This window comes from Pseudomonas botevensis (assembly GCF_019145475.1).
GTDB classification, from domain to species: domain Bacteria; phylum Pseudomonadota; class Gammaproteobacteria; order Pseudomonadales; family Pseudomonadaceae; genus Aquipseudomonas; species Aquipseudomonas botevensis.
The window spans coordinates 1-57,269 of record NZ_JAHTKI010000015.1; the positions used below are offsets into that span (position 1 = coordinate 1).

General features: G+C 63.3%; 49 protein-coding genes and 1 pseudogene (1 of these 50 running past the window's edge). 33 read left to right on the forward strand and 17 right to left on the reverse strand.

The window, feature by feature from the left end:
* The 5 genes and pseudogenes from KVQ74_RS18750 to KVQ74_RS18770 form a co-directional block, all read right to left on the reverse strand.
* A pseudogene (locus KVQ74_RS18750) lies at window positions 1–319 on the reverse strand (precorrin-3B C(17)-methyltransferase); the annotation flags it as partial.
* Complete coding sequence (locus KVQ74_RS18755) at window positions 319–1,050, reverse strand: precorrin-2 C(20)-methyltransferase (RefSeq protein WP_217832759.1); 732 nt, start codon at window positions 1,048–1,050, stop codon at window positions 319–321. The pseudogene KVQ74_RS18750 and the gene KVQ74_RS18755, both read right to left, overlap by 1 nt.
* Window positions 1,050–1,676, reverse strand: a complete 627-nt coding sequence (locus KVQ74_RS18760; protein WP_217832659.1) for a precorrin-8X methylmutase — start codon at window positions 1,674–1,676, stop codon at window positions 1,050–1,052. Before KVQ74_RS18760 ends, KVQ74_RS18755 begins: the two co-directional genes overlap by 1 nt.
* Entirely contained in the window at window positions 1,669–2,967 is a 1,299-nt protein-coding gene (cobG, locus tag KVQ74_RS18765; RefSeq protein WP_225930089.1) for a precorrin-3B synthase, read from the reverse strand. The genes KVQ74_RS18760 and cobG overlap by 8 nt, the downstream gene beginning before the upstream one ends.
* 146 nt (window positions 2,968–3,113) lie before the next feature.
* Window positions 3,114–3,764 carry a hypothetical protein gene (locus KVQ74_RS18770; protein ID WP_225930090.1) on the reverse strand — a complete coding sequence of 217 codons (651 nt, stop codon included), beginning with the start codon at window positions 3,762–3,764 and terminating at the stop codon, window positions 3,114–3,116.
* A gap of 186 nt (window positions 3,765–3,950) precedes the next feature.
* Between KVQ74_RS18770 and cbiE the strand changes: the two genes are divergently transcribed.
* The 14 genes from cbiE to KVQ74_RS18840 all read left to right on the forward strand — a co-directional run bounded on the left by cbiE (window position 3,951) and on the right by KVQ74_RS18840 (window position 18,074).
* A complete protein-coding gene (cbiE, locus tag KVQ74_RS18775) occupies window positions 3,951–5,162 on the forward strand; it encodes a precorrin-6y C5,15-methyltransferase (decarboxylating) subunit CbiE (protein ID WP_217832662.1) in 1,212 nt (403 codons plus the stop codon).
* Window positions 5,155–6,252 (forward strand): cobalt-precorrin-5B (C(1))-methyltransferase, encoded by a 1,098-nt coding sequence (locus tag KVQ74_RS18780; RefSeq protein WP_217832663.1) that lies wholly within the window; start codon window positions 5,155–5,157, stop codon window positions 6,250–6,252. The genes cbiE and KVQ74_RS18780 overlap by 8 nt, the downstream gene beginning before the upstream one ends.
* On the forward strand, window positions 6,249–6,977 hold the full coding sequence (locus tag KVQ74_RS18785) for a cobalt-precorrin-6A reductase (RefSeq protein WP_217832664.1): 729 nt from the start codon (window positions 6,249–6,251) through the stop codon (window positions 6,975–6,977). Before KVQ74_RS18780 ends, KVQ74_RS18785 begins: the two co-directional genes overlap by 4 nt.
* A gap of 191 nt (window positions 6,978–7,168) precedes the next feature.
* On the forward strand, window positions 7,169–7,471 hold the full coding sequence (locus tag KVQ74_RS18790; protein WP_102620223.1) for a type II toxin-antitoxin system RelE/ParE family toxin: 303 nt from the start codon (window positions 7,169–7,171) through the stop codon (window positions 7,469–7,471).
* A 3-nt stretch (window positions 7,472–7,474) separates the two neighbouring features.
* Window positions 7,475–7,765 carry an addiction module antidote protein gene (locus tag KVQ74_RS18795; RefSeq protein ID WP_085609233.1) on the forward strand — a complete coding sequence of 97 codons (291 nt, stop codon included), beginning with the start codon at window positions 7,475–7,477 and terminating at the stop codon, window positions 7,763–7,765.
* 97 nt (window positions 7,766–7,862) lie between these two features.
* Complete coding sequence (locus tag KVQ74_RS18800; RefSeq protein WP_217832665.1) at window positions 7,863–8,264, forward strand: DUF2946 domain-containing protein; 402 nt, start codon at window positions 7,863–7,865, stop codon at window positions 8,262–8,264.
* 48 nt (window positions 8,265–8,312) lie between these two features.
* A complete protein-coding gene (locus KVQ74_RS18805; protein WP_217832666.1) occupies window positions 8,313–8,792 on the forward strand; it encodes a copper chaperone PCu(A)C in 480 nt (159 codons plus the stop codon).
* Between the two features lie 21 nt (window positions 8,793–8,813).
* Window positions 8,814–9,260, forward strand: a complete 447-nt coding sequence (locus KVQ74_RS18810; RefSeq protein WP_217832667.1) for a DUF2946 domain-containing protein — start codon at window positions 8,814–8,816, stop codon at window positions 9,258–9,260.
* An 84-nt stretch (window positions 9,261–9,344) separates the two neighbouring features.
* Complete coding sequence (locus KVQ74_RS18815; RefSeq protein ID WP_217832668.1) at window positions 9,345–11,462, forward strand: TonB-dependent copper receptor; 2,118 nt, start codon at window positions 9,345–9,347, stop codon at window positions 11,460–11,462.
* 86 nt (window positions 11,463–11,548) lie between these two features.
* Window positions 11,549–12,928 (forward strand): PepSY-associated TM helix domain-containing protein, encoded by a 1,380-nt coding sequence (locus tag KVQ74_RS18820; protein WP_217832669.1) that lies wholly within the window; start codon window positions 11,549–11,551, stop codon window positions 12,926–12,928.
* A gap of 151 nt (window positions 12,929–13,079) precedes the next feature.
* Window positions 13,080–15,206 (forward strand): TonB-dependent receptor, encoded by a 2,127-nt coding sequence (locus KVQ74_RS18825; protein WP_217832670.1) that lies wholly within the window; start codon window positions 13,080–13,082, stop codon window positions 15,204–15,206.
* A gap of 122 nt (window positions 15,207–15,328) precedes the next feature.
* On the forward strand, window positions 15,329–16,123 hold the full coding sequence (locus tag KVQ74_RS18830) for an ABC transporter ATP-binding protein (RefSeq protein ID WP_217832671.1): 795 nt from the start codon (window positions 15,329–15,331) through the stop codon (window positions 16,121–16,123).
* The gene (locus KVQ74_RS18835; RefSeq protein ID WP_217832672.1) at window positions 16,120–17,067 is read left to right on the forward strand and encodes an ABC transporter substrate-binding protein; all 948 of its coding nucleotides are present in this window, start codon (window positions 16,120–16,122) and stop codon (window positions 17,065–17,067) included. Before KVQ74_RS18830 ends, KVQ74_RS18835 begins: the two co-directional genes overlap by 4 nt.
* The gene (locus KVQ74_RS18840) at window positions 17,064–18,074 is read left to right on the forward strand and encodes a FecCD family ABC transporter permease (protein ID WP_217832673.1); all 1,011 of its coding nucleotides are present in this window, start codon (window positions 17,064–17,066) and stop codon (window positions 18,072–18,074) included. Before KVQ74_RS18835 ends, KVQ74_RS18840 begins: the two co-directional genes overlap by 4 nt.
* 18 nt (window positions 18,075–18,092) lie before the next feature.
* Here the strand turns inward: KVQ74_RS18840 and KVQ74_RS18845 are convergent, their stop codons facing one another.
* Window positions 18,093–24,074, reverse strand: a complete 5,982-nt coding sequence (locus KVQ74_RS18845; RefSeq protein ID WP_217832674.1) for a DUF4329 domain-containing protein — start codon at window positions 24,072–24,074, stop codon at window positions 18,093–18,095.
* Between the two features lie 321 nt (window positions 24,075–24,395).
* On the opposite strand from KVQ74_RS18845, the gene urtA reads away from it, so the two are divergent.
* From urtA to ureC, 11 genes are all read left to right on the forward strand, one after another.
* Window positions 24,396–25,661, forward strand: coding sequence for an urea ABC transporter substrate-binding protein (gene urtA / locus KVQ74_RS18850; protein ID WP_217832675.1), 1,266 nt, complete (start codon window positions 24,396–24,398; stop codon window positions 25,659–25,661).
* A 199-nt stretch (window positions 25,662–25,860) separates the two neighbouring features.
* Window positions 25,861–27,363, forward strand: a complete 1,503-nt coding sequence (gene urtB, locus KVQ74_RS18855) for an urea ABC transporter permease subunit UrtB (RefSeq protein WP_217832676.1) — start codon at window positions 25,861–25,863, stop codon at window positions 27,361–27,363.
* The gene (urtC, locus tag KVQ74_RS18860; protein ID WP_217832677.1) at window positions 27,363–28,442 is read left to right on the forward strand and encodes an urea ABC transporter permease subunit UrtC; all 1,080 of its coding nucleotides are present in this window, start codon (window positions 27,363–27,365) and stop codon (window positions 28,440–28,442) included. The genes urtB and urtC overlap by 1 nt, the downstream gene beginning before the upstream one ends.
* A complete protein-coding gene (urtD, locus tag KVQ74_RS18865) occupies window positions 28,439–29,311 on the forward strand; it encodes an urea ABC transporter ATP-binding protein UrtD (RefSeq protein WP_217832678.1) in 873 nt (290 codons plus the stop codon). Before urtC ends, urtD begins: the two co-directional genes overlap by 4 nt.
* Window positions 29,312–29,350: 39 nt before the next feature.
* Window positions 29,351–30,049, forward strand: coding sequence for an urea ABC transporter ATP-binding subunit UrtE (urtE, locus tag KVQ74_RS18870; RefSeq protein ID WP_217832679.1), 699 nt, complete (start codon window positions 29,351–29,353; stop codon window positions 30,047–30,049).
* Window positions 30,050–30,092: 43 nt separating this feature from the next.
* A complete protein-coding gene (locus KVQ74_RS18875; RefSeq protein ID WP_217832680.1) occupies window positions 30,093–30,932 on the forward strand; it encodes an urease accessory protein UreD in 840 nt (279 codons plus the stop codon).
* A gap of 32 nt (window positions 30,933–30,964) precedes the next feature.
* Window positions 30,965–31,267, forward strand: coding sequence for an urease subunit gamma (gene ureA / locus KVQ74_RS18880; protein WP_217832681.1), 303 nt, complete (start codon window positions 30,965–30,967; stop codon window positions 31,265–31,267).
* An 8-nt stretch (window positions 31,268–31,275) separates the two neighbouring features.
* Entirely contained in the window at window positions 31,276–31,809 is a 534-nt protein-coding gene (locus tag KVQ74_RS18885) for a GNAT family N-acetyltransferase (protein WP_217832682.1), read from the forward strand.
* Between the two features lie 6 nt (window positions 31,810–31,815).
* A complete protein-coding gene (locus tag KVQ74_RS18890; RefSeq protein ID WP_217832683.1) occupies window positions 31,816–32,349 on the forward strand; it encodes a GNAT family N-acetyltransferase in 534 nt (177 codons plus the stop codon).
* Window positions 32,349–32,654 (forward strand): urease subunit beta, encoded by a 306-nt coding sequence (locus KVQ74_RS18895; RefSeq protein WP_217832684.1) that lies wholly within the window; start codon window positions 32,349–32,351, stop codon window positions 32,652–32,654. The genes KVQ74_RS18890 and KVQ74_RS18895 overlap by 1 nt, the downstream gene beginning before the upstream one ends.
* 201 nt (window positions 32,655–32,855) lie before the next feature.
* Window positions 32,856–34,556, forward strand: a complete 1,701-nt coding sequence (gene ureC / locus KVQ74_RS18900; RefSeq protein ID WP_217832685.1) for an urease subunit alpha — start codon at window positions 32,856–32,858, stop codon at window positions 34,554–34,556.
* Window positions 34,557–34,622: 66 nt separating this feature from the next.
* Here the strand turns inward: ureC and KVQ74_RS18905 are convergent, their stop codons facing one another.
* A complete protein-coding gene (locus KVQ74_RS18905; RefSeq protein ID WP_217832686.1) occupies window positions 34,623–40,583 on the reverse strand; it encodes an NEL-type E3 ubiquitin ligase domain-containing protein in 5,961 nt (1,986 codons plus the stop codon).
* A gap of 141 nt (window positions 40,584–40,724) precedes the next feature.
* A complete protein-coding gene (locus tag KVQ74_RS29610; RefSeq protein WP_217832687.1) occupies window positions 40,725–41,633 on the reverse strand; it encodes a dermonecrotic toxin domain-containing protein in 909 nt (302 codons plus the stop codon).
* 127 nt (window positions 41,634–41,760) lie between these two features.
* Here KVQ74_RS29610 and KVQ74_RS18915 point away from each other — a divergent pair, with 127 nt between their 5' ends.
* Window positions 41,761–42,888, forward strand: a complete 1,128-nt coding sequence (locus KVQ74_RS18915; RefSeq protein ID WP_217832688.1) for a sensor histidine kinase — start codon at window positions 41,761–41,763, stop codon at window positions 42,886–42,888.
* 55 nt (window positions 42,889–42,943) lie between these two features.
* Here the strand turns inward: KVQ74_RS18915 and KVQ74_RS18920 are convergent, their stop codons facing one another.
* Together KVQ74_RS18920 and KVQ74_RS18925 are read right to left on the reverse strand one after the other, a co-directional pair.
* Window positions 42,944–43,249: a chaperone modulator CbpM gene (locus KVQ74_RS18920; protein ID WP_119429418.1), complete on the reverse strand. Its 306-nt coding sequence runs from the start codon at window positions 43,247–43,249 to the stop codon at window positions 42,944–42,946.
* Between the two features lie 24 nt (window positions 43,250–43,273).
* Window positions 43,274–44,221, reverse strand: coding sequence for a DnaJ C-terminal domain-containing protein (locus tag KVQ74_RS18925; protein ID WP_217832689.1), 948 nt, complete (start codon window positions 44,219–44,221; stop codon window positions 43,274–43,276).
* A 293-nt stretch (window positions 44,222–44,514) separates the two neighbouring features.
* On the opposite strand from KVQ74_RS18925, the gene KVQ74_RS18930 reads away from it, so the two are divergent.
* Window positions 44,515–45,789, forward strand: a complete 1,275-nt coding sequence (locus KVQ74_RS18930) for an Hsp70 family protein (RefSeq protein ID WP_217832690.1) — start codon at window positions 44,515–44,517, stop codon at window positions 45,787–45,789.
* Between the two features lie 117 nt (window positions 45,790–45,906).
* Here the strand turns inward: KVQ74_RS18930 and KVQ74_RS18935 are convergent, their stop codons facing one another.
* From KVQ74_RS18935 to KVQ74_RS18945, 3 genes are all read right to left on the reverse strand, one after another.
* Complete coding sequence (locus KVQ74_RS18935; protein WP_217832691.1) at window positions 45,907–46,920, reverse strand: AI-2E family transporter; 1,014 nt, start codon at window positions 46,918–46,920, stop codon at window positions 45,907–45,909.
* Window positions 46,921–47,089: 169 nt separating this feature from the next.
* Complete coding sequence (locus KVQ74_RS18940) at window positions 47,090–47,392, reverse strand: PsiF family protein (RefSeq protein WP_217832692.1); 303 nt, start codon at window positions 47,390–47,392, stop codon at window positions 47,090–47,092.
* A 63-nt stretch (window positions 47,393–47,455) separates the two neighbouring features.
* Window positions 47,456–48,250 (reverse strand): AraC family transcriptional regulator, encoded by a 795-nt coding sequence (locus KVQ74_RS18945; RefSeq protein WP_217832693.1) that lies wholly within the window; start codon window positions 48,248–48,250, stop codon window positions 47,456–47,458.
* 97 nt (window positions 48,251–48,347) lie between these two features.
* On the opposite strand from KVQ74_RS18945, the gene KVQ74_RS18950 reads away from it, so the two are divergent.
* Window positions 48,348–49,235 carry a DMT family transporter gene (locus tag KVQ74_RS18950; protein ID WP_217832694.1) on the forward strand — a complete coding sequence of 296 codons (888 nt, stop codon included), beginning with the start codon at window positions 48,348–48,350 and terminating at the stop codon, window positions 49,233–49,235.
* A gap of 96 nt (window positions 49,236–49,331) precedes the next feature.
* Here the strand turns inward: KVQ74_RS18950 and KVQ74_RS18955 are convergent, their stop codons facing one another.
* From KVQ74_RS18955 to KVQ74_RS18965, 3 genes are all read right to left on the reverse strand, one after another.
* Complete coding sequence (locus tag KVQ74_RS18955; protein ID WP_217832695.1) at window positions 49,332–50,222, reverse strand: esterase/lipase family protein; 891 nt, start codon at window positions 50,220–50,222, stop codon at window positions 49,332–49,334.
* Window positions 50,223–50,313: 91 nt separating this feature from the next.
* Window positions 50,314–50,619, reverse strand: a complete 306-nt coding sequence (locus KVQ74_RS18960; protein ID WP_217832696.1) for a DMT family transporter — start codon at window positions 50,617–50,619, stop codon at window positions 50,314–50,316.
* The gene (locus KVQ74_RS18965; RefSeq protein ID WP_217832697.1) at window positions 50,620–51,258 is read right to left on the reverse strand and encodes an FMN-dependent NADH-azoreductase; all 639 of its coding nucleotides are present in this window, start codon (window positions 51,256–51,258) and stop codon (window positions 50,620–50,622) included. It abuts the gene before it with no gap.
* A gap of 120 nt (window positions 51,259–51,378) precedes the next feature.
* Between KVQ74_RS18965 and KVQ74_RS18970 the strand changes: the two genes are divergently transcribed.
* Together KVQ74_RS18970 and KVQ74_RS18975 are read left to right on the forward strand one after the other, a co-directional pair.
* Window positions 51,379–52,296, forward strand: coding sequence for a LysR substrate-binding domain-containing protein (locus KVQ74_RS18970; RefSeq protein ID WP_217832698.1), 918 nt, complete (start codon window positions 51,379–51,381; stop codon window positions 52,294–52,296).
* A 90-nt stretch (window positions 52,297–52,386) separates the two neighbouring features.
* Window positions 52,387–52,917 (forward strand): ferritin-like domain-containing protein, encoded by a 531-nt coding sequence (locus tag KVQ74_RS18975; RefSeq protein ID WP_217832699.1) that lies wholly within the window; start codon window positions 52,387–52,389, stop codon window positions 52,915–52,917.
* Window positions 52,918–53,016: 99 nt separating this feature from the next.
* Here the strand turns inward: KVQ74_RS18975 and KVQ74_RS18980 are convergent, their stop codons facing one another.
* Window positions 53,017–55,092: an AsmA family protein gene (locus KVQ74_RS18980; RefSeq protein WP_217832700.1), complete on the reverse strand. Its 2,076-nt coding sequence runs from the start codon at window positions 55,090–55,092 to the stop codon at window positions 53,017–53,019.
* Window positions 55,093–55,477: 385 nt separating this feature from the next.
* On the opposite strand from KVQ74_RS18980, the gene KVQ74_RS18985 reads away from it, so the two are divergent.
* The 3 genes from KVQ74_RS18985 to ureE all read left to right on the forward strand — a co-directional run.
* Entirely contained in the window at window positions 55,478–56,026 is a 549-nt protein-coding gene (locus tag KVQ74_RS18985) for a hypothetical protein (RefSeq protein WP_217832701.1), read from the forward strand.
* Between the two features lie 171 nt (window positions 56,027–56,197).
* Window positions 56,198–56,830 (forward strand): TetR family transcriptional regulator, encoded by a 633-nt coding sequence (locus KVQ74_RS18990; RefSeq protein ID WP_217832760.1) that lies wholly within the window; start codon window positions 56,198–56,200, stop codon window positions 56,828–56,830.
* Window positions 56,831–57,022: 192 nt separating this feature from the next.
* Window positions 57,023–57,269, forward strand: the start of a protein-coding gene (ureE, locus tag KVQ74_RS18995; protein ID WP_217832702.1) for an urease accessory protein UreE. The gene runs 254 nt beyond the window's last position; only the first 247 of its 501 coding nucleotides appear in the window; the start codon lies at window positions 57,023–57,025; its stop codon lies off the right edge, out of view.

Below are 57,269 nucleotides of genomic sequence, written 5' to 3' on the forward strand. Positions count from 1 at the left end.
CGCCCAACCCGCCCAGCAGCGGCACCACCGCGCTGCCGTCTTCGGCGACGGCCAGCACCGGCGGCTCGGCGCCCTTCTCCAGCAACAGCGGCGCCAGAGTGCGAATGACGATACCGGCCGCGCACAGGGCAATGATCGGTGTGTCCTGCTGATACAACTCACGCAGGGTCGTGCCGAATTCCTGGTAGATGCGGTCGGCGCCCTCGACCCGTCCGGCGAGGCCGTGGATCTGCGCGGCCGGATACACCTGCTGAATGCGCCGGGCAGTATTCAGGCTGCCCTGACCGAGGATGACGACGGCGGGAGTGGAATGGGTCATCAGCCTTGCCACCGTTCGCCGGGCACGATAATCAGCGAGAAGTACGGCGACGACATCGGCTCGACCTGATCCAGCGGCACGATCTTCTGGTTGGCCATGGTCGCGCGCTCGACATACAGCGCGCGCTCGGCCAGTCCCAGCTCTTCGAGCACCGCGCGGACTTTGGGGAAGTTGCGCCCCAGTTTCATGATCACCGCCGCGTCGGCATCCGCCAGGCGCCGCTTCAATTCTTCGTGAGGCAACACGCCGGACAGCACCGACAGGCTCTGATTGCGGTACACCAGCGGCGCTCCCAGCACCGAGGCGCCGCCCAGCATCGAGCACACCCCTGGCACCACTTCGGCTTCATAACGCGAGGCGAGGCGATCGTGCAGGTACATGTAGGAGCCGTAGAAGAACGGATCGCCTTCGCAGATCACCGCGACATCGCGCCCGGCATCCAGATGCACCGCCAACGCTTCAGCGGCCTCGTCGTAGAAGTCGCTGATCACTTGCTCATAGGACAGCGGGGCCGGCAGCGCTTCGGTGGTCACCGGGTATACCAGCGGCAACAGATTCTGGGCGTCCTGCAGATGCGCTTCGATGATGCCGAAGGCATTGCCCTTCTTGCCCTTGGCGACGAAGTACGCCACTACCGGCGATTCGCGCAACAGGCGCAGGGCCTTGACGGTAATCAGTTCCGGATCACCGGGGCCGACGCCCAGGCCAATCAAACGTCCTGGTTGCTGCATCATTCGATCTCCGTGGCGAGGGCATTGACGGCGGCGGCGGCCATGGCGCTGCCGCCGAGCCGGCCTTGCATGATCACAAACGGTACGCCGCGACTGTCCGCCGCCAGCGCGGCTTTCGATTCGGCCGCGCCGACGAAGCCTACCGGGAAGCCGAGAATCAGCGCCGGTTTCGGCGCGCCGGCGTCGAGCATTTCCAGCAGGTAGAACAACGCCGTCGGCGCGTTGCCGATCACCACCACGCTGCCTTCCAGGTGCGGTCGCCACAGCTCCAGGGCCACCGCCGAGCGGGTGTTGCCCAGCTCACGGGCCAGTTCCGGGACGCTGTCGTCACGCAGGGTACAGATCACCTGATTGTTCGCCGGCAGGCGCGCACGGGTGACGCCTTCGGAGACCATGCGCGCATCGCACAGGATCGGCGCACCAGCGGCCAGCGCATCGCGCCCGGCCTTGCCGGCCCCCTCGGAAAATTGCAGACCGTCGACAGACTCGACCATGCCGCAGGCGTGGATCACCCGCACCGCGAGTTTTTCCAGGTCGGCCGGGATGCGCGCCAGGTTGGCCTCGCTGCGAATGATCGCGAAGGAGTTGCGATAGATCTCCTGACCGTCGCGGATGTAATCAAGCATCAAGGGGGCTCCGTGAGCGGGCGACGAGCAAGGTCGCGGCCGCTTCGATAGTAAGGTTATGAGCGTGCAGCGCGCCGAAACCCGGCTGCGCGGCATCGCGAAAATAGACGTCGTAATGACCGGGGCTGACTGCCAGCAACGTCACCGGGGCACGGTGCGCGGCGGCGCAGGAACGCGGGCAGCCGGACAGATGCACATCGATGGCCTGCGGCAGCAGCGTCGCCAGAAGCCGCGCATCGCCCTTGGTGTCGGCCAGGCCTTTGCCGCAACCCACGGCGCCGGTGCAGGCGATCAGACGCGACAGCGGTTGGTCGGGGTCGCTCAGCAGGTTCAGTCGGGCGAGGCCGTGGAGGGCTTCGGCGGCATCGGCCGATTGCACGTTCGGCAGCAACAGGCTTTGCCAGGGGGTGAGACGCAGGCTGCCGTCGCCGAACTCACGGGCCAGTCGGGCCGCACCGCGCAGCATGTCCGGGTCGAGCCGCCCGAGCGGTGGCGCGGCGCCGACATAATTCGAACCGTGGATGTTTTGCGGGTGAATGCCGAGGTGCAAGGCGCTCACCATCGGCAGCCGTTGCCAGGCACCGACAGCGCGCACCGGCAGCCGCGCCCTGAGCAGATCGACAAACGCCGGCGTCGGTAACTCGTCGAGCAAATGGCGCATCCGCGTCTGCTCGGGGCGCGCCCGTTCGAGAAACACTTCCAGCACCGCAACCACCAGGGCGAGGCCGTTTTCCAGGGTCACGGCGCCCACCGGCCGATCCGTCGGGCATCCGGCCAACCCGAATGCCAGCAGGCTTTCGCCGTCGCACTCGAAGGCCGACAGCCACAGGTCGTGATGATGTTCGAGCATCGCCAGCGCTTCGCCGCCGTCCAGTTGCACGGCGAACTTGGCGCTCAACTCATGGAAGCGCGGATGGGTTTGCAGGGTGTCGAGGATGCGGGCGGCCAGCGGACGGGTGTCGAAACGCATCTGCCGGTCGATCCCGGCAGCGGGACTGAGCATCAGATTGCGCACGTCATCACCGGCGGCGGTGCGCGGGCCGAGACCGGCGGCGAGCAGGCTGTCGATCAGCGCCGCCGATTGCTCGCCGATCCCGCGAATCTGCAGGTTGGCTCGGTTGGTCGCCTCGATCGCGCCACCGGCAAAACGCTCGGCGGCCTCGGCCACCGCATCGGCCTGATCGGCGCTGATCGAACCGCCATCGAGCTTGATCCGGCAGATCCCGCCGTCCAGCGCCTGGACGATACGCAGCAACCCCGGACAGGCCGAGGGACGTAATGCGGTGGACATCGGGCGTTCGTTCAAGGGATGACCGGCTGACAGGCAGCGCCAGGGTAGGCGAAAGGTCGCCATTATGCCTGCTTTGCCCGAGTGCATGAAAACGCCTGTCGGTCGGATCGTGGCCCGGTCTGCCGGAATCCGTGCGGCGGACTGCTCTACAACTCGTAATCCGCGAAATTGAACGACAGGTTTTGCAGCGCTTTTTCCACGCCGGCCCGGCGCGCCTCCAGGACCCGGCGGCTGATCAGCACCCGCCGCGCGCGGATATCGAGCTGGTTCATCGCTTGCGAAACGTCCCAGAACAAGTAGCGGGTATTCAAACTCGACTTGATGAACCGCACATGGGTCACCACCAGTTCCATATCCCCGGCGGCGTTGTAGCTGACCGGCACAATCTTCAGGTCGAACGCCTTGCCGCTGATGCCCTTGGTCTTCTCCAGCAACTCGACCCGTTGCTCGAGGGTCGCCAGTCCCGATTCCACCCCCGCCACTTGCTCAGGTGCGAGCAGGTGCGTCGCCACCCTCATCCACGCCTGTTTCACGCTTCCCGAAAACTGCGGCTGGACGTACTCGACCGGCGGCTGGTCGCGGTTCCAGCCGTGGGACCAGAGGACGTCGGCGTAGTAATCGATCCAGCGCCCTGGCTGGGTTTCGCTGTTGTAGGTGCTGTCCGCCTGCTGCTTCGCCAGATAGGTGCAGTTCAGCGCGAAGCGGTAATCGTCCCTCGGCTGCCCTTGCAGGCCGGTGAGCAAAATATCGCCCACCAGGGTCGCCCGATGGCTGAGCACGGCTGTTCTTGCATTCATATCCATATGTCTTCCTGCCAATCCTGGCACTGGTTCAAGTTCATCCGCACCCTAGCAAAAACCTCGAACCCGACAACCGGCTTTCAACCACAGGAAGTTTCCCCGACCGACAACCGAGCAGCGCGGCGCAGCAGTCGGCGCGCTATCATGCCGCCTTTGCCCGCTAACAGATGATTGAGGAACAGCATGACGCCCTGGCTGACGGTGGTGGGAATCGGTGAAGACGGCTTCAAGGGCCTGGGCAAGCACGCCCGGCGTGCCCTGATGGGCGCGTCGCGGATCATCGGTGGTCAGCGTCAACTGGAGCTGCTGCCGGTGTGCATCCGAGGTGAGCGCCAGTTGTGGCCGAGTCCGTTTTCCCTGGCGCCGGTGCTGGAGCGGCGCGGCGAAGCGGTGTGCGTGCTGGCCAGCGGCGATCCGATGTTCTACGGCGTCGGCGCCAGCCTTGCGCGCCAGGTGCCAACTGCCGAGATGCTGATCCTGCCCGCGCCGTCGTCCTGTTCCCTGGCCGCCGCCCGCCTCGGCTGGCCGTTGCAGGATGTGGTGACGGTGTCGCTGGTCGCCCGCCCGTTGGCCGCCCTCAATGCCCAGTTGTTCAGCGGCGTCCGGCTGTTGTTGCTGAGCAACGATGGCGAGAGTCCGGCGGCGGTCGCCGGGTTGTTGCGCGAGCGCGGCTTCGGTGCGAGCCGGATCAGCGTGCTGGAACACCTGGGTGGCAGCGCCGAGCGCCGCATCGACGGCACCGCCGACGACTGGCGCGACGCGCCTTGCGCGGATCTCAACGTGATCGCCATCGAGTGCCTGGCCGACAGCAACACGCCGCGCCTGTCACGCCTCGCCGGCCTGCCGGACTCGGCGTTCCGCCACGACGGCCAACTGACCAAACGCGACGTGCGCGCAATCACCCTCGCCCGCCTCGCCCCGACACCCGGCGAACTGCTGTGGGACGTCGGCGCCGGCAGCGGTTCGATCGGCATCGAATGGATGCGCGCGCACCCGAGTTGCCGCGCCTTGGCCATCGAGGCCGATGACGGCCGCCAGCAACTGATCGAACACAACCGCGATGCGCTGGGCGTACCGGGCCTGCAACTGATTCGCGGCAGCGCACCGCAGGCGCTGGCCGGACTGGAGCGTCCGGACGCGATTTTCATTGGCGGCGGCGTGACCCGCGAAGGTGTACTCGACACCTGCTGGGCGCAGCTCAAGCCCGGTGGCCGACTGGTCGCCAACGCGGTGACCCTGCAAAGCGAAACCACCCTGATGCACTTTCGCGAACGCCACGGCGGCGAACTGACCCGCATCCATGTCGCTCAGGCCCAACCGCTGGGCGAGTTCGACACCTGGCGCCAGGCGCTGCCGATCACCCTGCTGGATCTGGTCAAACCCCGCGATGCGTGACGAAACCGCCGAACAACCCGCTCCCCTGCGCAGCGGCCTGACCACCGGCAGTTGCGCCACCGCCACCAGCCTCGCCGCCGCGCGCCTGCTGCTCGGCGGCGTCTCGGCCGACGCGGTGCAGATCACACTGCCAAAAGGCAAGCAGGTGCAGATGCGCCTGGAGTTCTGCCGGCTGAGCGACGATGGTGCCGAAGCCGGGACAATCAAGGATGCCGGCGACGACCCGGACGTGACCCACGGCGCCCTGTTGTTTTCGCGAGTGCGCTTGCAGGCCGAGCCGGGCATTCGCTTTTACGCCGGCCGGGGCGTGGGCACGGTGACCCGACCGGGCCTGGTGCTGAGCGTGGGCGAGCCGGCGATCAACCCGGTACCGCGCAAAATGATCAGCGATCACCTGAGCCTGCTCGCCGAAGAAACCGGTTATCGCGGCGGCTTCGAGGTCACGGTGAACGTCGAGGGCGGCGAAGCCTTGGCGCTAAAAACCATGAACCCGCGCCTGGGGATTCTCGGCGGCTTGTCGATCCTCGGCACCAGCGGCATCGTCCGGCCGTTTTCCTGCGCGGCGTACATCGCCTCGATCCATCAGGGCATCGACGTGGCGAAGACCAACGGCTACCTGCACATCGCCGCCTGCACCGGCAACGCCAGCGAAGACACCATGCGCCGGGTCTACGACCTGCCGGAAATCGCCCTGATCGAAATGGGCGACTTCGTCGGCGCGGTGCTCAAGCATCTGCGCAAAGTGCCTGTGGATAAACTCAGCCTGTGCGGCGGTTTCGGCAAGATCAGCAAACTGGCGGCCGGGCACATGGACCTGCACTCGCGGCATTCGAGCATCGACCTGCCGCAACTGGCCGAATGGGCCGCTGCGATCGGCGCCGACGAGGTGTTGCAGCAGGCCATTCGCGAGGCCAACACCAGTCAGCAGGCGTTGGCGATGGCCAGCGCGGCAGGGATTGCCCTGGGCGATGAGGTTTGCCGCCATGCACTGGAATTCGCCCGCAGCGTGGTGCCTGCGCAAGTGCAGGTCGAAGTGTTTGCGATTGATCGTCAGGGCGCCATCGTCGGCCATGCGGGAGCTTTTGCATGAAGCGAATTCTGCTGCTGGGCGGTGTGACTGAAGCACTGGCCATCGCGCGCACTTTGGGGCCGGAACACATTTACAGCCTGGCCGGGGTGGGACGGGTGCCGACCGATCTGACGTGCCAGGTGCGCGTCGGCGGCTACGGTGGTGCGGAAGGTCTGGCGCAGTTCATTCGCGACGAAGGCATCACACTTTTGCTCGACGCGACTCACCCCTACGCCGCACAGATCAGCCACAACGCCGCCACCGCCGCGCAACTCACCGGCATCCCCTGCTGGGCCCTGCGCCGCCCCGCGTGGCAACCGCAGCCGGGCGATGACTGGCGCGAAGTCGCCGATTGGGCCGAACTGATCACCGCCCTGGAACCCTTCCGCCGCCCCCTGTTCACCCTTGGCCGCGAACCGCTGCAACACCTGCACGAAATCCCTGCGCACCAGTTCTGGACCCTGCGCGCCCTCGACGTCTCCCCCGGCAACGAACGCTGCGAAGTCATCGGCGCCCGTGGACCTTTTCTGCTGAAGGATGAACGGGCGCTGTTCGAACGACGGCAGATCGACGTTCTGATCAGCAAGAACAGCGGCAGCACCGCGACCGAGCCGAAGCTGGAAGTGGCACGGGAGCTTGGGGTGCCGGTGATGGTGTTGAAGCGACCGGTGTTGGCGGGGGTTGATCGGGAGTTCATGAGTACGTCTGAAATCCTGGAAGCCCTCTCTACGTCAGATAATTCCTGATTTCTAGATAATCCTTGATTTGACCGGCAGACTTTCAGGAAGCAGCTGACTGTTCGCCCCTGCCACCTCACGCCAAGATTTCGGTTCCTTTAATCCACACAGATTTGCAGCGAGCAAATTCTTGAAGCGCACTGCTGCCCTCAAGAAAAATGCGGCTTGTCAGTCTGTATCCCAAGGAATACGATTTCGACATGATCGAATTTGAACGATCCCCTGCATTTGCCGATTGGCTCGACTCGATGAAAGACACCAATGGCAAAGCTCGCATCATCGCCAGAATTCGAGGTGCAGAGCATGGAAACATGGGTGATTGCGAATTCGTTGGCAGTGCCGTTTATGAAATGCGTGTTCACTACGGTCCCGGCTACAGGATGTACTTCACACGTAAAGGTGACGTGATTTATCTGCTACTGCTGGGGGGCGACAAGTCGACACAAAAACGAGATATCAAACGCGCCATCCGGATGGCGCAAAGCATCGGTAATGAGGAGTAAGTCATGACCGAAAAATTCACCCGCTTCGACGCTGCAGAGTTTCTTAAAACGCCGGAGGAAATGGCGGCTTACCTGGACGCCTGTTTTGACGAAGATGCTGGCGATGGCGTTCTCATCCGTGCAGCGCTTAATGACATTGCCCGCGCCCAAGGCATGACCCAGGTTGCACGAGATGCAGGTCTGGGCCGCGAAAGCCTTTATAAAGCGCTGAGCAGCACTGGCAATCCGGAATTCGCGACTATCATGAAAGTCATGAAGGCGCTGGGTTTGCGGTTGCATGCCGTAGCAGGCTGAATCCTCTGCGACACCAAACCGCACGACGCTTTTTTACTTATCGGCCCTGATCAGGCTAAATAGCCGCGCCTGATCGCCCACCCGACGGATCTGTCCCATGAACCGACACCGGCTTGCCATTGCCTGGATCGCCTGCTTTGCAGTGCTGTTCAACATGCTCGCCATGCCGTTGACGGGCGCGATGGCGCAAGCGGCGCAGTCGCCGACAGAGCAGTTGCTGTGGAGCAGTTTCTGCACCGGCAGCGGGACGAAGATGGTGGCGATCGACATCGGCAGCCTCGATCAGAAAGCCCCGCAAGGCGGTGACAATCATTCGACCATGCAGCATTGCTGGTGCTGTTCCGGGTCGGCGCCGGTGGTGGCATTGCCGGGGCATGCGCCGCAGCTGTATTTCGCCCAATACGAAAGCAATCGCAGCGTGGCGCCCGCCTTGCTGCAAACCCCGACCCCGCGCCAGCAATGGCCGAGCCTCAATCCCCGCGCTTCCCCTCTGGTTTGATTTGTTCCCGCATTTGACCTGCGTTTCAAATCGTTCTGGAGAACTGCCATGTTGAACAAACTCATCGTCCTGGCCGCGTTGCTGTTGCCTGCGTGCTTCGCCCATGCCCACGAATACAAGGCCGGCGAGCTGGAAATCGCCCACCCGTGGTCCCAGGAGCTGCCGCCCAACGCCCCGACTGTCGCGGCGTATTTCGTGATTCACAATGCCGGCAAGACCGCCGACCGTCTGCTCAGCGTCGATTCCCCCATCGCCCCCAAGGCTGAATTGCATGAGCATGTGATGCAGGGCGACCTGATGAAAATGCAGCAGGTGCCGAGCGTGGCGATCCCGGCGGGCGAGAACGTGACCTTCGCGCCGATGGCCTATCACGTGATGCTGCTCAACCCGACCGATCGCAGCCTGCTCAGCGACGGCAAGCGCTTCCCGCTGACGATGCACTTCGAGAAGGCCGGTGACGTGACTGTCGAAGTCGCCGTGCAGAAGAAGCCGCCAGAAGCCACGCAGGCCCACGCACACGCCCAGTAATCGCTGCGGCAGCCTGCGGCCATGCGCCCGCTCAGCGCCAGGACTTCCAGACAGCGTCGTCAGACTGAACACCTGACTCGCGGCAGCTGGATCGCCCTGTTCGCCATGTTGATGATCTTCATCGGCCCACTGATTTCTCAGTCGATGCCGATGGATCAACACGCCTCGATGTCCATGCCGATGAGCATGGAGATGTCGATGGACATGCCGGGCATGGACCACGGCGAGCACGCCGCACAACCGAGCGCCGAACACTGTCCGCCGACGTCCTCGCATCACGCGATGTGGGAAAAATGCGGTTATTGCAGCCTGCTGTTCAACTGCCCGGCACTGACCGGTGGTGGCACTTTCGCCGCGTTCAGTATCCCGCCGGTCAACACCTTCACCACTCCGTCCCCGCGCCTGGGCCATGCCCGGCAAACTTTCTTCCCCGGCGCCCGCACCCGCGCGCCCCCCGTCAACGCGTAACGACCAACACTTGATGGCACACGGTTGAGAAGACAGCTTCAGGCTGCCGGCCGTGTGGTTTACGACCGTTTGATGGAAATTGTCATGTCCAGGTTTACCGCTGTCCCACGCTTGAGCCCTGCCCAGGCGCCCTTTGCCCTGAACGAAACCCGCGTTCGTTGCAAGCACGCTACCGCCGTCCTTTGCGGCGTACTGCTGTCGCCACTGGTCCACGCCGACGATCACGCCGGCCACGCCGAAGAGCTGAGCCCGACGGTGATCACCGCCATCGCCCCGAGCTCGCCGCTGACCGTCGTCACCAATCCCAAGGAACCGCGCCAACCGGTGCCGGCCAGCGATGGCGGCGATTATCTGAAGACCATTCCCGGCTTCGCCCTGGTGCGCAACGGCGGCACCAACGGCGATCCGGTGCTGCGCGGCATGTTCGGTTCACGGCTGAACATCCTCACCAACGGCAGCATGATGCTCGGTGCCTGCCCCGGCCGGATGGACGCGCCGACCTCCTACATCTCGCCGGAAACCTACGACCAACTGACGGTGATCAAAGGTCCGCAAACCGTGCTCTACGGACCAGGCGCATCGGCAGGCACCATCCTGTTCGACCGCGAGCCGGAAAACTTCGGCGAACTCGGTACACGGGTGAACGCCAGCGTGCTGGCCGGCTCCCACGGGCGCTTCGACAAAGTGGTCGATGCCGCTGCCGGCGGCTCGCTGGGCTACGTGCGGGTGATCGGCAACACCGCGCATTCCGACGACTACCGCGACGGCAACAACGACATCGTTGCCTCGCGCTACGACAAGTGGAACGGCGATATCGCGGTCGGCTGGACACCGGATGCCGACACCCTGATCGAGTTGACCGCCGGCAAGGGCGACGGCGAAGCCCGCTACGCCGGACGCGGCATGGACGGTTCGCAGTTCCTGCGCGAAAGCCTCGGCCTGCGCTTCGAAAAATCCAACCTCAGCGATGTGCTGGAGAAGCTCGAAGCGCAGGTCTACTACAACTACGCCGACCATGTGATGGACAACTACACCCTGCGCACGCCGTCCGGCACCGGGATGATGGCCGGCCCCATGGCGTCCAACGTCGACCGCCGCACCCTCGGCGCGCGAGTCAAAGCCACCTGGCGCTGGGCCGATATCCAGTTGATCACCGGCCTCGACGCGCAGACCAACGAGCACCGTCAGCGCAGCGCCATGGGCATCGATACCTACAAGGATCTGCCCTACACCAAGGACGCGGACTTCCATAACTACGGGGTGTTCAGCGAACTGACCTGGTACGCCGCCGACCGCGACCGCTTGATCACCGGCGCCCGGGTCGACCGCGCTTCGGCCAGGGATTACCGCCAGCGCATCGGCTCGGGAATGATGTCGCGGCCCAATCCGACCGTCGACGACACCCGCGCCGATACCCTGCCCAGCGGCTTCGTGCGTTACGAGCATGACCTGGCCGACAGCCCGACCACCCTCTATGCCGGCCTCGGCCACGCGCAGCGCTTCCCGGACTACTGGGAACTGTTTTCCGCCAACAGCGGCCCGGTCGGTTCGGTCAATGCGTTCGACTCGATCAAGCCGGAAAAAACCACTCAGCTCGACTTCGGCGTGAACTACAAGAGCGCCGCTCTCGAAGCCTGGGCCTCGGGCTACATCGGCCAGGTACGTGACTACATCCTGTTCGACTACACCCCGGGAATGATGGGCACCACTTCTCGCGCCGAGAACATCGACGCGCGGATCATGGGCGGTGAACTCGGTGCCGCCTACAGACTCACCGACCACTGGAAAGCCGATGCGACCCTGGCCTACGCCTGGGGCAAGAACAGCAGCGACGGCAAGGCTCTGCCGCAGATGCCGCCGCTGGACGCACGTTTCGGCCTGACCTACAGCGAAGACAACTGGAGCGCCGGCGCCCTGTGGAGGGTGGTTGCCGCGCAAAACCGTATCGACCAGAACAAAGGCAACGTGGTCGGCAAGGACTACGACAAGAGTTCGGGCTTCGGCGTGTTCTCACTCAACGGTGCCTACCGGATCAACCAGCACTGGAAGGTCAGTACCGGCGTCGACAACCTGTTCGGCAAGGCTTATGCCGAACACCTGAACCTGGCGGGCAACGCCGGATTCGGCTACCCGGCCAACGACCCGCAAGCCATCAATGAGCCAGGGCGCACGCTCTGGACAAAAGTGGATATGAGCTTCTAGGGACAGTAAGGGCACCACCCCTCCCCAGTGGGAGGGGCGGTGTTCGACAAACAACTAAAAGATCCAAGCCAAGCGGAGCACACGTGATGAAACAGCCCAAACCGAATTTCTACAACCTGGCCTGGCGTTGGCATTTTTATGCCGGATTATTCGTCGCGCCGTTCATGGTGATGCTGGCCCTGACCGGCATCATTTATCTGTTCAAGCCGCAGCTCGATTCGCTGATGTACAGCAGCCTGCTCAACGTCCCCGCCGGGCATCACACGGTGCCGGCCGACGACCTCCTGCAGCGGGTGAAAAGCGCTTATCCACAGGGTCAGGTCAGCCAGTACCTGCCGCCGGTGAACGCCGAACGCAGCGCGCAATTCGTGGTGAAGAATGCCGGCCACGAACTGAACGTGTTCGTCGACCCCTACCACGGCGACATCCTCGGCGAGCAGGATGCCAAACAGAACCTGCAAGCCCTTGCCCGGGCAATCCATGGCGAGTTGATGATCGGCACCGTCGGTGACCGGCTGATCGAAATGGCCGCCGGTTGGGGCGTGGTGCTGGTGGTGTCAGGGGTTTTCCTGTGGTGGCCACGGGGCCAGGCGGCGGGAATTCTCTGGCCGCGCCTGAATCGCCGCGGTCGCGTGCTGTGGCGTGACCTGCACGCGGTCACCGGGTTCTGGGGCGCCGCGTTGCTGTTGGTGATGTTGCTCAGCGGTATGACCTGGACCGGGTTCTGGGGCAAGCAATACGCCCAGGTGTGGAACGTGTTCCCGGCGGCCATGTGGGACAACGTGCCGACCTCCGACGTCGAGGCCCGCAGCCTCAACAGCGCCACGCGCCAGACCGTGCCGTGGGCCATGGAAAACACGCCGATGCCGATGTCCGGCGACCACGCCGAACACATGGCCCACGGCGGCATGGACCACGGCCCCGCCGCACCGACCATCAGCCTGCAGGACGTGCAGAACATCGCGATTCAGCGCCAGGTCGAGCCGGGCTACAGCATTACCCTGCCGACCACCGCCACCGGCGTGTTCACCATCGCGGTATTCGCCGACGATCCGCGCAACGACGCCACCCTGCATGTCGACCAGTACACCGGCAAGGTCTTGGCCGATGTGCGTTTCGAGCAATACGGCGCCGTCGCCCGCGCCACGGAAATCGGCGTGATGCTCCACGAAGGCAAGATGTTCGGAACCTTCAACCAAATCGTTGTGTTGCTGATCTGCCTGATGATTCTGCTCAGCGCCGTCAGTGGCGTGGTGATCTGGTGGAAGCGCCGGCCACAGGGCAAATTCGGCGTGCCGCCACTGCGTCATGACTTGCCGAAGTGGAAAACCGGGGTGGCGATCATGCTCGCTCTGGCGGTGGTGTTTCCGCTGGTGGGGGCGTCGCTGGTGGTGGTCTGGCTGCTGGATCGGCTGCTGCTCGCGCGCCTGGCCGGCCAAACTGAATCCGCCTCATCTTCATCATGAAACAGGCGAGATGCGTGATTTAGACAGCTCTTTAAACTGCCGGGGCTTAAACCCCGGTCATTTTTAGTGTTACTATATAACACTAATTGACCGCCCTGCCCGCCGTCGAAAACGGCGGGTTTTCTTTTGCAGAAGCGATTTACCGTCTCCGATGAACAAGTACCTCTTGTCCAGTCTCTGCCTGTTCGCGCTGAACAATAGCGCCCACGCCGACAACGCCCCGCTGACACTGCCCACCGGCACCATCACCGCGCCGGCCATTGACGATGAAACCGTCAGCCTGACCACGCCGACCAGCGCCGGCTCGCGCCTGAACCTCACGGCCATGGAAACCCCGGCCAGTGTCGAAAGCCTGAGCGGCGAGCAGGTCCGCGCCCGTGGCGACCGCAGCGTGCAGGACGCGGTGTCACGCAGCACCGGCATCAGCCGCACCGGTACGCCGGGCGACGGCGGCACGTCGCTGCAGGCGCGCGGTTTCACCGGGCAGAGTTCGGTGATGCAGTTGTATGACGGCAATCGTATGTATACCGGCATGGGCACCGTGACGTTCCCGGTCGATACCTGGTCGGTGGAGCGCGTTGACGTCCTGCGCGGCCCGGCCTCGGTGCTGTACGGCGAAGGCGCGACCGGCGCGGTGGTCAACGTGATCCCGAAGAAACCGTTCGAAGGCGAAATCGAAAACCACCTGCGCGTCGGTTACGGCTCGTTCGACAGCCAGCAACAGGCGTTCGACAGCGGCGGCTCGCTGAGCGACACCCTGAGCTATCGCCTGAACCTCAATCGCCTGCGCAGCAACGGCTGGGTCGATCGCGGCGACTCTTCCAGCGACTTCATCAGTGCCGCCCTACACTGGCAGGCCAGCGACGATCTGAGCTTCACCCTGGCCCACGACTACGGCGACCAGCGCCCGCAAAACTACTTCGGCACGCCGCTGATCAACGGGCAATTGAAGGACAGCCTGCGCAACAAGAACTACAACGTGCGCGACGACAAGCAGCACTACAACGATCAATGGACACGCCTGACCAGCGACTGGCAGATCAACGACGCGGTCAGCGCCAGCAATGAGCTGTATTACCTCAAGGCCCAGCGCCGCTGGCAGAACGCCGAGAACTACAACTTCGACAGCGCCAGCCAGCAACTCAGCCGCAGCGGTTACTTCGGCATCGGCCACCGGCAGGAACAAGTCGGCGACCGCCAGACGTTCACCTTCAGGCATTCGCTGTTCGGCCTCGACAGCCAGACCGTGACCGGCATCGACTACAACCGCATCCGCTTCCAGCTCAACAGCAATTCACCGTTCAACGACCTGTTGCCAAACGGTCAGCCGGTGGATCTGTATCACCCGCAACCGGGTTATTTCGAGAGCGCCAATCCGTATCGCGACCAGTTCGACAGCACCACCAAACAGATGTCGGCGTTCGCCGAAAACCGTACACAACTGAGCGAGCGCTGGTCGCTGGTGACCGGTGTGCGCCGCGACTACGTGCATGTCGATCGCAACAATCTGGTGGATGGCAGCCAGAGCGACAAGACCCTGACCGGCAACAACTGGAAGACCGGGCTGGTGTTTGCGCTGACCCCGCAGACCTCGTTCTACGGCCAGATCGCGACCAGCACCGACGGCATCGGCGGGTTGATTTCCCTCAGTCCGGGCCAGCAGCAATACGACTTGTCCACCGCCCGGCAAACCGAGATCGGCATGAAGCAGCTGTTCTGGGATCAGCGCGGAGAATTCACCCTGGCGGCGTATCGCATCGTGAAAAAGAAGCTGCTGACCGACGATCCGGGCAACCCGACACTCAAGCAGCAGGTCGGCCAGCAATCGTCCAACGGACTGGAAGCCAGCCTCGATCTGCAACTGCCACAGGCCTGGCAACTGCAAGCCAACGCCGCGATCGTCAAGGCCAAATACGACGACTTCGAAGAAGTGGTGGGCGGCGTGCCGGTGTCGCGCAACGGCAATCGTCCGGTGGACGTGCCGCGTCGGACCGCCAACCTGTGGCTGAGCAAGGCGCTGAGCGATGACTTGAAGGCGGGTGCCGGGGTGCGTTATGTCGACGCGCGTTATGCCGACATGGCCAACCGCAACGAACTGCCGAGCTACACCGTGGTCGATGCGACGCTGTCATGGAAAGCCCTGCGCAACACGACGCTGGGGTTGCAGGTGAACAACCTGTTTGACCGCCAGTATGCGCAGAGCCAGTACAACGAGGGACAGCAGTGGATTCTTGGCGAGCCGCGCTCGTTTTTCGTCACGGCCGACTACACCTTTTGATCCATGGACGCCTCGCCCTCACCCCCTCGGGGGGTGAGGGCTGGGCGGGCGGAGTTCCGATGAGGGGCGAGTGATCCCACTGACACCCCAAAAAACCCAATCCCACCAACCACCGGAACCCAATGACCACCCTGACCCTCGACACCCTCGCCTGGACCCCATTGGGCCACGACCACGGCCACTGCCATCACCAGTTCCAGCTGCGTGACGCCTCGCTGCACGTGGCCGCCGAAGAGTTTGTCGGGCTGATCGGTCCCAACGGCAGCGGCAAGACCAGCCTGCTGCGCTGCGCCTACCGTTTCAGCCGACCGGAACACGGCGAAGTCCGTTTCGATCATCACAACGTCTGGAAGCAATCCTCGCGCTGGTGCGCGCAACGCATCGCCGTGGTCTTGCAGGAATTTCCCGACGCCTTCGGCCTGACCGTCGAAGAAGTGGTCGCCATGGGGCGCACACCGCACAAAGGCCTGTTCGACGGCGACACCCATGAAGACCGCCGCCTCGCCACCCAGGCCCTTCAATCCGTCGGCCTGCAAGGCTTCGAAGACCACGCCTTCGCCACCCTCTCCGGCGGTGAAAAACAGCGCGTCATCCTCGCCCGCGCCCTGACCCAGCAACCGCAACTGCTGATCCTCGACGAGCCGACCAACCACCTCGACCCGCGCTATCAACTGGAGCTGTTGCAGTTGGTCAGGCAGCTGAAGATCGGCACCCTGGCGAGCATTCACGACCTGAACCTCGCCGCCGCTTTCTGTGATCGGCTGTATGTGATCGACCACGGCCGCATCGTCGCCAGCGGCACTCCACGGCAAGTGCTCACCGTCGAGTTGCTGCGCGAGGTCTTCGGCGTCGAGGCGCTGATCGACACCCACCCGCTTCACGACTACCCGCGAATCACCTGGATAACCCGACCATGACCGTACGCTCCCTGCTGTGCGTCGCCCTCTTGCTGTGCAGTGCCCAGGCCTTGGCCGAAGCCACGAAATACCCGCTGACCGTGCAAAGCTGCAACCGTGAGGTAACGTTCAGCGAAGCGCCGAAACACGCGGTCAGCCACGACATCAACATGACGCAGATGATGCTCGCCCTCGGCCTCAAGCCGCGCATGGCCGGCTACAGCGGGGTCAGTGGCTGGAAGTCGGTGACGCCGGACATGCAATCGCTGCTCGACGGCCTGCCGGAGCTGGCGGCGAAATACCCGTCGGTGGAAACCCTGCTCAATGCCAACGTCGATTTCTTCTTTGCCGGCTGGGATTACGGCATGCGCGTCGGCGGCGACCTCACCCCGCAGACCCTGCAACCGCTGGGCATCAATGTCTATGAGCTGACTGAATCCTGCGCCTTCGTGATGAAGCGTCCGGCCGCAACTCTGGAAGACACCTACAACGACCTGCGCAACCTCGGCAAAATCTTCGACGTGCAGGATCGCGCCAACGCCCTGATCGCCGACATGCAGAACCAGGTCGCCGAGATCCGCAAAGACCTGCCGGCGCAACCGCCCCGGGTGTTCCTCTACGACAGCGGCGAAGACCGCGCCATGACCTCCGGCCGCCTCGGCATGCCCCAGGCACTGATCGACGCCGCTGGCGGGCGCAACATCCTCGATGACATCGAAGCGAGCTGGACCCGGGTCAACTGGGAAACCGTAGTCGAACGCAATCCGCAGGTGATCGTGATCGTCGACTACAGCGAAATCACCGCCGAGCAGAAGATCCGCTTTCTGCTCGACAACAAGGCCCTGCAATCGGTGGACGCGATCAAGAACCAGCGCTTCATCGTCATCCCCTACGTGCAGGCCACGCCGGGGATCGACAACGTGCTCGCAGTGGAAACCCTGGCCAAAGGGTTCCACGGCGAATGATCAATCGTCGCTATGCCTGGCTGCTGCTCGCCCTCGGTGCGGTGCTGCTGGTGTCGTGCGTGGTGTCCCTGGGTTTCGGCCCGGCGCGGGTGCCGGTGGACGTGGTGTGGCGGATTCTGCTGCACAAGCTGTTCGGTTTCGGCGAAGTGAACTGGAGCGCCGGCCAGGAACACATCGTCTGGCTGATCCGCGTGCCGCGCATGCTGCTCGGTGCGCTGGTGGGTGCCGGGCTGGCGCTGATCGGTGCGGTGCTGCAAGCGGTGACGCGTAATCCGCTGGCCGACCCGCACCTGCTCGGCGTCACCTCGGGCGCGACCCTGGGGGCGGTGATCGTGGTGCTGCATGTGGGGGAAATCGTCGGCTTGCTGACCCTGCCGATTGCCGCGTTCATCGGCGCGTTGCTGAGCATGCTGCTGGTTCTGGGCATCGCCAATCGTCAGGGCCGGCTCGACAGTGATCGGCTGCTGTTGTGCGGCGTGGCGGTGTCGTTCGTGATGATGGCGATCGCCAACCTGCTGCTGTTCATGGGCGACCACCGTGCCAGCTCTGCCGTGATGTTCTGGATGCTCGGCGGCCTCGGGCTAGCGCGCTGGGAACTGCTGACGGTGCCGGCCCTGAGCGTGTTGCTCGGGCTGGTGCTGCTGCTGGGCATGGCGCGCCCGCTGAACGGGTTGATGGCGGGCGAACAGACCGCCGTGACCCTTGGCCTGAACGCCCGCACGGTGCGCTTGCGGGTATTCGTGATCGCCTCGCTCATGACCGGCGTGCTGGTGTCGATCAGCGGCTCCATCGGTTTTGTCGGGCTGATGGTGCCGCACATCGCCAGGCGCCTGATCGGTGCCGAACACCGGCGTCTGCTGCCGGTGTGCGTGCTGCTCGGCAGCGTGTTCCTGGTGTGGGTCGACGTTGCCGCGCGCACCCTGATCGCCCCCGAGGATCTGCCGATCGGCGTGGCCACGGCCGCCCTCGGCGGGCTGTTTTTCATCGGCCTGATGCGCAGGAAATAACCCGCAGGGTGATGCGTCTCAGGTGTCGGATGGCCGGCGACTCATCTCCTGCAAACGCTTTGTCGTGAGCCGGCCGCGCGGATACCAGAAGCGGTCCGGCTCAAGAATCTGCAAGCGTCCGGTGAGAATCAGGACATCAAGCACCTCGGCCAGTCTGGAACGGGTGACGCCGTTTTCCACGGCCGTCCAGTCGTCGAGCAACACCTGCGCTTCGCGATCCAGGTAGCTGGGGCTGTGCGCGAGCAACGCGCCGTTGCGCGGCGTCAAGTAGTAGCGGGCGTCAGCGACCCGGGCGGTACTGAGCAGCGCGTTGAAGGCACGGATTTCGTCGTGATCCACGAAGTTGCGATACAGCATTTCCTCAAACCGACTGCTGAACCGTTGCGGATTGTCATCCAGTTTCCAGGCCTGCTGTACACCCATCACCCTGTAGCCCGCCGGGTATCTTTTCGCCGTACCGGAATAGCTGGGATACATCACACCCATGAACAGGCGACGATGGGCCGGGGTGTCGTCACGCAGCCCGACCGGCACCGTCGGACCGCTGTCATCCAACGGTTCGGTGGCGACAAAATTGCCGTTGCCGTCGCGCAGAATCGCCCCCAGCCAGGCCTTGTCACGGGCATGGCGTACCCGCCGCCACATCCACCGCGCGGCATCGTCCGCATGGGAATACACCGGCCCGAGTGCCAGGCGTTCATCGTCGGAGACGGTGCTTTGCTCGACCTTGCCAGGACTCCAGTCCGATCCCACACGCCCCAGCGTCGCCCAGGTCGCACTGGACACCAACACACTCAACTGACCGGCGCGCGCCACCTTGCGAATGTAATCAGCAGGATTGCCATCGCCTTGCAGCGTCTTCACGTAAGCCGTCAGTGCGGCATGGGTCTGCAAATCACTGTCCCAGGCTGCGGCCTCGTACTTGAGCAAGGCGCCATCGGCGCATGACAGGTACAACGCCTGGAACGGTACCTCCACGGACGCGATCTGCACCGCTGACAAGGCTGCCACGAGCACCGACGGCGGCACAAAACTGCGAAACACTTCGTTGCTCGGCAACTCATCCGGTTGCCGTGCCGGTGCGCAGAGATAAAGGCCCTGCACCGAGTATCGGGTCGGCAACTGGCCCGAACGAAAAATCCGCCCGTGGGGAAACTTCAGGTCATCCGCCGTGACCGGCAGGCTGGCGAACGAATGGCCCGGGCGCGACGATTTCAGAACCAGGCCAAACGCCCATTGCCCGCGCCCTCCGGCGTGCTGATGGGCATGACGCACCGCATCGTCGCTGTGACAGAACGCCGGGCTCAACGCCCGGTCCGCCGTGGCGAAACGCACCGATTGCGGCGCCAGATAACCCTGAGCCTGCGGCAGCCAGCCACCGCCGAGTCTGCCCGCCGGCCCCCATAGGTTGCTGCTCTGCACCACCTGCAACACCCCGACCTTGAGCAGTTGATTGACCAGTTCGGTGGGGGTGCCCGCACCACTGCGGATCCGTCGTTCGATCAGATTGCTCCACGGATCGTGAGGCGCATCGGTGGAAGGCGTGAGCTGGCCTTCGAGCAACGCCAGACGTGCCGCCCTCTGGATTTTCTGCGAGGTATTGAGCAGATCGCTGTCATCGTTCTGCTGGGTGAAGCACAGCATCGAGCCCTGCGCGCCGAGCAGGTATTCGTGAGTCCAGAGATGACCCGACGCCAGCGCCGTGGCCAACACCTCGGTGGAAAAGAAATCGCTGTAGGTCTGTCGTTCCAGCCCGGAGATCAGGAACGGCAACGCGCTCGCCACCCGACTGCGATAACGGGCGACGATCTTACAACCCGGCGCCAGCAGATCCGCCGCGACGTCCTCGTCCGGCAGAATCCGCTTCGGATCGAAGTCCTCACTTTCCACCGGCAACGGCTCGGTGACGACAAACAGACCATCCGTGCGTTTGAGCACCAGCCCGCCGTGGGTCTGGTCGCGATCCACGCCAAGCATGCTCTGGACATGCCGCACGGCATCGGCCTGACAGGTGAATGCCGGACTCAGGGCGCGCCGGGTAAAACCTGCATAGGGCTTCCAGTCGGTGGTCAACCTGACAGGCCCCGCCTCCCCCCAGCAGTCACTGCCGACCACCACGCTCAACCAGCATCGGGCGATCACACGATCGACAAAGGCCTTGGCCAACAACGCTCCGCTGCTCAGCAGCGAATGCACGTCCTCGGCCACTCCCGACGGCAGCATCCGTGCATCGAACAGCGTCGTCGAGTTGGGTGAGCGGTATTTCAGCAGCGCGCGATCCAGGGTCGACAGGTAAACCGGCAGGCCGACTTTTTCGTCCTTTGCTCGCAAGCGACGGGCCTGGAAAAAGCCCTCGTACAAATCCTTCGAGGAAATGAAATGCCGGCCGAGCCATTGCTCGCTTGGGGGCAGCTTTGTCGGCAGCCATTGCCGGGCGTAGAACAGGCCGAACAGCTTGAATGACGCGGGGTACAGGAATTCACCGGCGTCATCGCTCTTGAACAGATTCCCCAGGGTGAAGAGTGGCAGCTCGTCACTGGCCGGCCGCGTTTCGCTGACGACGTATTCCTCCTTGTCCGCATGCTTGAGAACAACGCCGAAACAGGTCTGATCCGGGCCACAGCGGCGTACCCGTTGATGGGCGTCGCGCGCCGCCGCATCGGCGTCCGCGAACACCGCGCCGAACGCCACCGGTTCAGACAGTTCGGCACTCTGCGATGCGGGAAAGGCGCTCCAGTATTCGGGCACCATGCCCCGTGCGCCCCATAACCCACTGGCGATCACCACCCGTAAACCACCGGCGTCGGCCAACTGCTTGACGAGATCCGCCGGCAGCATGGCGCCCCTCGCCAGATCCTGCGCCAGGCGACTGCCTTTGGCCTCGGGTGCGACTTGCGCGCGCAAGGCATTTTCCGCCGCCGAGCCGCTGACGTCGTAGGCGATCAAGGCATCTTCGGCGGCGCAGAGCCAGGCCGTCGTCGCGTGCTGGCGATTGCCGAGGATGGCGTGCAGGTCTGCGTCGGAGAAAATTTGTGCGTCGATGCTCGCCTGCTCGCGGCTCCAGCCGTGCCGGGCCATTCTTTGCGGATCGTACTGCGAGAGCGCCAGGCGCGAGGCATACACACCGCGCAGCCGATGATCCTCAGGCAGGATCGGCTTGCCGGAAGCGTCATCGGGATAGACGTAGCCGGGGGCAAAGCGGCCCGACTCGCCGACGACCCACGGCTCGCTGACGACAAAGCGCCCGTCCTGGCGCTCCATGACATAACCGCAGAACTCGTAGTCGCGCTGCTTGCCGATCCGTTCGTGAGCATAGCGAACCGCATCGTCCGCCGTGAGAAACGCCGGGCTCAGCGCCGGTTTTGGATAACGGCCATAGGGTTGCCAGGCGAGGCCGACATCCCCCTCGACGTCCCACAACCGGCCCGCCCGCACCACCGACAGCGCACCGGCCGCCGCCGCCCGCCGGACAAACGCTTCCGGCGTCAGGGTGCCGGCCGCCAGCTCGGCCTGATCACCGTTGTCCGACACCCGTCCATGGGGATTGACGGCGTACAACTGGTTTTCCTTCTCCGAACCGGAAAACGTATAACGCAGCTGCGCGCCATCGCGGGTACTGAGGTACAGCGCCAGCCCCGGCGTCTCGCGCACCCGCGCGGTGCCGATGGCCGCTGCGAAATCGCTTGCCGAGACAAAGTTTTCGTACAACCACTTTTGCCTGGACGTCTCGCGGCTGTCCGGCGCCGGCTGATAACACAAAGCATGGATCCCATAGCCATCGGGCAGCCTGGGCTTGCCCGCCTCGTCGACGGTAAAGACATGCAGCGGCGAAAACAGCGGCAGCGACACCTGCGCCGGATCGTTGCTCAGCGGTTCACTGACCACGTACTCATCGGCCGTGAGACTTTTGAGAATGAATGCGAGCTGCCTGACGCCGGGTTTCGCCTGCATCTGATCGTGAACCCATTGCGCCGCCGTGCCGGGATCCTGAAACACCCAGCTGAAACCGGGCGTCACTGGCGTCGCCGGGGTGAACGGCTCAAAAGCCACCCACGAGCCGGGCACCTTGCCTCGGGACGCCTTCCACACCGGGCTGGAAATGACGATGTTCAACTCGCCCAGGGTGACGAGCTTCTTGACCATCTGCATTCCGGTGCCGTCGAAGCCGTCGAGGGTTGCGACAAAGCGCCCGTCGTTTACCGCGCTGGTCAGAAACGCGCCGAAATTGCGCTCGTCCTGCGAACCGCTGCCGACGTACTTGACCAGAGAACCATCGGGGCCTGAGTTGTACAGCGTGGTGACCCAGTCCCGGCTGGAAGCGATTGCCGCCAGACTGGCAAAACTCGGCAGGCTGGCGAGCAGGGAAATACGATCATCCGACCAGTCGGGATGCTTGGTCTTCAGGGTCTGGCGCGGATCTTTCAACATCTTGTAGAGCGCCACGTAGCGATAGCCCGGCAGCTCGACGGGCTTGTCCGATACGCCCCCGGCAAACGGCAGGTTCCAGTCTTTCGCCCACGCCTTGGCGGTGGTCGATGCCGTCGCGAAGTACTTGCCGTCGCTGCGCTGCAACAGGTAGCCCAATTGTTCGGCGTCGCGCGACTTGTCATGGCGAAAGTGGGCGTAACGCGCCGCGTCGTCGGCGGTCACGAACGCCGGACTCAGCGAGCGATGGATTCGCTCGAACGGTCGCCAGCCCGCTCCGACCGGCCCGGCCTTGTCCCACACGGCACCGGTTTGCACCACCTCGAGCCGGCCGGCTGCAGCGACCTGCAAGACAAACTCGAAAGGACTCAGCGTGCCGTCCTGCAAGGCCTTCTGCAGCTTGCCTCGGGAGGCCATCAGTTTCGTTTCGGCGGCGGAGCCGGAGCAGGTGTAACTCAGCAGAGCCTTGTCCGGCGTGCGGGTGTAGACCGTGAGCGAGCGCTCGGGGTCCAGCAGGTAAGTATCCTTGCGCGACTGAGTAATGGCCGCCGCCAGATGAACCGGGGAAAAGAAGTTGCGGTACAGCCACTCCTGCTTGGCGGGCACCTGCGCCGCTTTCGTCTGGGCCAGATAAAAGATGCCGTCCAGCCGCAGTTCCGGCCGCAGACTCGGCCCGCCCGTTTCGTGCCGGGGAAAGTCGTTGAGCGGCGATACCAGCGTGGATGGATTGCGCCAGGGGAAGGTGCCGACGTACTCATCCTTGTCCAGCACCTTGAAGACAAAACCGCTGAAGCCGAAACCGACGTTCAGCGTATCGACACTCATGATCGCCTCGACCACGCTGCTTGCCTGATCATAAATCGGCGTACAGAACGGCGGCTCCGTGGGCTCTGTCAGTTTGTTCACCGGCTCATGCATGGCCCATTCAGCGTCGAACTGCCCTCGGCGCGATCCCCAGACTCCGCGAGTGTTGTAGACCAGGCTCAGTGCCCCCGCCTGTGCCAGCTCCTCTATCGGTGCTTCGAAAAAGGTGAACGGCCCCTCAGGGCGGCCGTTCCTGATTTTTTCCGCGAGCAGATCCTCGGCGGCAGATCCGCTGGGCATGTACCTGAACAGGCTGCCTTCGCTGCCAGACAGGTAAAACGCCGGCACGAACTCACGATTGCGGATCATGAACAGCTTGTCGCGCTCGGTGAAGAAACTGACGATGACCTCGATCTGCTCGTCGGTGAACGCCGGGTTGGCCGCTTTCAGCTCGGCGCCCCCATTGGGGTGCGAGCGATAAAGGGCATGGCACTTGAACCCCTCGGGGTGGAGAAAATGGCCTTGGGCATCCACTGCCAACAGCCTTTTGAAGTCGAAGCGATCACCTTTGGCGGCAAGCGGCTCGGTCGCCACGAAACGCCCGTCCTCGCGCAGCAGAATCATCCCGCCGTATTCCCTGTCGCGCTTGTTGCCGATCAGCTCATGGGCAAAACGCGCGGCGTCGTCCGCACTGATATGTGGCTTGCTGTAGAACAACGAATCAATGCTCACCTCGGGCGAACGCCGGGGGCGATCCGAAAAATTATCCATAACGTATTCATCCGTGAATGTAGAAAATCCTGGTGACGTCCCCGCAAAGCCTTGGGGAAATCGCACAGGCCATGATCGACATTCGCCATCCACGGCAGCGGTACATATGTATTGACCGGAAAAATTCGACGCGGCACCACATCGGCGCATGACCCGCACATGGCGGCGGATTCAGCGCCAACCTGGTGCGACCGGCGTCGATTCCTGCGCTTTTCGCCCCCGCAACAACGCCCTTTCAGTCGTGGGCACAACCCTTGCTAAAGCTGCTTCAGCGTTCGTATCTGCCCATCATAAAAACTGAATGTTCATGGAGATCGCACAATGAAGCGTCGCAGTCTGATCAAGGCTTTCACACTCTCGGCAAGCATTGCCGCGATGGGCATGACCTGGACGGTGCAAGCCGCCGAGACCATCAAGGTCGGGATTCTGCATTCGTTGTCCGGCACCATGGCGATCTCCGAGACGTCGCTCAAGGACATGGCGTTGATGACCATCGACGAGATCAATGCCAAGGGCGGGGTCAACGGCAAGCTGCTGGAGCCGGTGGTGGTCGACCCGGCGTCGAACTGGCCGCTGTTCGCAGAAAAGGGCCGGCAGTTGCTGACCCAGGACAAGGTCGCCGTGGTGTTCGGTTGCTGGACGTCGGTGTCGCGCAAATCGGTGCTGCCGGTGTTCGAGGAACTCAACGGCCTGCTGTTCTACCCGGTGCAATACGAAGGCGAAGAGATGTCGCCGAACGTGTTCTACACCGGCGCCGCGCCGAACCAGCAAGCGATCCCCGCCGTTGAGTACCTGATGAGCGAAGAAGGCGGCGGCGCCAAGCGCTACTTCCTGCTCGGCACCGACTACGTCTACCCGCGCACCACCAACAAGATCCTGCGCTCGTTCCTGCATTCCAAAGGCGTCGCCGACAAGGACATCGAAGAGGTCTACACGCCGTTCGGCCACAGCGATTACCAGACCATCGTCGCCAACATCAAAAAGTTCTCGGCCGGTGGCAAGACGGCAGTCATCTCCACGGTCAACGGTGACTCCAACGTGCCGTTCTACAAGGAACTGGCGAACCAGGGCCTGAAAGCCACCGACGTACCGGTGGTGGCGTTCTCCGTGGGCGAAGAGGAATTGCGCGGCATCGACACCAAACCGCTGGTGGGCAACCTCGCGGCGTGGAACTACTTCGAGTCGGTGGAAAATCCGGTGAACAAGAAGTTCGTCGATGACTGGAAGGCCTACGCGAAGAAACACAACCTGCCGGGCGCCGACAAAGCCGTGACCAACGACCCGATGGAGGCCACTTACGTCGGTATCCATATGTGGGCGCAGGCGGTGGAGAAAGCCAAGTCCACCGACGTCGACAAGGTCCGCGAAGCCCTCGCCGGCCAGACCTTCGCCGCGCCGTCCGGTTACACCCTGACCATGGACAAGACCAATCACCACCTGCACAAACCGGTGATGATCGGCGAGATCCAGAACGACGGGCAGTTCAACGTGGTCTGGCAGACCGAAGGGCCGATCCGCGCGCAGCCGTGGAGTCCGTTCATTCAGGGCAATGACAAGAAGCCGGATTATGCAGTGAAGAGTAACTGAGGCGGATCCGGACTCAGGGGAGCAACTGAAATCCCTCCCCCCAAGGGGGGCGAGGGAGAAAGGGAGCCGATTTTCAGGCTTTTCAAAGCCTGAGATCGGCTCGAAATTGCAGGTTGCAGCACACCGTCCAGACACCTAGGTCAGTCCCCTCCCTCCGGGAGAGGGTCAGGGTGAGGGGGCGGTTGAACAGGACACCACCATGCCCACTGCCCTCCACCGCTTCATCCTTGCCATCGCGCTCCTGCTGCCGATGGTCACCCACGCCGGGGACGCCGAAGACTTCGTCGCCGCCAACCCGACACAGCAGGCCAAACTGCTGGAAGCCTGGGCCGCGCAGCCCGATCCGGCCCGTGTCGAACTGATCAACGCCCTGCAACAAGGCGAGCTGACCGTCGACGGCCAACCCAAGACCCTGCGCCTGAACAACCGCCTGCGGGGTCTGATCGACACCGCACTGGCCAGCCACCAATTGCTCGCCGACGACGCCAAAACCCGTCTGACCGCCGCGCAGCAATTGCAGAAAAGTGCCAAACCGGCGCAGCTGAAATTCCTCGACCAGCAACTGGCTGGCGAAAAAGACGAAAGCGTCCACGCCGCCCTCAGCCTGGCGCTCGCCAACCTACAACTGGTCGACCCTGACCCGGCGGTGCGCCTCGCAGCCGTGCGCTTGCTCGGTGAAACCGGCGACCCGCTGGCCCGCACCCGCCTCGAAGGTTTGCTCGAACCCGGCGTCGAAGCCGATGCCAACGTGCGCACCGCCGCCGAAACCAGCCTCGCCCAGGTCAAACGCAAACTGCTGGTCGGCGAAGTCCTCGGTCAGGCGTTCAGCGGCATGTCCCTCGGTTCGATCCTGCTGCTGGCCGCACTCGGTCTGGCGATCACCTTCGGCCTGCTCGGGGTGATCAACATGGCCCACGGCGAAATGCTGATGCTCGGCGCCTACTCGACCTACGTCGTGCAACTGATGTTCCAGCGCTACGCGCCACAGGCCATCGAGTTCTACCCGTTGATCGCGCTACCGGTGGCGTTCTTCGTCACCGCGGCCATCGGCATGGCCCTGGAACGCACGGTGATCCGTCACCTCTACGGCCGCCCGCTGGAAACCCTGCTCGCCACCTGGGGCATCAGCCTGATGCTGATTCAACTGGTGCGCCTGGTGTTCGGCGCGCAGAACGTCGAAGTGGCGAACCCGGCGTGGCTGTCCGGCGGCATTCAGGTACTGCCGAATCTGGTGCTGCCGTACAACCGCATCGTGATCATTGCCTTCGCCTTGTTCGTGGTCGCCCTCACCTGGCTGCTGCTGAACAAGACCCGCCTCGGCCTGAACGTGCGTGCGGTCACCCAGAACCGCAACATGGCCGCCTGCTGCGGCGTGCCCACCGGCCGCGTCGACATGCTCGCCTTCGGCCTCGGCTCCGGCATCGCCGGGCTCGGCGGTGTCGCGTTGAGCCAGATCGGCAACGTCGGCCCGGACCTGGGCCAGAGCTACATCATCGACTCGTTCCTGGTAGTGGTGCTCGGCGGCGTCGGACAACTGGCCGGCAGCGTGTTCGCGGCCTTCGGCCTGGGCATCGCCAACAAGATTCTCGAACCGCAGATCGGTGCGGTGCTCGGCAAGATCCTGATCCTCGCGCTGATCATTCTGTTCATCCAGAAACGTCCGCAAGGCCTCTTCGCACTGAAAGGACGGGTGATCGACTGATGAACCAGCCACTTCTCATTACCGCCACGCAAAAGGCCGGCCCGAAAGCCACGATCGCAGCAGGCATGGTGATCCTCGCGCTGTTGATCGCCCTGCCGTTGCTGTCGCTGTTGCCGGCGGACAGTGCGCTGCACGTCTCGGCGTACACCCTGACCCTGGTCGGCAAGATTCTCTGCTACGCCATCGTCGCACTGGCGCTGGATCTGGTCTGGGGTTACGCCGGCCTACTGTCTCTCGGTCATGGCCTGTTCTTCGCCCTCGGCGGTTATGCGATGGGCATGTACCTGATGCGTCAGGCGGCCGGCGATGGCTTGCCGGCGTTCATGACCTTTCTGTCGTGGAGCGAATTGCCGTGGTACTGGGCCGGCACCGAACACTTCCTCTGGGCCATGTGCCTGGTGGTCCTGGCGCCGGGGTTGCTGGCGCTGGTGTTCGGCTTCTTTGCCTTTCGCTCGCGAATCAAGGGCGTGTACTTCTCGATCATGACCCAGGCCCTGACTTTCGCCGGCATGCTGCTGTTTTTCCGCAACGAAACCGGCTTCGGCGGCAACAACGGCTTCACCAATTTCCGTTCGATCCTCGGCTTCGGCATCACCGAACCGGGGACCCGCGCGGCGTTGTTTCTGGCGACCGTGGCATTGCTGGTGGCGAGCCTGTTCATCGGCTGGCGTCTGGCGCGGAGCAAGTTCGGCCGGGTGCTGACCGCGCTGCGCGATGCGGAAAACCGCCTGATGTTCTGCGGCTACGACCCGCGCGGTTTCAAGCTGTTCGTCTGGGTCTTGAGCGCGGTGTTGTGCGGTCTGGCCGGGGCGTTGTACGTGCCGCAGGTAGGGATCATCAACCCCGGCGAAATGTCGCCGACCAACTCCATCGAAGCCGCCGTATGGGTGGCCCTCGGCGGACGCGGCACGCTGATCGGGCCATTGCTCGGCGCCGGTGTGGTCAACGGCATGAAGAGCTGGTTCACCGTAGCCTTTCCCGAATACTGGCTGTTCTTTCTCGGCGCGCTGTTCATCGTCGTGACCCTGTATTTGCCCAAGGGCGTGATCGGTCTGCTGAAGAAACGAGGTGAGCAATGAGAATCACGGCGAGCGCTGAATTCATGCTGGAACCGGCCTTCTTCCCGCCACTGGAACCCAACCGCGACGCCGGCACCAGCCGCGATTCGCTGGGCCTCGGCCAGCGGGTCGGGCCGGGGCTGAACACCCGTCACGGCACGATCCTGACCCTGGAGGACATCAGCGTCAGCTTCGATGGCTTCAAGGCCCTGAACGCTCTGAACCTGTACATCGGCGTCGGCGAATTGCGCTGCATAATCGGCCCCAACGGTGCGGGCAAGACCACCCTGATGGACGTGATCACCGGCAAGACCCGGCCCAGCCACGGCAAGGCCTGGTTCGGCGAAACCCTGGACCTGACGCAGATGAGCGAAGTGCAGATCGCCCAGGCCGGCATCGGGCGCAAGTTCCAGAAGCCGACGGTGTTCGAAGCCCTGAGCGTGTTCGAAAATCTCGAGCTGGCGCAGAAGACCGACAAGTCGGTGTGGGCCAGTTTGCGTGCGCGGCTGAGCGGCGAGCAGCGGGACCGGATCAGTGAAGTGCTGGACACCATTCGCCTCACGTCCTCGGTCAATCGTCCGGCGGGACTGTTGTCCCACGGCCAGAAGCAGTTTCTGGAAATCGGCATGTTGCTGATGCAGGACCCGCAACTGCTGCTGCTCGACGAACCGGTGGCGGGCATGACCGACGCCGAAACCGAATTCACCGCCGAACTGTTCAAAAGCCTCGCCGGCAAGCATTCGCTGATGGTGGTGGAGCACGACATGGGCTTCGTCGGCTCGATCGCCGACCACGTCACGGTGTTGCACCAGGGCAGTGTGCTGGCCGAAGGATCGCTGGAACAGGTGCAGGACAACGAGCGGGTGATCGAGGTCTATCTCGGCCGCTGAAGCTCACCGGACCGGTGGGGATTTGAGGAGACACTGCAAATGCTGCAAGTCGACAAGCTGCACCAATACTACGGCGGTAGCCACATCCTGCGCGGCCTGACGTTTGACGTGAAGGTCGGCGAAGTCACCTGCCTGCTCGGGCGCAACGGCGTGGGCAAGACCACCCTGCTCAAGTGCCTGATGGGTCTGCTGCCAGCGAAAGAAGGCGCGGTGAACTGGGAAGGCAAGCCGATCACCACGTTCAAGCCGCACCAGCGGGTTCACGCCGGGATCGCCTACGTACCCCAGGGCCGGGAGATCTTCGGCCGGCTGACCGTCGAGGAAAACCTGCTGATGGGCCTGTCGCAGTTTCCCGGCAGCGAAGCCAAAGAGGTGCCGGCGTTCATCTACGAATTGTTCCCGGTGCTGCTGCAAATGAAACAACGACGCGGCGGCGACCTGTCCGGCGGCCAGCAACAACAACTGGCCATCGGCCGCGCCCTGGCCAGTCGTCCACGGCTGCTGATCCTCGACGAACCCACCGAAGGCATCCAGCCGTCGGTGATCAAGGAGATCGGCGCCGTGATCAAGAAGCTCGCGGCGCGCGGCGACATGGCGATTCTGCTGGTGGAGCAGTTCTACGATTTCGCCGCCGAACTGGCCGATCAGTACCTGGTGATGTCCCGGGGCGAGATCGTGCAGCAGGGGCGCGGCGAAAATATGGAAGCCGAAGGTGTGCGCGGGCTAGTCACTATTTAAGACAACGGTCTAATCTGTAGCTTCCTAACGATAACCACGAACCATGAATTTACCTTTGACCACTGCCCTGTTTACCCCGAGCTGGCACGCCGAGCTGGAACTGGCCTACGCGCGCTTCGGCGATTGCACGCGCCCGGTCCGGCGCCGGCATCTCGGTCCGCTGCGGGTGCAGAAGCATCTGTACGCCGAAGGGCCGCAGGTCTGCCAGCACATCATCGTCCATCCGCCGGGCGGGATTGCCGGCGGTGATCGATTGGACATCAGCGCCCGCGTCGAGCGCGACGCCTGGGCGCAGATCACCAGCCCCGGCGCCGCCAAGTGGTATCGCGCGGCCGGGCCGGCCTATCAGAAACTCGAACTGAACGTGGCAGCGGGCGCGACACTGGAGTGGCTGCCCCAGGAAACCATCGTCTACAGCGCCGCCCAGGCCGAACTCAGCACCTCGATTGAGCTTGAGGGTGATGCGCGGCTGTTCTACTGGGACGTGGTGGCCCTCGGTCGCCCGGCCAGCGGCGAGCGTTTCGATCTCGGGCATTTCCAGGCGCACCTGGATATTCGCCGCGACGGTCGATTGCTCTGGCATGAACGCCAGCGCATTGTCGGCAATGACGGTTTGCTCGATTCGCCGATCGGACTGGATGGCCATCCGGTGTTTGCGACCTTGCTGGTGAGCGGTGAAATCGATGCTGAACTGCTGGAGCGCTGCCGTTCACTGGGGCATGCGGTGCGCGGGGATCTGACGCAGTTGCCGGGTTTGCTGGTTGCGCGTTGCCTGGCGGGTGAGGCGTTGCAGGCACGGGCGTGGCTGATCGAACTCTGGCGCCTGCTCAGACCTGCTCTGCTTGGCCGCGAAGCCTTGCCACCCCGAATCTGGAACACCTGATTTTCTTCAACTGCCGATAATGGATTTCTACGATGGACCTGACCCCACGCGAAAAAGACAAGCTGTTGATCTTCACTGCCGGCCTCGTCGCCGAGCGTCGACTGGCCCGTGGCGTGAAGCTCAATTATCCGGAAGCCATGGCCTACATCTCTGCCGCGCTGCTCGAAGGCGCCCGTGACGGCCAGACCGTGGCCGAGCTGATGCACTACGGCACTACCCTGCTCAACCGCGACCAGGTGATGGAAGGCATCCCGGAAATGATCCCGGAGATCCAGGTCGAAGCCACCTTCCCCGACGGCACCAAACTGGTCACCGTTCACCAACCGATCGTCTGAGGCGCGTCATGACTTACACCCTTCGCGATGCCGTACACGCCGATCTGCCGGCGATCCGCGACATCTACAACGACGCCGTGCTCAACACCACGGCGATCTGGAACGAAAACCCGGTCGACCTCGGCAACCGCCAGGCATGGTTCGCCGCCCGCCAGGCCCAGGGTTATCCGATCCTGGTGATCGTCGACGCCGATGACGCCACCCTCGGCTACGCTTCGTTCGGTGACTGGCGGCCGTTCGACGGCTTCCGCCACACCGTCGAGCATTCGGTCTACGTGCGCAGCGACCAACGCGGCAACGGCCTCGGCCCGCGCCTGATGAGCGCGCTGATCGAGCGGGCGAAAACCTGCGACAAACATGTGATGGTCGCCGCCATCGAGAGCGGCAATGCGGCGTCGATTCGTCTGCACGAGCGCGTCGGGTTCATCACCACCGGGCAGATGCCGCAGGTCGGCACCAAGTTCGGCCGCTGGCTCGACCTGACCTTCATGCAACTGACCCTCAATCCTGGCGCGGAACCGCCGCCCGCCAACAAGGAGTGACACCCGATGAACCCCGCCCAACTGCGACGCGTCAATGCCGAAAGTTTTGCGCACTATCGTCAGGGCCTGATCGACCTGCTGCTCGACGCGGTGGGTTACGGCGCCAGTGTCGGCTTCATGGCCGACCTCGATGCGGCACAGGCCCGCGCCTATTTCGACGAGGTTCAGGACAACCTCGGCAAGGGCAGCGTGTTGCTGTGGGTGGTGGTCAAGGACGAACAGGTGCAGGCCAGCGTGCAATTGAACCTGTGCCAGAAGGCTAATGGCCTGAACCGCGCCGAGGTGCAGAAACTGTTGGTGCGCGAACACGCGCGGCGGCGCGGTCTGGGCCAGCAACTGATGCAGGCCCTGGAGCTGGCGGCCGGTCAGCACAAACGCGGCATGCTCTACCTCGACACCGAGGCCGGCTCCCCCGCCGAAGATTTCTACAAAGCCCAGGGCTACACCCGCGCCGGGGAAATCCCCGATTACGCCTGCGACCCGAACGGCACCTACCGCCCGACGGCCCTTTATTACAAGATCCTGCAAGGAGCCCAGTGATGATTCCCGGTGAGTATCAGATCCAGCCCGGCGACATCGAACTCAACGTCGGCCGCCGTACCGTCAGCCTGAAGGTGGCGAACAGCGGCGACCGGCCGATTCAGGTCGGCTCGCACTACCACTTCTTCGAAACCAACGACGCCCTGACCTTCGATCGTGCCGCCAGCCGTGGCATGCGCTTGAACATTCCGGCGGGGACAGCGGTGCGCTTCGAGCCGGGGCAGAGCCGCGAGGTGGAGTTGGTCGAACTGGCCGGCAGGCGCCGGGTGTTCGGGTTTGCCGGGCGGGTCATGGGTGACCTCTGAGTCCGCGTGTACCGCTGCCCCTCACCCCAGCCCTCTCCCGGCGGGAGAGGGCGCCGATTGGGGGTGTTTCAGCCCCCTGAGTTCGACTCGACAATTCAGGTCGAAGTATGTCGAAAGAAACACGCGATCAGTCCCCTCTCCCTCCGGGAGAGGGTCAGGGTGAGGGTCGATGGCTCACCCCTATTTTCCTGAAGGACGCACATGAAAATCTCGAGACAAGCCTACGCCGACATGTTCGGCCCCACGGTCGGCGACAAGGTGCGCCTGGCCGACACCGAGCTGTGGATCGAAGTCGAGCAGGACTTCACCACCTACGGCGAAGAAGTGAAATTCGGTGGCGGCAAAGTGATCCGCGACGGTCAGGGCCAGAGCCAGTTGCTCGCCGCCGAAGTGGTCGACACCCTGATCACCAACGCGCTGATCGTCGACCACTGGGGCATCGTCAAGGCTGACGTCGGCCTCAAGGACGGGCGCATCGCCGCCATCGGCAAGGCCGGCAACCCGGACATCCAGCCGAACGTGACCATCGCCATCGGCGCCAGCACTGAAGTGATCGCCGGCGAAGGCATGATCCTCACCGCCGGCGGTATCGATACCCACATTCACTTCATCTGCCCGCAGCAGATCGAAGAGGCGCTGATGAGCGGCGTCACCACCATGATCGGCGGCGGCACGGGGCCGGCCACCGGCACCAACGCCACCACCTGCACGTCCGGGCCATGGCATCTGGCGCGCATGCTCCAGGCCGCCGATGCGTTCCCGATGAACATCGGCCTCACCGGCAAGGGCAACGCCAGCCTGCCCGAGCCTTTGATCGAGCAGGTCAAGGCCGGCGCCATCGGCCTCAAGCTGCACGAAGACTGGGGCACCACCCCGGCGAGCATCGACAACTGCCTGAGCGTCGCCGACCAGTACGACGTGCAGGTGGCGATCCACACCGACACCCTCAACGAATCCGGCTTCGTCGAAACCACCCTCGGCGCATTCAAGGGCCGCACCATCCACACCTACCACACAGAAGGTGCCGGCGGCGGTCATGCGCCGGACATCATCAAGGCCTGCGGTTTCGCCAACGTGCTGCCGAGTTCGACCAATCCGACCCGGCCGTTCACCCGCAACACCATCGACGAACACCTCGACATGCTGATGGTCTGCCACCACCTCGACCCGAGCATCGCCGAAGACGTGGCGTTCGCCGAAAGCCGCATCCGCCGCGAAACGATCGCCGCCGAAGACATCCTCCACGACCTCGGCGCGTTCTCGATGATCAGCTCCGACAGCCAGGCCATGGGCCGGGTCGGCGAAGTCATCACGCGCACCTGGCAGACCGCCGACAAGATGAAAAAGCAGCGTGGCCCGCTGCCGCTGGATGGCGAGGGCAACGACAACTTCCGCGCCAAACGCTACATCGCCAAATACACGATCAACCCGGCGATCACCCATGGCATCAGCCATGAAGTGGGTTCGGTGGAAGTGGGCAAGTGGGCCGATCTGGTGCTCTGGCGTCCGGCGTTTTTCGGGGTGAAACCGACGCTGATTCTCAAGGGCGGCGCCATCGCCGCCAGCCTGATGGGCGACGCCAACGCCTCGATCCCGACCCCGCAGCCGGTGCATTACCGACCGATGTTCGCCAGTTACGGCGGCTCGTTGCACGCCACCAGCCTGACGTTCATCAGCCAGGCCGCGCAGGCGGCGGGTTTGCCCGAAGCGTTGGGCCTGAAGAAGAAAATCGCCGTGGTCAAAGGTTGCCGCGAGGTGCAGAAAACCGATCTGATCCACAACGATTACCTGCCGGACATCGATGTCGATCCACAGACCTATCAGGTCAAGGCCGACGGCGTGTTGCTGTGGTGCGAGCCGGCAGAAACCCTGCCGATGGCCCAGCGCTATTTCCTCTTCTGAAAAAAGCAGCGGGGCCGACATGCCATGCACGTCGGCCCCGTTGCCGTATTCACTGGTTAACGCCGGTCAGGCGTTGTCCTGTACCTCCTGGCGTGACAGCTCGAGCAGTTTCAGATTCAGCTCGGTCGAGCGCTCGATCTCCAGCATTTGCAGACGCTCGCTGTAGGCGTCGCTGGCCAGATCGTCGTGTTCATCCTCGAGGCGTTCCAGATTGGTATCGGCGCGCTGCTTGAGTTCGGCGAAGGCCTGCGGGTATTTCTCCTTGAGGTAGTCGACCCAGTAACCGCGACCGATCAACACCTCGAAGAAGCGCTCCGACTGCTCGGCATTCAGCACCTGCTGACGGGCATCGATCAGATGACTGCCATCCAGGGGACGGCGGAACTTCATGGCCCTCGGTTGCCCCGGTAAAGTCAGCCCGTCCGGCCAGCCATCGGTCATGCCGATGCGGTACTGCAAGCGTACTTCGGCGGGATCGAGGTCGTGGGTTGCCGCCTGACGGGCCAGGCTTTCCACTTCATCCAGTCGGAACAGCCGTCGCGACAGCTCCAGCAGCGCACGGCCCTTCTGCTCCAGGCCCGGCTCGACCTGCAACAAGGCGTTGTGTACGTAGACCTTGACCTCGATCTCGCTGAGCGCCAGCGTGCGACCGTCCACACACGTGGTGTGGGTGCGCGCCAGGTCGAACAGGCTCTGGCGCAGATCGGCGAAGCTGTCCGCCGCCTCCATGACACTCCAGATTCGCCGGGTCAGATCGGAGCGATGCTGCTTGAACTCCTGCGTATCGCGCATCTCGCTCAGCAAGTTGAAGAAGTTGCCGTTGTCCGGCTCGGCCGCGACACGCTCCCAGACCGCACGGTAATGCTCGATGTCCTCCGGCAAAACGTCCCGCAACCAGGGTTCCATTTGCCGGGACAATGCCTGAGCGAGCAGTTCGGGGATGACCTCGTCCTCCTCGCGGGGAGCCGAAAAATCATCTTCGCTGACGTTGAGGGTATCGGTGTCGTTGCCGTCATAGGAGATCGATCCGGACTCGCTGACGTAGTCGTCCATCATCCGCTCGATGTCGGCGAAAGGAATGCCCAGCACCGGACCGCGATCCTCCTCCTGCGTGTAGACGAACAAGCGCTGCAACGACTCCAGCGACAGGTTGTGGTTGTCCGACAGATCGGTGCCGGCCATCAGTGCTTCGTGCGTACCGTCCAGTGCCTGATCGGGAATCGACACGATGTCGTTGCCGCTGAGGTTCAGCGTGGTCAGCGAGGTGGATTCCAGCACGCCGTCAGGCCAGTCGCTCAGGCGGTTGTTGCGCAGATCCAGGCCTTGCAGGTGCTCGAAGTTCTCGACGCTGAAGGTTTCCAGCAGGTCATGGCTCAGATCCAGCCAGCGCAGGTTTTCATGGATTGCCAGGGAAAAGTACAGCGACGCCGGATCCTGGATGCCTGTACTGGAAAGCTCCAGACGCTGCAAAGCGTTCATCTGTGTGACCGCACCGGGCAATGCTTCCAGGGCCTGACCGCTGAGATTGAGCGTGCGCAGGTTGGGGAATGCGCGCAGGAAGTCATTGGAGCCCTGCTCGGAGATTCGTGTGCCGGTGAGGTTCAGCTCATTCACATCGTTGAAGCTCACCGGCAGGCGCGGCAGGTCACCGAGTTGCAAACCGTCCAGGCCCAGTTCGTGGCCGACAGGCCCCGCTACGCCGCTCAACCGATCGCGCCAGCAACGCACGATACGTTGCGCCGCCAGACGGCGGGTGTGGGACGACACGAGCCAGCCCTCGCCGCTGACTTCGCGGATGTACAGCCAGTCGTTCAAGCGACGGGTCAAGGCTTCGAGTTCGCGCTGCCAGTTGTCCAGTCGCTCGGCGATCTGCGCATCGGTCGTACCGGCGCCGCGCATCCGCTCAAGGATCTCTTCGCCCCATGTGCTGGAAATTCCCGGGTCCAGGCCTTGCAGGCGCCTGACCAGCCAGGGGGTGCCGGAACCGGGTTCGATGGTCGGCGGCAGCGGCAACAGCCTGCGCAGGAGGGTCATGGCGTTTTCCCTGGGCGGGAACTCAGAAGGCACCGCCTGGTGGGCAAACCGCAGCAGCGTGCCTTCTTCCATGCCCCTGGCCTGTTCGATCCGCAACCTGGCCGCTGCCAGCCCGGTGCGGGCCTGTGGAGTCAGGGCGGCGTCGGTCAGATTGGCTGCGATCACCAGCTCATCCCGCGCGAGCGCCGTGGGCGGGATCGAACTGATCCGGCTGCCGCGCAGGTCCAGCGACGTCAGTTGCGACAGGTGTTCCGCGCCGGTCGGCCATTGCGAGAGCGGTGTGCGGGTCAGGTCGAGGGACTGGAGTCCCGTCAGCGCGCTGACGTCCACGGTAGCGAGCGGGTTGCCCTGCAGGTTCAAATGTTCGAGACCGGCAATATCGCCCGCCTGCAACGGCAGTTCGGACAGGCCGCAATCCTTTAACTCCAGCGCCTTGACGTTGCTGAACGTCCTGAGGAATTCGCGCAGCGGCGCCACTGGCGCTCGCAGGTCCTTGATCCGCAGCAAGGTCACATGGGTGAACCCCTCGGCCGGCAACAGCGGTAACGTTTCCACGCCGACAGCCCCCAGCTCGAGAACCGCAGCCTGGCCGGCAGCAAACAGGTTGAGCCGTCCACTCATGACTGAGCCGTAGCGTTGCAACAGCCCGGCGCGCCAGTTGGTTTTCAGGACATTGGCCATCGACGCTCGCACATAGCCGCCATCCTGACGATCGAACGGATCGGCGACCCATGCCTCCATCTGCTTGAGCTGAGCGTACTGGTCCGCGAGTTTTTCGATGGCGGCGTAACGCGCCTGGTTGTCCGGCCAGCTCTCGACGAATGGCTGGGTCAGATCTTCATAGAAACTGGGCAAATCCCCGCCAAAACCCATGAATTGCCCGCGACAGTAACTCTTGAGCATGCCGTCCAGATCGCCGGCCCGCTGGGGTTGTCGGCTGAATTGCTCATACACCGGACGGAAGGCTTCACGGGAGAACCTCGACCAGTCCAGCGACAGGCCGCTCAACAGTTGCTCGTGACCGACATGAATGTCGGCAGGCAGATGGGCGATTCCGGTGTGGCGCAGATCCAGCAGCTCCAGATGCGGCAGGCTCAGTACGCCGTCGGGCCATTCGCGCATCTGCTCATCGTTTACCTCAAGGTGACGCAACTGGCGCAGGGCACTGAGATCGAGCCGTTCCGAGGCCTCGGCCGCCACGCCGCCGCGCTGCACCAACAACTCCAGAGCCTGGAGATTCGGCAACCGCCCCCAATGCTCCGATATGCCGTGCAGGGAGTGCAGGCCGAGATTCAGCTCCTTGAGATTTTTCAGCGGTGCCAAGGCATCAAACAGTTCATTTGCCGCGATTTCGGGTGCGGCAAAATTCAGCACTTCGACATTGGGGAAACACGGCAGCAATTGACTTGCCCCCGGCCCCATCAGGATCAGCTCGCGCACATGCGAGAAGTCGGCGGTCAAGGCCGGCAGGGCTTGTCCCGAGACGACGTTGAGTCCGCGAAACTGCACAAACTCGTCGGCCAGCGGCGACATGCGCCAGCTGGTCTTGAAGCTCTGGGCAATGAACTCGCGCCCGGCCACGGTCGATACGTGCGCCCCGGAGACCTCTGCCACCCATTGGTTCAGCGTGGTTTCCATGGCCTCCCACTCGCGCATCCGGTTGTTGAGCAGATGCAGGATCTGCTGCTCGGTCTTGCCCGAGCGCAAGTGTGAGAGCACAAACTGCGAGGCCTGTTCGTCCAGCAGACCCGGGTAGACGTCACGCACCCGTGGCACCAGTGCCGCGACCATCCCGGTAAACTCGCCGCTGGCCGGGTAACCGACCTGGGTGGCGGAGATCCGCTGCGGTGGCTTGAACCAGCGCTTGCGGCCAGCAGCCTCGTCCAGCACTTGCAAGGACGCTTCGCGATGAGCCGTGGCGTAATCGATGATTGCTCGCTGCAGGTCGGCGCTTCTGCCGACCTCGGCGAGCCCCAGCGAACGGCGGGCGCTGTCCGGCAGGGCATGCATGATCGAGGAATAGAAGTTGTCCTCGTAGCGAGACATCGAGTTCAGGCTTTCGCCACGTTCGTTGAACGCCTGATAAGACGGCCCGCGCTTGACCAGATATTTGCGTTCACCAGCCGTCTCGCTGCCGATGCCGTCGATCAGTCGCCCTTCGATACCGCCGTCACGGATTTCCAGACGCAGGTTGTCCGGCCAGCCCGGCAGTTTTTCCAGCGAGTGCAGGGCCAGGCGGGCGCTGTCGGGCAGCGCCATGCTTTGCCGATAAAGGCCGCCGAATGCGCGGGTCAGGCGCCCTTCACGGGCATACCAGCGCGCCATTTCCTGCAGGGGCAACGGCACCCGCTGGCCGCTGTCCAACCGCGCGAGCGTTGCGCTATCGCTCTGCGCCAGAACGGCTTGCGCCGCCGGCTCGCTGAGTCCCGGACAGACCCGCTGCAATTTGCCGACCCGCGCATCCAGCGGCCCCGTGCCCTGGTAAAGGCTTTCGAACAGCACCGGACGACGAGTCCGCACGTAATCGGCGATCTGCTTTCTGAATTCTTCTGGCCGCAGGTCGTAGACCCGCGCACCCTCGCCACCGAGCAGGCGGACAATCTCCGACTCATCGAGCGCCGCCAGAATCCGCGCCAGTAATTCGCCGCTGCGAACATCGGCACGGCTGATACGGATCGACGGTTTGATCGGCGCAGTCGGCACCAGGCGCTCGCTGCCGTACTTGACCGAGGCGCCCGACAGGTCAGCCTGCTCGAACACTTCCAGCACCCGGCCCTGGGGCCAGCGCGGCATCTTGCTCATCAACGGCAGGATGCTCAGATAGTGGCTGCCGGCGGATTGCCCGCTCGCCACTTGCTCGATCAATTGCCCGACCCCACGGTCGGCGTCGAACAGGCGCATGGCCTCCGCCAGTTGCGGCGGTGGCAGGGCGTTATCCATGTGCATCTTGCGCAACGCGCTGTCGCTCAATCCGCTGATCTCGCCGATCCGCAGCAGCTCCTCGTCGGACCAGGCCTCGACGCTGTGCCCGATGCGGCGCAGCAAGGTCAGCCGGTCCCAGGCCAGTGGCCGTTCCTGGGCCAGGCGCCAGGCACCGGCGTGGTTGTGGGTCAGCAGCGGTTGACAGGCCTGTGCATCGCTGGGGTGCCTGATCCGCCATTTGCCGGCTGTCGTGTCGTAGAACTGCTCGTAGGTCTTGCCGCCCATGCGGATGTAATGCTTGCCATTAAGGAGGTACTGGCCGCGAGCATCGGGCGTGAAGTCGGCGGTGAAGCCCACGGCGGACTCATAGCCTTGCAAGTCGGCTTTCCACAAGCGGGTCTTGCCATCAGGCAGCGTCACTTGATGCAGGTCCTCGATCAGCGGCTCGGGCCTGACCGCTACCCACTTCGCCAGCGCCTTGCCCGCCCCGGCCGTGAGCGCGATCAATGCCAGGTTCTGCGCGACATCCAGCAGGTGCTCCCGCGCAGCCTTGCGATCGCCCTCGCTCCACTCGATGACCCCGGCAAACGCCTCTTGCAGGATCGGATAAGTCATCACGCCCATCATCACTTCGCCCAGCACCGGCACGAACATCGAAGCGGTCGTCAGCACCAGCATCCCGGCATTGAGCAACGTGGCGAATTTCTGCGAACGCACCCTCGCGTCGACATCCGCCGTCGGCACCGCGTGATGGCGGGCGTCGTCGATCAGTTTTCGGCGGTACTCATCGAACAGGTACTGAAACGGATCGACGTTTTCCGCCCACAACCCCGGCCCGTCGCCCCGACGGGTCTGGCTTCCCGGCCGGAGATAGGGATCATCGTTGGGCACCTGGCGAACGGCTGGCGTCGGCGGCAATTCGTCTACCCCGAACAGCAGCCCGAACGGGTTGGCACCCTTGAGCAGCTCATTGAGCAACGAGGCATAGGGGGTGAGTTTTTCGTCGAAGCTCTGCTCCGGGGTGTCCTGGGTGAACTGGCTGAAATAGTAAGGAAGGTCGGCGTAGGCCACGAACTGGCTGAAGAAGCGCTGATAAGGCGTCGGCCCTGCGCCTTGCGCACCGGCGGTGAAGCGCTGCTTGAACAGCTCGCGGGTCTGGGTCGGGTTGTAGCGCTTGAGTGGATGATCCGGGTCATTGGGGATGTAGATCAGCTACTCGTCGGTGTAGCGGTACTTCTCGCTGATGGTGAACCACATGCAGCCGGTCATTCGCCGGTTCATCAGGTTCAGGTCGCGAAACCAGATCTGCTTCTTGCCCTGGTAAGGCTGCAGATTGCCGTCGATGATTTCCAGGATCGAGGCGTAATCCTTCGGTTCGATGTCCTTTTGCAGCAGCGCCCGTTCGGCCGCCGCACGCAGGGCGGTCTTCTGTGCGCTGGAGAATTTTTCCCGCAGCACCGCCTCGCTGACGCTGTCTTCGGGATGCAGGTGTTCCTTGAGGTAGGCCTGATACTTCGCGCCGATATCCAGCGTGCGGCACAGGCCGGTGAACTGCTCGACGGTCAACGAGGTGCTGACCGCCTCCATCAGCCCCGCCCTGGCGCCCTGGACCTGAAACCCGGAGGACTGGTGAAACGCGCCGCGCTCGCACTCCGATTCCTCGAAGTTGTGCAGCGCGGCCTGCAACAGCGGCAACTTGAGGACGTCGAAGCTGCTGATGTCGATGCCGAGGATGCCCAGCTCCAGGGGTTTGCGCAGTTGCAGGAAGGTCTTGTGGACGTCCAGTTCGACGTTGAAGCGCTCCTTCAGGGCCTTGCTCAACAGCGGCGCGGCGAAGGTGTCGATGTCTTGCAGCCAGCTCATGGCCTTGTCCAGCCGGGTCTGGGCGCTGAAGCTGGCGCTGAGGGCTTCGTTGAAGGCCTGGCGTCGGCTCGCCGAGGCTTGCAGATACCAGGGCGGCAACGGCGCGGCGGCCTGTTTGAGTGCCGCGCGGCGTTCCGGGGTGGCGTCGGTCAGCCAGCCGGGAATGGCCTTCTCCAGCAGGTCGCCATGGATGCTGCGGGTGGCCGCCGGTTTGCGCTCCGCGCTCGCCGTCGGGGTGGAATCAGGGTCGTTGGACATCGCGTCGCTCCTTTGAAATGGAGCGTCAGAACACCATGTCCGGGCGACCGGTCGGCGGTACATAGTTATATCCGCCAAAGGGACTACTATTCGATTCGTCCAGGGCGAATATTCAGGAACGGTGGCCATGCGTTTACCCGAATTCATCAGGCAACACGTGGATCGCATCGTCGAAGAATGGGAGCAATTCGCCCGCACCCTGACCCCGGCGGCGGAAAACCTCGACCGCACAGCGCTGCGCGATCACGCCAGGGCCATTTTGCTCGCCGCCGCCCGGGACATGAGCAGCGAGCAGACCGCCAGCGAACAACTCGCCAAAGCCAAGGGCGAAGGCCCGGAGAAGACCCCGAGCCTCGACCGGGCCGGCGCCAGCCACGGTGAACTGCGGCATACCGTGGGTTTCGATCTGGTGCAGATGACCTCCGAATTCCGCCATCTGCGCGCCTGTGTCATTCGCCTGTGGGTCAACAGCCTGGAAGCACCGGACATGGCGTATCTGCAGGACATGATCCGTTTCAACGAAGCCATCGACGAAGCCCTGGCCGAATCCACCGCCGCCTACGCCGAGCAGGTCGATCACTCCAGGGATATCTTCCTGGCGATCCTCGGCCACGACCTGCGTGCGCCGTTGCAGGCGGTGACCATGTCCATCGAACTGCTGATGCGCAAGGCCAGCCTCACCGACGATGCGCTGAACTGTGCACGCAATATCCAGCAGGGCTCGCGGCACATGGCGGCGATGGTCAGCGATTTGCTCGAACTGGTGCGCAGCCGCCTGGGCAAGAGCCTGCCGATCAGCCCCGAACCGATGGACCTGGCCGATGCCACCCGCGCGGCCATGGCCGAAGCCTGCGCCGGCAATCCGCAATGCGATCCGACCCTGACCGTCAGTGGCGACACCCGGGGCACCTGGGATGCCGGACGCCTCGATCAGTTATTGCAGAATCTGATCGGCAACGCTTTGCAGCATGGTGAAGACCCGCGTGAGCTGAAACTCGATCTGCGCGGCGACAGTGAAACGATCCGCCTCACCGTGCATAACGACGGCACGCCGATTCCGGAAGAAGCCATCGGGACCATCTTCGATCCGCTGGTGCGCAGCGCCGACGAAGAACTTGGCCAGCCATCGACCAGCCTCGGGTTAGGCTTGTTTATCGTCAAGGAAGTGGTGACCGCCCATGGCGGCACGATCGAGGTCAGTTCGAGCGCAGCGGAGGGGACGGTGTTTACCGTGGTGCTGCCGAAAAAGATTTAGGCGCGAGACCGTGAAGGGGCCGGGGCGGACAACCACAAATCCTCAGAAAAACTGACTATTCGACGACCAGCCGTCCCAATCGCTGGCGCAGCATCCGGTTCTCGGCCCGCAACTCCTGCACCTCTTCCAGCAGGTCCAGCGCCAGGGCGACGCCTTCCCATTCCAGCTCCAGGTCGCGCCGCAGCTTCGCGGCGCGTTTGGCCAGGGCCAGTTCGTAGTCGGTGAAGCGCCATTCCCGGGGCTGCGCGCCCTGAGGTTCGAGGATGCCGTGCTCGACGATTTCGATCACGTAGACGTCCGACAAATCGGCCGCCTCACAGAATTCTGCCATGTCCAGTTGAACGATCAGGGGGCTGCTCATGAGTGGGCTACTCCGTCGTCGGGTTCAGAAGTTCTCTCGCGGGTTGAAAGCGGCTTTCTTCGCCAGTTCCTGCCACAGCGCCTTGACGTCATCGCCCGCGGCTTTCGGCATCACGGCCTTGAGCTGCACGAACAGATAACCGCGCTCGCCGGCCTTGTTCTTCAGACCGTGGCCCTTGGCGCGCATGCGCTGGCCGTTCTGGCTGCCGGCCGGCACCTTGAGGTTGATCTTGCCGGTCAGGGTCGGCACGGCCACTTCGGCGCCTAGCGCCAGTTCCCACGGCGCCAGCGGCAAGGTGATGATCAGGTTTTCGCCTTCGACGTCGAATTTCGGGTGCGGCGCAAAACGAATGGTCAGGTACAGATCGCCATTGGCCCCGCCGCCGACACCCGGTGCGCCCTGGCCCTTGAGGCGGATGCGCTCGCCGTCGGTCACGCCCGCCGGGATCTTCACGTTCAGGCTCTTGCTGGTGTTGCTGACGTGCTGGCCGTTGGCGTTGTGTTGCGGCACCTGGAAGGTGACCTTCTTCGACTCGTTCGCCAGGGTCTCTTCGAGGAAGATCGGCAGTTCCATTTCCACGTCTTGTCCTCGGCGCCCGGCGCTGCGGGATTGCCGGCCATTGCCGCCACCGAAACCGGGGCCGCGATTGCCGAAGATCGAACTGAAGAAGTCCGAGAAGTCACCGCCACCCTGGTCACCGCCAAAGCCGCCACGGCTCTGCCAGCCCGGTGGCCCCTGGAACGGCTGACCGTGCTGGCCGTAGCGGCGCAGGTCGTCGTATTCGGCGCGCTTGTCGGCGCTTTTCAGCGCTTCATAGGCTTCCGAGGCGTCCTTGAACTTGGCCTCGGCGTCCTTTTCCTTGCTGACATCGGGGTGGTATTTGCGCGCGAGCTTGCGATAGGCCGCCTTGATTGCCTTGTCGTCAGCCGTCGGCTCCACGCCGAGTATCTTGTAATAGTCTTTGAAGTCCATCGAAGGAGTCACCATCCGTTATCGATTTCGCGCCGCCGGCCGCCTGCGCCGATTCGCGCAGGCGGGGTTGACCGATCTCAAGGTTGTGACCGGGTGGCGCAGCAGAAGTTTATCGGCAGTGGACGGCGGTTCTTGCGACCGCCGGTATGTCTGCCGGCCCATGCCAGCAAGTTTGGGGCGATGCGCGGGGTTTCAAGGCAGTTTAGTGGCGAAATAGCAGATGACCGGCCTTCGAATCTGGCGCGCACTGACATACACTGCGCGGCCGTTTTTTTGACCGGAACCTGTAAGACATGAAAGACGCCTCTCCAGCCCGTGCCCTCGGTATCGACTTCGGCACGTCCAACTCCACTGTCGGCTGGCTGCGCCCCGGCGTGGAAACGATGATCGCGCTGGAAGACGACAAGATCACCCTGCCGTCGGTGGTCTTCTTCAATATCGAGGAGCGCCGCCCGGTCTACGGTCGCCTGGCGCTGCACGAATACCTGGAAGGCTACGAAGGCCGGCTGATGCGCTCGCTCAAGAGCCTGCTCGGCTCCAAGCTGATCAAGCACGACACTAGCGTTCTTGGCACCGCGATGCCGTTCAAGGACTTGCTCGGGCTGTTCATCGGCCAGCTCAAGAGCCGCGCCGAAGCCGCCGCGGGTCGTGAGTTCGAGCACGTGGTGCTGGGCCGTCCGGTGTTCTTCGTCGATGACGATCCGCTGGCCGACCAGGAAGCCGAAGACACCCTGGTGGACGTGGCGAAAAAGCTCGGTTTCAAGGACGTGTCGTTCCAGTACGAGCCGATTGCGGCGGCCTTCGACTACGAGTCGACCATCGAGAAAGAAGAGCTGGTGCTGATCGTCGACATCGGCGGGGGTACGTCCGACTTCTCCCTGGTGCGCCTGTCGCCCGAGCGTCGCGGTGTGGATAACCGTCACGACGACATCCTCGCCACCGGCGGCGTACACATCGGCGGAACCGACTTCGACAAACAACTGAGCCTGCAAGGCCTGATGCCGCTGTTCGGCTATGGCAGCCGGATGAAAAGCGGCGCATTCATGCCGACCAGCCACCACATGAACCTGGCGACCTGGCACACGATCAACTCGGTGTATTCGCAGAAATCCACCCTGGCCCTGGGCAGCATGCGCTACGACATCGAGGACACCGGCGGCATCGACCGTCTGTTCAAGCTGATCGAACAGCGCGCCGGTCACTGGCTGGCGATGGAAGTGGAAGAAACCAAGATCCAGCTGACTCACGCCGACAGCCGCCACGTGGCGCTGGACCGGATCGAGGCCGGGCTGAACGTGGAGCTGACTCGCAACCTGTTCGAATCGGCCATCGATCCACAACTGGAGCGGGTCCGCGCCAGCGTCACCCAGTTGTTGAGCGACGCCAGCGTAACGGTCGGTCAGGTCGACACGGTGTTCTTCACCGGCGGCTCCAGCGGCATCCCGGCGCTGCGCAACAGCGTCTCGGCGATGCTGCCGAATGCGCGGCATGTCGAAGGCAACATCTTCGGCAGCATTGGCAGCGGCCTCGCGATCGAGGCGATGAAGCGCTACGGCGCCGAAGCCTGACTGCGCATCAGCGCCGCCCCTTTCGCGAGCAAGCCCGCTCCCACAGGATCAAACAGGATCGTGTGGGAGCGGGCTTGCTCGTGAAGGTGTCAGCTCAGGCAACACCGATCCATTGGATCAGACCATCCCGCCCAGCTTCAGCTCACTCTTCAGATACGCGTAATAAATCGGCCCCGCCACCACCCCCGGCAGGCCGAACGCGGCCTCGAACACCAGCATCGCCAACAGCAGCTCCCACGACTTGGCACTGATCTGCCCGCCGACGATGCGCGCGTTGAGGAAGTATTCGAGCTTGTGGATAAAGATCAGGTAACCGAGCGCGGCAATCGCCACCCAGATCGACAGCGACAGGCCGACGATGGTGATCAGGGTGTTGGACATCAGGTTGCCGATCACCGGCAGCAGGCCGAGCAGGAACGTCAGGACGATCAGGGTCTTGGTCAGCGGCAGCTTGATGCCGAACATCGGCAGGATCAGCGCCAGGAAGATCCCGGTGAAAAAGGTGTTGAGCAGGGAAATCTTGATCTGCGCGAAAACGATGTTGCGAAACGCCTGCACCAGCAGGTGCAGACGGTCGAACAGCGCGGCGGCCAGCGGCTTGCGCTTGGTCACGTCAGGAATCCGCTGCAAGGCGATGATCGCGCCGAGCACCATGCCGATCAGCAGGGTCACGAACATGTGCGCCGCGTCCTTGCCCACCAGTTGCAGGTCGGCCAGGTGTTTGCTCAGCCAGTCGCCGATGGCGACCCGGAATTCGGCGGCGCTGGCCGGCAGATAGGCGTCGATGAACGGCGGCAACTGACCGCGCGCGCGGTCGACCACCCCCATGAACTTGTCGAGGGACGCCCCGGGGTTTTCCGCCTCGTGCAGCAGGAAACTGATGGCTCCGGCAAAGATCAGCGCCAGCACGCTCACCACCAGCGTGCCGAGCAACGCCACCGCCAGCCAGCGCGCGCGCCGGCCTTCGATCAGGCGTTGCAGTTGCGGGGTGAGCATGTTGACCAGCTCGAATACCAGCAACCCGGCCAGCAGGCTGGGCAGCAAACGCAGGGGAAGCACCAGCAACAAGCCGCCGAAAATGATGATGCAACTGACCCAGAACACAACATGACGCTCAGAAAACGTTGGCATACAGCCTCAAAACGAACGGCGTAAAAGGATTGGCAGTCTGCCAGCGATCCGGGGTGAGCACTAGGGATATGCGGTGCTTCGGATTTGAAGCCCGATTTGAGGCCCAGCCCTCACTCTCTCCCGAAGAGAGAGGGTTGGGGTGGGGGAGCGGCCACCACCCATTCCCGGCTTACTTCTTCAAGCAGGTACTCATGAACGTCTTGCGCGCATCGCCGGTCAGCGCCTTGGTTTTCGCGTCGGCATTACAGGTCTTCATTTTTTCCTGCTGCGGGGTCAGGGCCTTGGCGTCGTTCGCCGCAGGCGCCGCCTTGAGGCACGTACTCATGAAGGCTTTGCGCTCGTCGCCCTTGAGGCTCTTGGCCGTGGCGTCGGCGTTGCAGGTGGTCATCTTGTTCTGTTGCGCCGTGGCGGCGAAACCCTGGGAACACAGCAGCAGACCGATCATCAACAAAGGGACACGCAACATCTTCATGGAGTTTTCTCCTTGTTGCCGCATCGATGGATACGGCCTGCGCTGCAGTGTAGTCAAAGCTTGTTACACCTTCCTACCCTCCCAATGGCTACGCCGGTATTGTTCCGGCGTACAGCCGGCCTGACGGGCAAACATCGCGATGAATGCCGAGCCGCTGCTGTAACCCAGATCGAAGGCGATTTCCTGGACGCTGCGTGCACTCTCCAGCGCCTCGATCGCCGCCAGATAACGCAGACGCTGGCGCCATTCGCCGAAACTCATCCCCAACTCACGCACGAATTGCCGGGCCAGGGTGCGCTCGCTGACATGCACCTGCGCCGCCCAGTGCGCCAGCGGCAGGGTGTTGCCGGGATCCATCTGCAAGGCTTCGAGAATCGCCAGCAGACCGGGGCTGCTCGCGTAAGGCAAGTAGCATTCATGCACCGGCGCCTGGCGCAATTGATCGACCAGCACCTGGGCCAGACGCTGGTCGGCCTCGAGTTCGGGAATCTTCACGTCACGGGCGGCGAAGTCCTTGAGAATCGCCTTGAGGATGTCGCTGATCGCCAGGGTGCAGGCCTGCTTCGGCAGCTCGGCGCACACCAGCGGCGCCAGGCATACGGCGCGGTAGTTGACCGGTTGATGACTGTAGAAACTGTGCTCGACCTGCGGCGGCACCCACACCGCGTATTGCGGCGGCGACATGAAGCGGCTGCCGTCAACGTCCATGTGCAACACGCCGTGCGCCGCGTATTCCAGGGTGCCCCAGGGATGGCGGTGCGGAGCCGCGTATTCATGCGTGTTGAAGTCGGCATAGCGGAAATACACCGCCGACGGCAGTTCGCTGAAATCCAGCAGATCGATATGTTTGCTGTTCATGCTGTCCGGAATCAGGGGCGGGTTGTCTGGTTCGCAGTATAGAGCTGGAACCGGACAAGGGATAATTACCCTTCATCAACGTACTGGTTTCTCCCCCATGCAATACGCGTTTCCCCTGCTGGCGATTTTCATCTGGGCCGGCAACACCGTGATCAACAAACTCGCGGTCGGCGCGATCTTTCCCGCCGAGATCGGCTTCTACCGCTGGCTGCTGGCGGCGCTGTTGTTCACGCCGTTCATGCTGAAAAAAGTCATCGCCCACTGGCCGCAGATCCGCCCGAACCTGGGGCGGATTTTCGTGCTCGGCGTATTGGGGATGGCGGTCTATCAGAGCCTGGCCTACTTCGCCGCGACCCTGACCAGCGCCACCAACATGGGCATCATTCTGTCGCTGATGCCGCTGATGTCGCTGGCCATGGCAATCATCAGCCTCGGTCAGCGCCTGACCGCCGGGGCCTTGTTCGGCGCCGTGCTGTCGTTTGCCGGCGTGCTGGTGGTGGTGTCATCCGGCAGCCTCGGCGCGCTGCTGCAACACGGGGTCAACCTGGGGGACGCGATGATGCTGGTCGCCACCCTGGCCTATGCGATCTACAGCACCCTGTTGAAGAAGTGGCAGTTGCGCCTGCCGCCGCTGGTGTTGCTGTATTTGCAGGTGCTGGTGGCGGTGGTGGTGCTGTTTCCGCTGTTCGCCGTCTCGCCGAAAACCGGACTGACGCTGCACAACGTTCCGCTGGTGCTGTATGCCTGCCTGCTGGCCTCGATGCTCGCGCCACTGGCCTGGATGCAGGCCGTGACGCGGCTGGGACCGAGCCGCACGACGCTGTTTTTCAATCTGCTGCCGCTGATTACCGCGCTGATCGCGGCGGTGGTGTTGCATGAACAGTTGGCGCTGTATCACCTGGTGGGCGGGGTGCTGACGCTGGGTGGGGTGGTGCTTTCCGAGCGCTGGACGACTGAATTGGGGCGCAAGGTCAGCGTTGCCTGAGCTGGCCTCTTCGTGGGCAAGCCCACTCCCACAAAGGGCGATGGTGAACCTGTGGGAGCGGGCTGGCTCGCCAATGAAGCGACGCAGTCTCAAGCCTCACAGCCCGGCCACCTTCAACCGCGCCGCATGCTCGACAAACAGCCGCACCGGATCCGCCCCCTCGCCCACCAGTCCCAGCGACTGGTTGACGATGTCGAAGTGATCCATCGGGTAGTCATCGCCAATCACCGTGCCCAGGTGCGAGCTGTAGCGCCCGACCATGCCGTCGCACTGCCCTCGCTCACGGACGAAGGTTGCGGCGAACAACCGGCAACTGCGGTTGGTGCCGTCGAAGCGGTTGCCGCCACGATCGGTCTTGCCCGGCTGCAAGGTCCCCGACCATGAGTAATAGCGCACCCCGCCGACCTCTTCCGGCCCCTGCCCGCCCCAGGTTTCAGGCAGGCCCTGTGGATAACGCTGGTTGAACAGCGCCACGCCGGCCGTCGTCAGGGAGTGATGCGAAGCGTGGATGTCCACCGGCAGTTTCGGCCCGTGATAACCGGTTTCCAGCAGCGCCATCAGCCAGCCGACAAAACGCAGCAGCGCTTCGAGGATGCGCCCTCTGGCGCTGTCCGCCGGGTAATGGAGCGCCAGGTAATCCGCCAACTCCGAGCCATGATTGGGGCCGGCCACGGAGGTTACCGAGGCCACGAGATCCGGGCGTCTGGCGGCGGCATAACGGGCCGTCAATGAACCCTGACTGTGGCCGATCAGGTTGACCTTGCCGGCGCCGGTCTCGCGCAGGATCTCGTCGATCCGCGCCAGCAACTGCTCGCCGCGCACCTCGGTGGAATTGAGCGGCGACACCTGCACCGCAATCACCGTCGCCCCGCCCCGGCGCAACGCGGCAATGATCCCGTACCAGTACGGGTACAGCACCAGCCGGATAAACCCGAGCATGCCCGGCACCAGCACCAGTGGATAACGCGTAGCGGAACCTTGCGACATGGGCAGACTTCCTTGTGGTCAGTGAGTGGACGCAAGGCGTGCAACACGCCCGCCCAGCATCCGCGCTGAACATGACAACTCAATGAGCAGCCTACTTCAGCCCCACCACCCCCGCCACAATCAGCCCCACCGACAGCAGTTTCACCAGCGTCAGGCTCTCGCCCAGCAAGGCGAATCCGAGAAACACCGTGCCCAGCGAACCGATCGCGGTCCAGATCGGATAAGCGATGCTCACCGGCAGTTCGCGCATCGCCAGCGTCAGGAAATACACCCCGCCCACCGCGGCGACCACGGTGATCAGCGACGGCCACAGCCGGGTGAAGCCCTCGGCGTACTTCATGCCCATGGCGAAGGTGACTTCAAACCCGGCGGCGATAAAGAGAAACAGCCAGGCCACCTAAAACTCCCGGGCCAGGCCGAGCAAACGCTGCTCAGCCTCGGCCACCGACACCGCGAAGGTGCGTTCGGCGGACTCTTCGCCTTCGGCCGCGACCACCGTGACATCGTTGATGCCGATGAATCCCAGCGCCGTGCGCAGCCACGGATCGGCATGGTTGAGGGCTTCCAGTTCGCCGCCGGGACCAAAACCGAAACCGCCGCGACTGGTGACGATCAGCGCCTTCTTGCCCTGCAACAGCGGTGTGTACTGAGCCACGCCGTTGTCCAGGGTGTGGTCGAAAGTCAGGCCCAGACGCACGATCTGATCGACCCAGGCCTTGAGGCCGCTGGGCACGTTGAAGTTGTACATCGGCGTGGAAATCAGCAGCAGGTCGTGTTCGAACAACTCGTTGACCAGTTGATCGCTGAGCGCCAGATCCGCCTGCATCGACAGCGGTCGCGCCTCGGGTTCCGGATAGAACGCCGCCGCGACAAACGCCTCGTTGACCGCCGGAATCAACGCCCGCCCCACTTCACGGCGCGTCACCTGTGCCTGCGGATGGCGCGCCTGCCAGGCACTCAGAAACCCCTCGGCCAGACGCCGCGAATGAGAGCGCTCGCCCCGTGGGCTGGCGTGTATCACAAGAATTTTGCTCATCTGTACTTCCTCCGGACTAGAATCAAACTGCTTGTGCTTTGCAGCTTGCCGCTGACTGCCGTCGTGTCTCAAATGAGCAAAAATCAGTCTGGATGAATTGATTTCATCCATGGAGTGTCCATGTTCGCTTCGTTGCCGTTGACCGCCCTGCGCGCCTTTGAATCCGCCTCGCGGCTGCTCAGCTTCAAGGCCGCCGCCGAAGAACTGGCGGTGACGCCGACGGCGATTTCCCACCAGATTCGCGCGCTGGAAGACTGGCTCGGCGTAGCGCTGTTCGAACGCCTGCCGCGCAAGGTGCGTCTGACCGAAGGTGGCGAGCGGCTGTTTCGCAGCCTGCACGGCGCCTTGCTCGAAGTTTCGCAGAGCGTCGATACCCTGCGCCCGCAACGCAGCGGCAGCAGTCTGACGCTGTCGACCACCGCCGCGTTCGCCGCGCTGTGGCTGGTGCCGCGTCTCGGGCGGTTTTATGCGCGGCATCCGAACATCAACCTGCGCCTGGACACCCATTGCGAGGTGATCGATCTGCACCAGGACGCCAGCGTCGATCTGGTGCTGCGCTACAGCCTCGACGACTACCCGAACCTGTATGGCCTGTGCCTGTTCGACGAATCGTTCGGGGTGTATGGCTCGCCGGAGCAAGTGGCGCTGGCCGCGCGGCGCACGCCGACACTGATCAGCGTGCGCTGGCACAACTCGAAGCTGTACGCCCATGGCTGGGAAGCGTGGTGCGGCAAGTCCGGGGAAAACTGGCTGAACCAGCACCCGGCGATTCGCGAGTACGACGAGGAGCATTACGCGCTGCAAGCGGCCATCGCCGGCCAGGGCCTGGTGCTGGCGAGCAACATTCTGGTGTCGGAGAGCGTCGCCAGCGGTTTGCTGCAGCCTCACAAGCCGCAGGTGCAAGTCGATGGCGCCGGGTACAGCGCGCTGTGCGTGCCGGGGCGGGAGCGGCATCCGCCGGTGCGGGCGTTTTTTGCCTGGTTGCGCGAGGAAGCGCAGTTGTCCGGGCTCACGCCCAGATCGCAAGAAATCCCATAAAACTTTTTGCTGCGCTCAAGACTCACACAGAAAGAGGCGATCACCTCGACAGAACGTGACGCCCTTCGGATTAGCCTCCAGGAGATCGAAATGAGCGACATGCATTTATCTGATGTACAAACCCTGCGCGAGCGTGCCCGCCAGCATGTGGAAAACGGCGCGGTGACCGAAACCTACAGCGCCGACCGCGAAGAAGTGCTGCGCTTGCTCAACGAGTCGCTGGCCACCGAACTGGTCTGCGTCCTGCGCTACAAGCGCCACTACTTCATGGCCAACGGGCTGAAAGCCAACGTGGCCGCCGACGAGTTTCTCGAACACGCCACCCAGGAAGCCGATCACGCCGACCGCCTCGCCGAGCGCATCGTGCAACTGGGCGGCGAACCGGAGTTCAACCCCGACCAGCTGTCGAAGATGTCCCATGCCCAGTACGTGGCCGGGAACACCTTGAAGGAAATGGTCTACGAAGACCTGGTGGCCGAGCGGATCGCCATCGACAGCTACCGCGAAATCATTCAGTACATCGGTGAAAAAGACCCGACCACCCGGCGCATCTTCGAAGACATCCTGGCCCAGGAAGAAGAGCATGCCGATGACATGGCCGACATCCTGAAAGACCTGTAAATCCGCTTTGCGAGCAAGCCCGCTTCCCCAGGATCTCTGCTATTCACCGAGAGCCTGGGAAGCGGGCTTGCTCGCGAAAGGGCCCGGCACAACCGCCGACTATTTGGTCGGTTTCACCGTCACCGGCGCCTTGCCCGCCTTCATCTGCTCCAGCAACGGCGCACACTGATTGGGCTCGCCACCGCTCGGCGCCACCAGCGCCAGCAGTCCCGCCGCCGGTGCCGCGATCACCCCCAGCGCCACCATTCCCGCGCCGCGCAGCATCAGCGGCACCGCCTTGACCCCGGCATCCGGCTTGATGAACTTGCCGCGCACATACAGCGGCGAACGCAGGGAAATCAGACGCCAGCCTTTCGACTCCGGCGTGATCGTCAGGTCCAGTTGCTCCGTCGCCATGTTCGCCGTGCCGTCGATGTAGATGATCGCGTTCTCGGTATCGAACACGAACAACCGGGTGGTCGCCAGGCCCGTCTTGATATCGAAGTCCGCCGCCGCGCAGTTGATCTTCACTTCCTTGTCGCCAAAGATCTTGCCGACCACGTAGTTACCGACATTCAGCCCGGCCAGTTCCATCAGCTCGCGACTGATCGCGCCGTCGTTGATCAGCATTTTCAACTTGCCGTTGGCGCCGCCCAGCAGCTTCGCCACCGAGTTGCCGCGACCGCTGATATCGGCGTCGCCATTGAGCTCGCCGAAGCTGGTTTTCATCGGCTCGAAGGTCGGGAACAGCTCCTTGAGTTTGAACTTGCGCGCCGTCAGTTTCGCCCGGCCTTCCAGCGGTTCGGTGCGGCCATTGAGGCGAATCTGCGCATCGAGGTTGCCACCAGCCACGCCGAAGCGCAGCGGTTCGAGACTGAGTTCGCCGTCGTTGAGTTTCAGGTGGGTATAGAGGTCGGTGAACGGCAGCTTCTCGCTGTGGACGATACGTTTGCCGGTGAATTCGACGTCGGCGTCCATGGTCCGCCAGCGGTCGGTCTTGAATTCCTCGACCGGCAGCACCTTGTCCGTCGGTTGCTTGCTGTCGCCGCCACGGGCCTTTTGCTTTTCATTGGAATCGGCACCGATCAGCGGCGCGAGGTCAGCGAACAACAGTTGATTGGACAGCAACGCGCCGCTGAGCTTGGGCCGTGGCTGACTGGCGACGAAGGCCAGGTCGCCGTGGATGTCGCTGTTGCCGATCTTGCCGTTGAACTGTTCGTAGCGGAACTGCGCGCCGCCCGGCTCATGCAGCTTGGCGATCAGATGGCCGTCGGTGGAATAAGGTGGCGTATCCGGTAGCGTCACGCCGGTCAGCGGATACAGGTTGCCGAGGCTGGCGCCGGCCAGTTTCAGGCGCAGATCGAGGGCACCGAGATTGCGCGGGTCGGTCAGGGTGCCGGCGAGTTCGACGCTGGTATCGCCGATCTTCGCCTGGGCCTGCAACGGGAATGGCTTGCTCGCATCCTGCAAGGCCAGCAACCCGCCGATCTTGCCCTGGCCGGCGAGTTTCTGGCCGTGGTACTGGCCGCCGACTTTCAGGCCAAAGGCGTAATCCTGCGGCGCACCGCCCTTGTCCTGCGCGGTTTTCGCCGCTTTGTCGCCAACGATTTCGCTGAACGGAATCGGCTTGCCCAGTGGATCGATCAGCACATCCAGGTTGGTCTTCAGGGTCTGGTCGTCCAGCGTGACATGGCCCTTGTCGAAGCCGATCGCGCCGATGTCCACCACCCAGTTCGAAGGTTCGGCATTCGGGTCCTTGGGATCGAACTTGAACGTCCAGTTGGCGCGACCGTCGGCCAGCCGTTGCAGTTGCGCATTGGGCTCGGTCAGGTCGATACGCGGGATCACCACCCGCTGCGCCAGCAACGCCAACGGAGAAATGCGCAGCTCGACGCGCTTGAGGGTGACCATCTGCGGTTGCTTCGACCAGTCCGGGTTGCCCAGGCTCAGATCCTCCGCCACCACATGCGGCCACGGCACCCAGGCCCGCCAGCCGCCTTCGTCCGGCTCGCGCTGCCAGATCACCGCCAGGTTGCCGTTGATGGCAAACGCCCGGTGCAGTTCTTCCGAGACTTTGGCATTGAGCGGCGGTTTGATCCGGTTCCAGTCGAAGAACACGATGATCAACACCAGCACCGCGAGAAGCAGCACCAGGGTGGCGAAGGTCCAGCCAAGAATTTTACGCGTGCGCGTCATTGCACAAAGCTCCTGAAGACGACTGCGTGCCGACATCGCAACGCAGCTGAAACGGCGGGCCGCTTGTGGCCCTCATGAAGTCTACGACTGACAAACGGCTCGCAGGTTTAATCGAAAGACCGGTCGGGACGGAAAAAACCGCTGCGATTCTGACTGATCGGTCGAAGCAGCGTTACCGGCCCCGCACTTTTGTGCGGCACAAGTGGGTGGAAAATACCCACTCCGGTGCAAAACCGCTCGCCTGAAAGGCCCGTTCTAGAGCCTCTCCGCAGAACAATCAATTCTGTTGATTATTACCATTGTGTTTATGAACTTTTATATCGACTTATCGAGAGTAGCATTGCTCTCGTACCCACTTTATCGCCCTCCCAAGGAGCAACTCATCATGAAACGCCAAGTCCTGTTCAGTCTTGCCCTGTCGATGCTAGCCAGCACCGCTTTTGCCCTGCCCGCTGCCGACCAGGCGACCCCTCAAGTCAAAACCAGCCACTCGGTGTTCAGCCAGACCGTTGCTGCCGATGGCTCCGACCGCACTCCACAGGGCCAGACCCTGGCTGAAAACGGCCGTAACCGCCTCGAAGAAAAAGGCCTGGTACAAGATGGCTACGATAAAACCCCACAAGGTCAATTCGTAGCAGAAGGCGGCCGTGATCGCCTGGAAGAGAAAGGCCTGGTTCAAGACGGTTCCGATCGCACTCCACAGGGCCAGACTCTTGCCGCTGACGGTTCCGACCGTACTCCACAAGGCCAGACCCTTGCCGCTGACGGTTCCGACCGCACCCCACAAGGCCAGACCCTTGCTGCTGACGGTTCCGACCGCACCCCACAAGGCCAGACCCTTGCTGCTGACGGTTCCGACCGCACTCCACAAGGCCAGACCCTCGCCGAAGGTGGTGGTGACCGCGTGATCGAACGCAACAGCGCTTTGAGCTAAGCCCATGAAGGCCTCGAAAAAAAGCCCAATCCACGGATTGGGCTTTTGACTTTTCGACGCTTGCAGATAGAAGTTGACACTCCCTCCGTGAATGCCCCCCGCTGCCGTTCGACGCCGGTAAAGCCGATTTGCTAGAGTGCGGCGCTTGTCTTGTCCAGAACACGCCTTGCGATGCTGCCCCGCGCCGAACAGAAACAACAGACCCGTAACGCCCTGATGGACGCTGCCCGCCATCTGATGGAGAGCGGCCGAGGATTCGGCAGCCTGAGCCTGCGCGAAGTGACCAAGACCGCCGGCATCGTGCCCACCGGTTTCTACCGCCATTTCGCCGACATGGACGAACTGGGCCTGGTGCTGGTCAGCGAAGTCGGCCAGACCTTCCGCGAAACCATTCGCCTGGTGCGCCACAACGAATTCGTCATGGGCGGCATCATCGATGCCTCGGTGCGGATCTTTCTCGACGTGGTCAGCGCCAACCGGTCGCAATTCCTGTTTCTCGCCCGCGAGCAGTACGGCGGCTCGCTGCCGGTGCGTCAGGCGATCGGCCGCCTGCGGGAGAACATCAGCGCCGACCTGGCGGCGGACCTGGCCTTGATGCCCAAACTCCAGCACCTGAGTCGCGAAGGCCTGGGCGTGATCGCCGACCTGATCGTCAAATCGGTGTTCGCCACCCTGCCGGACATCATCGACCCGCCCGCCGAAGCCTTGCCCGACCACCTGACGCCCCAGGCGAAGATCACGCAGCAATTGCGCTTCATCTTCATCGGCCTCAAGCACTGGCAGGGGCTGGGCAGTACCGAGTAATTCCCCTCCCCAATGGGTCACGACCCTCAGCCTTGATTTGGTGCGTGTAAAAATCTTCATGCACCAAAACACCGCAAAACTCCGCAACTCTTGAAACATCCGCTACGCTCCGACAGGGTTTTCCTACGCCTTGGCCGATTGGCAAGCCCCTTGCTCTAGCCTGAGCATCGACCATTTGCTGGAAGCATTCCGATGTTGGTGATTCATCGCAGAATCGAGCCTCAGCCCCTCTGGGCCGCCGAGTTGCACCTGACCTTCGAAGCACGCAGCAAAAGCCGCTTGCGCTGTTTCAGTGCCGAAGGCGAAGACGTCGGGTTGTTTCTGGAGCGCGGCCAGCCGCCGCTCCACGACGGCGAATGTCTCCAGGCCGAAGACGGCCGGATCGTCCGGGTCTGCGCCCGTCCCGAACAACTGCTGCACGTCACCTGCGCCAACGCCT

Excerpts from the sequence above, each read along its gene's own strand:
- KVQ74_RS18970 (WP_217832698.1), top strand. The coding sequence starts at position 51,379 with ATGTTCGCTTCGTTGCCGTTGACCGCCCTGCGCGCCTTTGAATCCGCC.
- urtA (WP_217832675.1), top strand. The coding sequence starts at position 24,396 with ATGAAGCGTCGCAGTCTGATCAAGGCTTTCACACTCTCGGCAAGCATT.
- KVQ74_RS18930 (WP_217832690.1), top strand. The coding sequence starts at position 44,515 with ATGAAAGACGCCTCTCCAGCCCGTGCCCTCGGTATCGACTTCGGCACG.
- KVQ74_RS18945 (WP_217832693.1), bottom strand. The coding sequence starts at position 48,250 with ATGAACAGCAAACATATCGATCTGCTGGATTTCAGCGAACTGCCGTCG.
- KVQ74_RS18915 (WP_217832688.1), top strand. The coding sequence starts at position 41,761 with ATGCGTTTACCCGAATTCATCAGGCAACACGTGGATCGCATCGTCGAA.
- KVQ74_RS18780 (WP_217832663.1), top strand. The coding sequence starts at position 5,155 with ATGCGTGACGAAACCGCCGAACAACCCGCTCCCCTGCGCAGCGGCCTG.
- KVQ74_RS18920 (WP_119429418.1), bottom strand. The coding sequence starts at position 43,249 with ATGAGCAGCCCCCTGATCGTTCAACTGGACATGGCAGAATTCTGTGAG.
- KVQ74_RS18935 (WP_217832691.1), bottom strand. The coding sequence starts at position 46,920 with ATGCCAACGTTTTCTGAGCGTCATGTTGTGTTCTGGGTCAGTTGCATC.
- KVQ74_RS18805 (WP_217832666.1), top strand. The coding sequence starts at position 8,313 with ATGTTGAACAAACTCATCGTCCTGGCCGCGTTGCTGTTGCCTGCGTGC.
- KVQ74_RS18835 (WP_217832672.1), top strand. The coding sequence starts at position 16,120 with ATGACCGTACGCTCCCTGCTGTGCGTCGCCCTCTTGCTGTGCAGTGCC.
- KVQ74_RS18950 (WP_217832694.1), top strand. The coding sequence starts at position 48,348 with ATGCAATACGCGTTTCCCCTGCTGGCGATTTTCATCTGGGCCGGCAAC.
- KVQ74_RS29610 (WP_217832687.1), bottom strand. The coding sequence starts at position 41,633 with ATGTCCAACGACCCTGATTCCACCCCGACGGCGAGCGCGGAGCGCAAA.
- ureA (WP_217832681.1), top strand. The coding sequence starts at position 30,965 with ATGGACCTGACCCCACGCGAAAAAGACAAGCTGTTGATCTTCACTGCC.
- KVQ74_RS18820 (WP_217832669.1), top strand. The coding sequence starts at position 11,549 with ATGAAACAGCCCAAACCGAATTTCTACAACCTGGCCTGGCGTTGGCAT.
- urtC (WP_217832677.1), top strand. The coding sequence starts at position 27,363 with ATGAACCAGCCACTTCTCATTACCGCCACGCAAAAGGCCGGCCCGAAA.
- KVQ74_RS18825 (WP_217832670.1), top strand. The coding sequence starts at position 13,080 with ATGAACAAGTACCTCTTGTCCAGTCTCTGCCTGTTCGCGCTGAACAAT.
- KVQ74_RS18800 (WP_217832665.1), top strand. The coding sequence starts at position 7,863 with ATGAACCGACACCGGCTTGCCATTGCCTGGATCGCCTGCTTTGCAGTG.
- KVQ74_RS18815 (WP_217832668.1), top strand. The coding sequence starts at position 9,345 with ATGTCCAGGTTTACCGCTGTCCCACGCTTGAGCCCTGCCCAGGCGCCC.
- KVQ74_RS18975 (WP_217832699.1), top strand. The coding sequence starts at position 52,387 with ATGAGCGACATGCATTTATCTGATGTACAAACCCTGCGCGAGCGTGCC.
- KVQ74_RS18925 (WP_217832689.1), bottom strand. The coding sequence starts at position 44,221 with ATGGACTTCAAAGACTATTACAAGATACTCGGCGTGGAGCCGACGGCT.
- ureC (WP_217832685.1), top strand. The coding sequence starts at position 32,856 with ATGAAAATCTCGAGACAAGCCTACGCCGACATGTTCGGCCCCACGGTC.
- KVQ74_RS18845 (WP_217832674.1), bottom strand. The coding sequence starts at position 24,074 with ATGGATAATTTTTCGGATCGCCCCCGGCGTTCGCCCGAGGTGAGCATT.
- KVQ74_RS18770 (WP_225930090.1), bottom strand. The coding sequence starts at position 3,764 with ATGAATGCAAGAACAGCCGTGCTCAGCCATCGGGCGACCCTGGTGGGC.
- KVQ74_RS18755 (WP_217832759.1), bottom strand. The coding sequence starts at position 1,050 with ATGCAGCAACCAGGACGTTTGATTGGCCTGGGCGTCGGCCCCGGTGAT.
- cbiE (WP_217832662.1), top strand. The coding sequence starts at position 3,951 with ATGACGCCCTGGCTGACGGTGGTGGGAATCGGTGAAGACGGCTTCAAG.
- urtB (WP_217832676.1), top strand. The coding sequence starts at position 25,861 with ATGCCCACTGCCCTCCACCGCTTCATCCTTGCCATCGCGCTCCTGCTG.
- KVQ74_RS18990 (WP_217832760.1), top strand. The coding sequence starts at position 56,198 with ATGCTGCCCCGCGCCGAACAGAAACAACAGACCCGTAACGCCCTGATG.
- KVQ74_RS18980 (WP_217832700.1), bottom strand. The coding sequence starts at position 55,092 with ATGACGCGCACGCGTAAAATTCTTGGCTGGACCTTCGCCACCCTGGTG.
- KVQ74_RS18810 (WP_217832667.1), top strand. The coding sequence starts at position 8,814 with ATGCGCCCGCTCAGCGCCAGGACTTCCAGACAGCGTCGTCAGACTGAA.
- KVQ74_RS18785 (WP_217832664.1), top strand. The coding sequence starts at position 6,249 with ATGAAGCGAATTCTGCTGCTGGGCGGTGTGACTGAAGCACTGGCCATC.
- urtE (WP_217832679.1), top strand. The coding sequence starts at position 29,351 with ATGCTGCAAGTCGACAAGCTGCACCAATACTACGGCGGTAGCCACATC.
- KVQ74_RS18940 (WP_217832692.1), bottom strand. The coding sequence starts at position 47,392 with ATGAAGATGTTGCGTGTCCCTTTGTTGATGATCGGTCTGCTGCTGTGT.
- KVQ74_RS18885 (WP_217832682.1), top strand. The coding sequence starts at position 31,276 with ATGACTTACACCCTTCGCGATGCCGTACACGCCGATCTGCCGGCGATC.
- KVQ74_RS18890 (WP_217832683.1), top strand. The coding sequence starts at position 31,816 with ATGAACCCCGCCCAACTGCGACGCGTCAATGCCGAAAGTTTTGCGCAC.
- KVQ74_RS18790 (WP_102620223.1), top strand. The coding sequence starts at position 7,169 with ATGATCGAATTTGAACGATCCCCTGCATTTGCCGATTGGCTCGACTCG.
- KVQ74_RS18985 (WP_217832701.1), top strand. The coding sequence starts at position 55,478 with ATGAAACGCCAAGTCCTGTTCAGTCTTGCCCTGTCGATGCTAGCCAGC.
- KVQ74_RS18795 (WP_085609233.1), top strand. The coding sequence starts at position 7,475 with ATGACCGAAAAATTCACCCGCTTCGACGCTGCAGAGTTTCTTAAAACG.
- KVQ74_RS18965 (WP_217832697.1), bottom strand. The coding sequence starts at position 51,258 with ATGAGCAAAATTCTTGTGATACACGCCAGCCCACGGGGCGAGCGCTCT.
- KVQ74_RS18895 (WP_217832684.1), top strand. The coding sequence starts at position 32,349 with ATGATTCCCGGTGAGTATCAGATCCAGCCCGGCGACATCGAACTCAAC.
- KVQ74_RS18830 (WP_217832671.1), top strand. The coding sequence starts at position 15,329 with ATGACCACCCTGACCCTCGACACCCTCGCCTGGACCCCATTGGGCCAC.
- KVQ74_RS18760 (WP_217832659.1), bottom strand. The coding sequence starts at position 1,676 with ATGCTTGATTACATCCGCGACGGTCAGGAGATCTATCGCAACTCCTTC.
- KVQ74_RS18955 (WP_217832695.1), bottom strand. The coding sequence starts at position 50,222 with ATGTCGCAAGGTTCCGCTACGCGTTATCCACTGGTGCTGGTGCCGGGC.
- KVQ74_RS18875 (WP_217832680.1), top strand. The coding sequence starts at position 30,093 with ATGAATTTACCTTTGACCACTGCCCTGTTTACCCCGAGCTGGCACGCC.
- KVQ74_RS18840 (WP_217832673.1), top strand. The coding sequence starts at position 17,064 with ATGATCAATCGTCGCTATGCCTGGCTGCTGCTCGCCCTCGGTGCGGTG.
- urtD (WP_217832678.1), top strand. The coding sequence starts at position 28,439 with ATGAGAATCACGGCGAGCGCTGAATTCATGCTGGAACCGGCCTTCTTC.
- cobG (WP_225930089.1), bottom strand. The coding sequence starts at position 2,967 with ATGTCCACCGCATTACGTCCCTCGGCCTGTCCGGGGTTGCTGCGTATC.